Here is a 56,840-nt window from a genome sequence, read left to right as displayed (position 1 = left end):
CGGCGCGCACGGCGTGGTCATCCCGGAGCGCCGGGCGGCCGGCATGACCGCCGGTGCCTGGAAGACCTCCTCGGGAGCGGCGGCCCGGCTGCCCGTCGCCCGGGCCACCAACCTGACCCGCGCCCTGGAGGCGTACCAGAAGGCCGGGCTGATGGTGATCGGCCTGGCGGCCGACGGCGAGGCCGAGATCGGCGACCTGGAGGCGCTGACCGGGCCGGTGGTGATCGTCGCGGGCAGCGAGGGCAAGGGCCTGTCCCGGCTGGTCTCGGAGACCTGCGACCTGCGGGTGCGGATCCCGATGTCGGGGCTGACCGAGTCGCTGAACGCGGGCGTCGCGGCCGGCGTCGTGCTGTACGAGGCGGCCCGGCTGCGCGCCAAGGTCGGCTGACCACCGCACCCTCCGGGGGCGGGTGAGGGCCCGAGCACAGCGCGGGTGCCCGGCGCAACGCGTTCTCCGCAACCGCCCGCCGTTCGCCCGCAAGTCAGGGGAAAGCGATCGGATCCGCCCGGATCCGATCGCTTTTCTCATGATCACTTCAAGGGGACTCCCGATATCCACTCGGGAGAGTGTCCTAACCGGGCGTCACCCGGTTAGACGGGCGTGGACACCAGAACACCTCGGCGCCCGCTCCTGGGCGGTGGCAGCCCCGGGATGGACGCGGGCCCCGGCCTCAACACCGTCAAGGTGCCGTCGGACCCGGCGCGCCTCAGCAGCACCCAGGCGAGCTTCCGGCTCAGGCTCGGCGCCCCGGTGGCGCCGTTGATCGACGCGCCGGCCGGACTGCTGTCCACCGGCGCCGCGTTCGGCGACCCCTACGGCGCCCAGGGCCTGATCCGCCGCCCGCTGGTCACCCCGCAGGTGGTCGTCCCCGCGGCCGACGTGCCCTCGCTCGTCGGCGGTCTCGCCGGGGCACCGCCGCGCCGCAAGGGGCGGGTCACCCCGGTCACCTGGACCGGCGAGGCGCGCCCGGGCGACGTCGCGGCCACCCAGCTGCTGGAGGCCGTCCGGCTGGGCGCCGTCCCGGCCGGCGTCGGCGGACGCGGCGGACGCTCCGGCGGCTCCCTGGCGGACGCGGACACCCAGCTGATCCCGCCGTACGGCGGCGCCCGGGCGGTGCCCCGCCAGCCGCGCGAGGGCGGCGGCACCGCCACCCAGGGCGGCGTCGGCCCGGTCGGCGCGCCGCAGGGCTGGACGCCCAGCGGCGAGCTGCCCGAGGTCTCGGCCGCCGGCGCCGAGGGCCGCCAGCCCTGGTACCCCGGCCGCCGGGTCGACCTCGGCCTGGTGCTGCTGCCGCTGCGCGCCGTGCTCGGCTCGCTCTCCGTCTACGCCGGGTTCAGCAAGCTCTGCGACCCGGTGTACTTCGACGGCGGCGAGCGCGGCTCGATGATGCGCTGGCTCTCCTCGCTGCACCCCTGGAAGGTCGCCGAGCCGCTGCTGTCCTTCGCCATGGCGCACCCGGTCGGCTCCGGCCTGGTGGTGTCGTTCGCCGAGATCGTGGTCGGCGTGCTGACCGTGCTCGGACTCTGGCAGCGGCTCGCGGCCGGCACGGCGATGGCGCTGTCCGCCGCGCTGCTGTTCACGGTGAGCTGGCGGGCCGTCCCGGTGTACGACACGCCCGACCTGATCTTCCTGGCGGCCTGGAGCCCGCTGCTGATCGCCGGGGCGCCGTTCGCCTCGCTGGACGGCCGGCTCGGCCTGGAGGCCTGGCGGCGCTACGGCGCCGGCGCCCCGGCCGCGCTGCGCCGCCGGGTGCTGCGGCGCGGCGCGGTGGTCGCCTCGGTGGTCATCGGCCTGACCCTGCTGCTCGGCTCGATGCTGGGCGCGGCGGTCCGCACCGGCGCCCGGCCGCAGCCGCCCGCGCCGCCCCGGCCGGCCACCGAGTACGGCACGCCGGTCTGGCCGAGCGGCGGACCGTCCGCGACCCCGGGCGCCAAGGCCCCGGCCGCCCCGGCGACCTCGCCGGCCCCGACCCGGCCGGCCGCGCCGAGCGCCGCGCCCACCACCGCGGCGCCGTCCGCCACCCCGTCCGCGTCGAAGCCGGGCACGGCCCCGGCCACCGCCACGCCGAGCGGCAGGGCGAAGGCCTCGGGCCGGCCGGAGACCGGGACGGCCCCCTCCGGGGCGCCGGCGGCCGGGCCGTCCAGCGCACCGGCCCCGGCCGGGTCGGCGCCCGCGCAGCGCGCCACCCCGGGCCCGGCGACCGGCACCGGTTCGGCGCCCAAGCCCGCGCCGAGCGCCGGGACCGGCGCCCCGAGCGGCTCCGGCAACGGCGCGGGCGGCTCCGGCTCGGGGCTGCTGGGCGGGGTGCTGGGCAGCGCTCCGCTGGCCGAGCTGTCCGGCGGCGGTGCCCGCCCGTCCGCCGCCCGCCCTGGGGCGGCGACGGCCACCTGACGGACCGGGCGATCGGCCCGGTGACGGCGATCGGCCGGGTGCTCCGTGGGGGAGCACCCGGCCGATCGCGTTGCCGCGGGGCCGGCTCGGGCCGTCGCGGGGGTGCGGGTCAGGACACCGCGGGGGCGCGGCCGGCGCCGGAGGCGAGCTCCTTGGCGGCCTCGGTGAGGTCCTTCGCGGTGTCGATGGCCCGCCAGTAGACGCCCTGCGGCAGCTGGTAGCCGGCCAGCCGCTTGCCGCGGGCCAGCTGCGGGAAGGTGGTCCGCTCGTGGTCGCCGACGTCCGGCAGCAGATCGGCGAACTCCGGGCTGAAGACGTAGAGGCCGGCGTTGATGAGGAACGGCGAGGGCGGGGCCTCGATGAAGTCCAGGACGTTGCCGAACTGGTCGGTCTCCACCGCGCCCCACGGGATCCGCGGCCGGGCCAGCGCGAGGGTGGCGACGGCGTCCCGCTCGTGGTGGAAGGCGGCCATGTCGCGCAGGCTGAACCTGGTCCAGATGTCGCCGTTGGTGGCGTACCAGGGCTCGTCGGGGCGGGGCAGCGCCTTCGCGGCGTACTTGAGCCCGCCGCCGCGGCCGAGCGGCTCGGCCTCGACCACGGTGCGGACCCGCAGCGGCAGGTCGGCCTTGTCGAGCCACTCCTCCAGCACGTCCGCGAGGTGGCCGCAGGAGATGACCACGTCGGTGACGCCCTCGGAGGCGAGCCAGGCCAGCTGGTGGCCGAGGATCGGGGTGCCCGTGCCGGGGATCTCGACCAGCGGCTTGGGGCGGTCGTCCGTGTAGGGGCGCAGCCGGGAGCCCTGGCCGCCGGCCAGGATGACGGCCTGGGTCACCGGCACCGGCACCGGGCCGAGGGCGGGTGCGGGAGTGTGCGGGGGAGTGGCCGTGGGGCCGGAGTCAGCGGTCATGGCTGAACAATAGGCGCACCCGCCCCGGCCGTTCCGCCGCCGGTCACCCGGCCGTCCGGGTGCCGGGTTCCACCCGCGTCGTCGTCAGCTCGCGGCGCCGGCGGCGAACGAGCCGTCGCAGACCGGGCGGGCGAAGGAGCGGGCCCGCTGGACGTCGCCCTGGTACTTGCGCACCGCCGCCTTGCCCAGCTCGGTGGCGAGCGAGGTGCAGTACGGGGTGAGCTCGGGCTGCTCGCGCATCGAGCGCTCCAGCAGGTCCAGCGCGCTGCCCGGGTTGTGGGCGCGCAGCTCGTCCAGGAGCGTGACGCGCAGCGCGTCCTGCGGGGCGAGGCCGTCCGGGGTCCGCCCGGTGCCCGCCGTCCGGCCGATCCCGGCGCCGTCCTCGCTGGCGGCCGCCACCACCTGCTGGTCCAGCGAGGTCGGCGGGGCCCACGGCACCCTGGTCACGGCGAGGGTGCCGGTGGTCACCAGGACGACGGGCAGGGCGAGGGCGATGGTCTGGCCGATGCGGCGAACTAGCTGCTTCACGCAAAGGAGCGTAGCGGTGCGTGCGGGCATCCTCGCCCTCCGTTACCCCATCGGGTGACGCACTGTCCCGGTTCGTCCCGGTGTCGTGTTGACGGGCATCACCCGTCGGAGTGGCCGCGGACGGCGGGAGCCCCGTCGGACCGGGTGACGGTCCGACGGGGCTCCGGGGTGGAACGGGTGGCCTCAGCTGGAGAGGCGGGCGCCGGTGCTGGTGGCGAACACGTGGGTCTCGCCGGCGATCGGCACGACGTGGATGGTCTCGCCGCGGGCGGGGATCTGCCGGCCGTGCACGCGGACGACCAGTTCCTTGTCCTCGCCGTTGATCTTGGTGGTGCCGTACACGAAGCCGTCCGAGCCGAGCTCCTCGACCACGTTGACGGTGACGGCCACGCCCTCGATGCCGCCGCCCGAGACGACCTCGAAGTGCTCCGGGCGGATGCCGACGGTCACGGTCTTGTCGGTGCCGGCGCCGGCCAGGTCCTCGCGCGAGATGTTGACGACCGAGCCGCCGAACTTCACGCCGCCGTCGACCAGCGGCACCTCGACCAGGTTCATCGCGGGCGAGCCGATGAAGCCGGCCACGAAGAGGTTGGCGGGCTTGTCGTACATGTTGCGCGGGGTGTCGACCTGCTGCAGGATGCCGGCCTTGAGCACCGCGACCCGGTCGCCCATGGTGAGCGCCTCGGTCTGGTCGTGGGTGACGTAGACGGTGGTGATGCCCAGGCGGCGCTGCAGACCGGCGATCTGGGTGCGGGTCGAGACGCGGAGCTTGGCGTCCAGGTTGGACAGCGGCTCGTCCATCAGGAAGACCTGCGGCTCGCGGACGATCGCGCGGCCCATCGCGACGCGCTGGCGCTGACCGCCGGAGAGCGCCTTCGGCTTGCGGTCCAGGTACTCCGTCAGGTCGAGGATCTTGGCGGCCTCCTCGACCTTGGTGCGGATCTCGCTCTTGTTGACGCCGGCGATCTTGAGCGCGAAGCCCATGTTCTCCGCGACGGTCATGTGCGGGTAGAGCGCGTAGTTCTGGAACACCATCGCGATGTCCCGGTCCTTCGGCGGAAGGTGGGTCACGTCGCGGTCGCCGATCCGGATGGCGCCGCCGTTGACGTCCTCCAGGCCGGCCAGCATGCGGAGGCTGGTCGACTTGCCGCAGCCGGAGGGGCCGACCAGGACGAGGAACTCGCCGTCGGCGATGTCCAGGTCCAGCGCGTCGACCGAGGGCTTGGTCGCCCCGGGGTAGACACGGGTCGCCTTGTCGTACGTCACAGAAGCCATGGCTGTGCTCTCCTTCACCGGCAGGAACGTGCCGGACGATCCGAGTAAAGGTGGGTGGTACCGCTCGGGCCGGTCCCGCCGTCGTGGTCTGGACCACTGCGCGAACCGGCTCCGGGTGACGCTACCTGCGCGTCCGCCGCTTGTCAGCCCCCGGCCGTCCCGATTTAGGCATCGGTTCCATCACGCCCGCCCGGCCCCGCCGGCCCCCGGATATCCCCACACCGCCCGCGCCCCGCCCGGTAGACTGCCCCCGGTGCCGCCGTGACCTCGTCGCGGACGGTCACCATGCCTCCTTAGCTCAGCTGGCCAGAGCACCGCTCTTGTAAAGCGTAGGTCGTCGGTTCGAATCCGACAGGGGGCTCCGCGCAGGACCTCTTCACGGGCCCTTCCGCCGAGACGGCGGAAGGGCCTTCGTCGTTCCTCAGGGCCGCGGCGGGCGGAGCCGGCGCAGGGTGTGGGCGGGGGCGTGGGCGGTGAGGAGTTCGGCGGCGCGGCGGTAGGAGAGCCGGGCGCGGTGGGTGTGCGGGCAGCGGTCGCGGGCGGGGGTGCCGGCGGGGGCGCGGCGGGTGGTGAGGAACAGCGGGCCGGCGGTGCGGCCGGCGAGGAGGAGGGGGAGCAGCCGGGCGGTGGCGGCCTGCCAGCCGAGCGGCGGGGCCGGTGGGCGGGTGCGGCGGCGGGCGAGGTCGAGGTCGTCGACGTCCAGGGCGAGCACGGTCTCGACGGGGGCGCCGCTCTCGTGGAGGAGGCGCCAGAGCACCTGTTCGCGCAGCGGGGCGCGGAGGGCGAACAGGGTGCGGAGCTCCTCGGCGGTGAGCGGTGCGGGGCCGGTCCCGGGGGCGGGCAGGGGGCGCGGGCGCAGGCCGTCGGCGGGGTCGGTGCGGATCCAGCCCTGGGCGCGCCACCAGGCGAGGGCGGCGCGCAGGGTGGAGAGCTCGCGGTTGAGGGTGCGCGGGTCGGTTCCGTGGGAGCGGTGCTCGACGGCGGCCCGCAGGCGGGCGGCGGCGTCGGGGTGGTCGAGCAGGGCGAGCGGCAGGACGGGCGGCCGGGCGCGCCGCCGCTCGGGGCCGGTGGGGGCGGGCCGGCCGGCGAGCGCCCAGGCCCAGGTGCCCAGGGCGATCCGGTAGACGCGGCGGGAGCCGTCCCCGAGCCCGGAGGCGGCCAGGTAACGCTCGACGGCGACCGCGTACTCGACCGGGGGGAGGAGGGTCATCCGGGCCTGCTTTCCGCAGTAAACGACGAGGATCGGGGACGGGGAAAGAATAGTCCGAAGCGCAGTAAAGAGCAGGTGGAGGGGGGTGATCGGGGGTATTTACTGCGACAGTGGGTGGTTCCGGGAAGATTGATGGGAAAAGGCTCAGGTTTTTCGGCGGAAAGCCTTGTCCGGGGTTTCCGTCCGTGGGCAGACTGGGCGACCGTGACAGGGGAGACGGAGCGGATTCAGGCCCGCCGTCGACGGCTGGGCAGCCGTCTGACCGTGCTGGGTGAACGCGATTTCAGGTGGTTCTTCGTCGGGTACGCGACCTCGCTGGTCGGCTCCACCATGGCGCCGGTCGCGGTGGCGTTCGCGGTGCTGGACGGCGGGGGCGGCGGGACGGAGGTCGGCTGGGTGATGGCGGCCCGGGTGCTGCCGATCGTGCTGGTGATGGTGGCCGGCGGGGTGGTCGCGGACCGGCTGGGCAGCCGACGGGTGATGCTGGCGGCGGACGTGCTGCGCTGCGCGGTGCAGGGCGTCTTCGCGGCGCTGCTGGCCACCGGGCACGCCTCGGTCCCGGTGATGGTGGCGCTGGTCTCCGTCTGGGGGCTGGGGGAGGGGGTGTTCCTGCCGTCGCTGGGTGCGCTGGTGCCGTCCCTGGTGCGCCGGGAGGAACGGCTCCCGGATGCCAACACCCTGCTGGGGCTGGCGCGTTCGGTCTCCACGGTGGCCGGTCCCGCGCTCGCCGGGGTGATCACGGCGGGCTTCGGCCCGCAGGCGGTGCTGCTGATCGACGCCGTGACGTACGGGGTCGGCGCGCTCGCGCTGGCCCGGCTGTCGACGGCCGCGCCGGCCGGCCCGGGCGCGGGCGGCGGCGAGGACTCGCTGCTGGCCGATCTCCGGGACGGCTGGGGCGAGTTCCGCTCCCGGCGGTGGCTCTGGGTGACCACCGTGCAGATGGCGCTGTTCAACTTCCTGGTCTGGGCGCCGTTCCTGGTGCTGGGGCCGCTGACCGCGCAGCGCGAGCTGGGCGGGGCGCGGGCCTGGGGGCTGCTGATGGGCGTGTACGGGGTCGGCGCGGTGCTGGGCGGGCTGCTGATGCTTGGACGCCGGCCGGCCCGTCCGCTCGCGGTGGCGACGCTGGCGGGCCTCGGCTGGGCGCTGCCCTCGGCGGCGCTCGCGGCCGGCCTGCCGCTGGGCTGGACGGTGGCGGCGGCGCTGGTGGCCGGGGCCGGGTCGGCGGTCTGCGGCTCGCTGTACGACTCGACGCTGCAGAGCTGGGTGCCGGCCGGGGTACTGGCGCGGGTGACGGCGTTCGGCGGCCTGGGCGCGTTCGCGCTGGGGCCGCTGGGCCTGGCGGCGGCCGGTCCGCTGGCCGACCGGGTCGGCGTGGCGGCCGTGCTGGGCTTCGGCGCGGGGTGGCAGCTGCTGGCCGGGGCGGCGGTGCTGGCCGTGCGCGAGGTGCGCGACCGGCGCTGGGAGCAGCCGGACGGGGGAGCGGAGCCGGGTGGCGCGGCGGCGGAGCCGGCCCCGACCGCGGCGGGTGCCGGCTGAGCGGGGCGGTCGTACGGTGGAGAGTGGGGGGCGAACGGAGGAGGCAGGACATGCCCGGTTCTCTCACCATCAGCCACCACGAGGCGGCCGCGACCCTGGACCACACGGACGCGGTGCGGCTCGCCGCCCTCCTGGACGAGCTCGCGCACCTGCTGGGGATCCCGGGGCCGAACCGGATCAACGACACCCAGCTCGCCGCCCTGTGCGAGGGGCGGGCCCCCGACCGGGCCGACCTGGCCCGCTGGTCCAGGGGACTCGCCGAGGAGCTGCGGGGTCGGCGCCCCTGACCCCGGCCGCCGCGGAGCACCCGCCGGACCCGCCGTACGATGACGCGCGGGGCGGGTGGTCCGCGTGCCCCGCGGAGGATGTGGGGGAAGACGTGGCGGAGCGTACGGCGGCGCCGATGACCTGGCTGACGGTGGACACCCCGCTGCCGAGCGGCCCGCTGCACGTCGGGGTGACCGCGCAGGGCGTGGCGGCCGTCGGCTACCTCGGCCGGGAGGGCGAACTCCCGCGCTGCGCCGACCCGTCGAAGATCGCCGCGGTCACCGGCCGGGTCGGCGAGTACCTGGCCGGCCGGCGCCGGCGGCTGGACCTGCCGATCGACTGGAGCCTGAGCACCGGCCCGCACCGGGCGGTGCTGCAGACCCTGCTGCGCGAGGTGCCGTTCGGGCGGACCATCACCTACGGCGAACTCGCCGCCCGCAGCGGGGTGTTCGGCGAGGTCGAGGAGCCCGGGCTGGCGGCCAGGACGGTCGGGCAGATGATGGCCGCCAACCCCGTCGCGCTGCTGGTGCCCTGCCACCGGGTGGTGGCGGCGGACGGGATCGGCGGCTTCGGCGGCGGCCGGGTCGGGATCGACGTCAAGCGCTGGCTGCTCACCCTGGAGGGCGTGCTGGAGCCCACGCTGGACTGGAACGGCCCCCTGTAGTCGCGGAGGTGACGGCGGGTCAGTGCACCAGCTCGACCGCCGGCCGGGCGGCCGGGGGCAGTTGGCGCGGCAGCACCGGCTGGATGCCCGAGACGAGGGTGTACTCGATGCCGGCCGGGTCCCCGGTCCACTCGGTGTCCGGGCGTTCGCCGAGCGCCAGCTGCACCGCGTTCCAGGGCAGGTTGAGCCCGCACAGGCGCAGCTGGTGCAGCCCGCCGGAGGGCCGGGTGTTGACGTCGATGACCACCGGCTCGCCGTCCAGGTGCCGGAACTGCACGTTGGAGAGGTAGGCCATCCCGGTCGCCTCGACCAGGCGGCGGGCGGGTTCGAGGTAGCGGGGGGCGGTGGTGAAGCTGCGGCGGCGCCGGTGCTTGCTGCGCCCGACGGCGGCGAGCAGGGTGCCGTCCAGGTCGGCGAGGCAGTCGACGGAGATCTCGGGGCCGTCGAGGAAGGGCATGACCAGCAGCTCGGTGGCGGCGTCCGGGTCCTCGCGGGCCGCCCGGTCGAGGGCGGCGGCCACCTGGTCGACCTGGACGCGGCTGTCCCAGCCGGCCAGCCGGTGGAGCCCGAACGGCTCGCGGGTGAGCACCCGGAAGCCCTCGCCGCCGGCGCCGGCGGCGGGCTTGAGGCAGGCGGTGTGGCCGGCCGACTCGATCCGGTCGACGGCGGCGACCAGCTCCCCGGCGGTGCGCACCGGCCACCACGGCGGGGTGGGCAGTCCGGCGCCGGCCATCGCCGCGTAGCCGTCGGCCTTGCTGGCGAAGGCGGCGATCGCGGTGGCGGGCGGGCAGGCCAGCGCGGTGCCGACGGCCTCGAACTCCTGGCGGTGCAGGGAGATCGCGAGCTGGTGCAGCCGGGGCACGAAGACGTCGACGCGGTGGCGGGCGCAGTGGTCGAGGGCGTAGGCGACGTAGGCGTCGGGGGTGAGGTCGGCGGGTTCCAGGGCGGCCGTGTCGGCGGCGGCGAGGACGGGGGAGTCGGGATCGGCGTGGGTCGCGTGGACCCGGACCGGGCGCGGGGCGGCGCGCAGCTGTTCGATGAAGAACACGTTCTCGGCGTACGTGCGGTTGAGCCAGACGGTGACGGGGGCACTCACGGGGCCTCCCAGGGCAGGGGTGAACGAGGGGAAGGGCTGTCTCGCGGCCGCGCTCGTCCAGTGGCCCGTGGCCCTTTGAGGTGGCACCTTAGCGGCCCCCTGCGCGGGCGTGAACGCGGGGTGGGTCCGTCGCGCACGGGCCGGGGAAGTGAACCGGACGGTTACATTCCGGAAAGAATTAGATCACTTGATCGAATGAATATCGATCAGACATTCCATTCGTCCTATTTTTTCGGTTATCCCGACCACTCGAAAGAGTGATTGCGGCGACCCTCTGAATGGGCCCACCATGATTGTTGCAAGTTGCAAGGCGACACTTCATCGGGTACGGGTACGCGAAGGGCTCCCTATGTCGACCGAAACCAACGTCGGTATTCCTGCACCGGGTGGTGAAGCACAGGCCCGGGACCAGCAGAGTCTTGCCACCGCCGCCGCGCGGAACCTCGCGACGACGACCAAGTCCGCGCCGCAGATGCAGGAGATCAGCCCCCGTTGGCTGCTCAGGACCCTCCCCTGGGTCCAGGTCTCGGGCGGCACCTACCGCGTCAACCGCCGGCTGCGCCACGCCGTCGGCCGGGGCCGGGTGAGCTTCGACCGCACCGGCGGCGAGGCCCGGATCCTGGCGCCGACCCTGCGCGAGGTGCCGGTGCTGCGGGGCTTCCAGGACGACGCCGTGCTGGAGGAGCTGGCCGGGCGCTTCGTCCAACGCGAGGTCTCCGCGGGTGAGGTCCTGGTCTCGGCCGGGGCACCGATCGACGAGGTCTTCATCGTCGCCTACGGCAAGCTCAGCCGGATCGGAACCGGCAAGTACGGCGAGGAGGCCGTGGTCGGCAGCCTGGCCGACGGCGACCACCTCGGCGACGAGGTGCTCCGGCAGGAGAACGCCAACTGGCCGTACACCGTGCGGGCGGACACCGCCGGGACCGTGCTGTCCCTGCGCTGGTCCGCCTTCCAGGAGCTCGCCGACCGCTCCGAGGCGCTCCAGCTGCAGGTCATGGAGTACCTGGCCGGGTTCCAGCAGCCGCAGAACAAGCACGGCGAGGCGGCCATCGACCTCTCCGCCGGCCACCACGGCGAGTACGAGCTCCCCGGCGCCTTCGTGGACTACGAGCTCAAGCCGCGCGAGTACGAGCTGAGCGTCGCCCAGACGATCCTCAAGGTGCACACCCGGGTCGCCGACCTCTACAACCAGCCGATGAACCAGACCGAGCACCAGCTGCGGCTGACCATCGAGGCCCTGCGCGAGCGCCAGGAGCACGAGCTGGTCAACAACGCGGACTTCGGCCTGCTCGCCAACGCCGACTACGACCAGCGCGTCCAGACCCACTCCGGCCCGCCGACCCCGGACGACATGGACGAGCTGCTGAGCCGCCGCCGCAGCACCAAGCTCTTCCTGGCCCACCCCCGGGCCATCGCCGCGTTCGGCCGGGAGTGCAACCGGCGCGGCCTCTACCCCGACACCGTCGAGGTGCAGGGCCGGCGGGTGTTCGGCTGGCGCGGGGTGCCCGTCTTCCCGTGCAACAAGATCCCGATCGTCAACGGCAGCACCACCTCGATCCTCGCCATGCGCACCGGCGAGGACAACCAGGGTGTCATCGGTCTGCACCAGACCGGAATTCCCGATGAAGTCGAGCCGAGCCTTTCGGTGCGGTTCATGGGAATCAACGAGAAGGCCGTCATTTCCTATCTGGTGAGCGCCTACTACTCCGCCGCGATCCTGGTGCCGGACGCCGTCGGCGTGCTGGAGAACGTCAACATCGCGCACCACCAGGGCTGACCACGGCAGGGCCGGCCCTGCCCCGGGCCGGCCCGTCGTACCACCAAGGGGGAGGACCCATGGGAATGTTCACGCTGGAGCGCGACCATCGCGAGGGCCACGAGGCGCAGGACGTCCTGGCGCGCGCCCGCACCCTGGTCGACCCGGTGCTCCGGGCCGCCGTGGACTCGCTGCCCGGCACCATGCGCCGGGTCGCGGGCTACCACTTCGGCTGGTGGGAGGCGGACGGGTCGCCGTCGACCGCCTCCTCCGGGAAGGCCATCCGGCCCGCCCTGGTGCTCGCCGCGACCCAGGCGCTGGGCGGCGACCCCGCCGCGGCCACCGCCGCCGCGGCCGCCGTCGAGCTGGTGCACAACTTCACCCTGCTGCACGACGACATCATCGACCGGGACGAGACCCGGCGGCACCGCCCCACCGCCTGGCTGGTGTTCGGCACCACCGAGGCCATCCTGGCCGGGGACGCCATGCACGCGCTGGCGCTGCGGCTGCTCGCCGAGGACGGCCACCCGGCCTCGGGCGGGGCCGTGCGACGGCTGGCCGACTGCGTGGTGGAGCTGTGCGAGGGCCAGCAGATCGACTGCGCCTTCGAGCAGCGCAGCGACGTCTCGCTGACCGAATGCCTGGCGATGGCCGAGGCCAAGACCGGCGCGCTGCTCGGCGCCGCCTGCGCGATGGGCGCCCAGTACGCGGGCGGCTCGGAGACGGCCGCCAAGGCGATGGACGGCTTCGGCCGGGAGATCGGCCTGGCCTTCCAGCTGATCGACGACCTGATCGGCATCTGGGGCGACCCGGCCGTCACCGGCAAGCCGGTCGGCGCGGACCTCCTGGTCCGCAAGAAGTCGCTGCCGGTGGTCGCGGCCCTGGGCTCGGCGACGCCCGACGGGGCCCGGCTGGCCGAGCTGTACGCGCTGGACCGGCCGCTCACCGGCGAGGAGCTGGCGAGCTGCGCGGCCGCCGTCGAGGGCGCCGGCGGGCGGGCCTGGGCGCAGGGCGAGTCCTGCGACCGGATGGCGGCGGCGATGACCCAGCTGGCGCTCGCGGTGCCCGAACCGTCGGCCGCCGACGAACTGCTCGCGCTCGCCGAGCTGGTCACCCGCCGCACCCACTGAGCGCGGCCACTGAGCCGGCGCCACCGGGCCGCACCCGCCGGGGCCGGAGGGCGTCCGGCCGTGGGCCGGCCCCGCGCGGGTCAGTCCACCGGGGCCGACGCGTCCAGCAGCCGTCGCTCCTTGGCCGGCTCGATGCCGTGCAGGATGCGGCCGCGCTTGCGCCCGTCGGCCTCCGTGTCCTCGGCCGGGCCGCGCTGCCGCAGCCACTCCCAGGTGTCCCGGGCGGTCTCGGCGAACGGCCGGCACCGCAGCCCGGCCGCCTCGGCCCGCCGGGTGTCGACCAGCCAGGTGCCCGCCGCCTCCGGCACGTCGGGCATCCACAGCGGCAGCTCGCTCCACGGCTGGACGCTGTCCGGGCCCTCGGCCGTCAGCGCCTCGTCCGCGACCCAGACCAGCTCGGCGTCCCCGCCCCCGGCCGCCGTCGCACAACCCGTCAGGAACTCCCCGTAGGTGAGCTGCCCGGGCGGTGCCGTGGTGAGGAAGCGGCCGGTGATGCCCGCCGTCAGCAGGTCCAGCCCGAAGACCGCGAAGTCCCGGACGTCGATCAGCTGCATCGGCCGCCCCGGCTTCCCGGGCGCCAGCACCCGCCCGCCCCGGGCCGTCCGCTCCAGCCACCACGGAAGCCGGCCGCCCTGCTCGTACGGGCCGATCAGCAGTCCGCTGTTGAGGACCAGCGCGCGCTCGGCGCCGAAGTACTCCAGGACGGCGCGCTCGCAGCCGGCCTTGAGCGCGGCGCTGAACTCCTGCCCGGGCGGGGTGTCGGCCGGGCAGGGGTGCAGCGCCGAGGTCTCGTCGACCACCTGGGCGGGCCAGTCGGCGAAGGCGTGCACGGAGGAGATCAGCGTGTAGTGGCCGGCCCGGTCGCGCAGCAGCCGGGCGGAGTGCGCGGCCTGGGCGGGCTGCTGGGCCGAGGTGTCCACCACGGCGTCCCAGGACCGCCCCTCGGCCAGCCGCGCCAGGTCGTCGGCCGAGTCGCGGTCGCCGCGGACCGCCTCCACGCCGGGCAGGTCGGCGGCCGTACGACCTCGGTTGAAGGTGGTGACCCGGTGGCCGCGGGCGAGGGCCTCGGAGGCGAACGCCCGCCCCAGGAAGGACGAGCCGCCGAGCAGAAGGATCTTCATACCGGCAAGGCTGTCCCAGCCCCTTCCCCGGCATGCCGCCGTTCGCCGTGGGCGTGAGAACGGTGCCCGCCCGGGCGGCCCCGGGGCCCGCGGCGGCCGAGATGCCGACCCCCTGAGGCCCGCATAGCATCCGATTTATACCGATATGTCCATCCGACATGCCCGTCGTACAGCCGCCGGGCCCGCACCGGGGCCACGGCGCAGGGAAGAGCGGCACCATGGTCAACCCGGCACTCGTGGACCCGGACACCATCCGCGCGACCGCCGCCGAGGCGTGGATCCACGGCTACCCGATCCTGCAGAACTACCGCACCCTGTACAGCCAGGCGCTGGACGAAGCGGACCCGCGCCACGTCGGCGGCTTCGGCGTCTTCCGGCACTACCCGCGCCCCGCCACCCCGGACGACACCGACGTCGTCACCCCCAACAACGACACCCCGTACTCCTGGGCCTGGCTCGACCTGCGGGCCGAACCCTGGGTGCTCTCCGTCCCCGCCACCGACCGCTACTACGTCCTGCCGGTGCACGAACTCGACACCGCCTACGCCGGGTTCGTCGGCTCCCGGACCACCGGCCAGGAGGCCGGCGACCACCTGGTGGCCGGCCCCGACTGGCACGGCGAGCCGCCGCCCGGCATCCGGAGCGTCATCCGCACGGACTCCCGGCTGGCCGGCATCCTCGGCCGCACCCACCTCGGCGGGACGTCCCCCGAGGCGGTCGCGGAGCTCACCGCCCTCCAGCGGCAGTACCGGCTGCGCCCGCTGCACGCGTACACCGGCGCGCCGGCGCCCGAGCCCGCGCCGCAGCCGCTCTGGCCGGTCTGGCGCGACGAGGTGCTCGACACCGTCGAGTTCTTCGTCCTCCTGGACTTCCTGCTCGGCTTCCTGCCCGCCGGCGCCGCCCCGCCCGCCGAGGCCGCGCTGCGCGGCCGGCTGACCGACCTCGGCATCGACGGCCGGGGCGACTTCGAGCCGGCCGCCCTGCCCCTCGCGGTCCGCGCCGAGATGGAGCGCGGCATCGCCGACGCCAAGGCCGAACTGGCCGGGGCCGCCGCCCGCACCGAGTCCTCCGTCGGGCTCTACGGCACCCGCGAACAGCTCGGCACCCGGTACCTCGACCGCGCGGTCGGCGCGCTCACCGGCCTGTACGGGCTGCCCGTCGAGGAGGCCTGGTACGGCGGCTGGCAGGCCGACAGCGAGGGCCACCGCCCGCCCGACGCCAGCGAGCGCGACTACCTGCTGCGGTTCCCGCCGGACGCGCTGCCGCCCGCCCGGCACTTCTGGTCCGTGACCATGTACGCGCTGCCCGGGCTCCACCTCGTCGACAACACCCTGGACCGCTACTCCGTCGGCGACCGCACCCCCGGCCTGGTCCGCGACCCGGACGGCGGGCTGACCCTCCACCTGCGGCACAAGCGGCCCCCCGCCGCCGACCACTCCGCCAACTGGCTGCCCGCCCCGGACGGCCCGTTCGCCCTCGTCATCCGCCTGTACGGGCCGGACGCGTCCGTGCTCGACGGCCGCTGGACGCCGCCCCCGCTCACCCCGCGCTGAGCCCGAGCGCCGCCCGTACCAGCCCCGCCCCCGGCACCCGGGAAGGACGCCCCATGAACCAGCCCGAGCTGGAGGCCCTGGCCGCCGACGCCTACGTCTACGGCTACCCGCTCGTCGCCGGCCTCACGACGGTCGACCGCTTCGTGCACGGCGGCCTGGGCGTCCTGCCCGCCACCCCCTTCAACCGCTTCGCCCACGCCACCCGGCTGGCGGGCCCGGAGGACGACTTCGGCACCGTCAACAACGACGTCCTCTACTCGGTCGCCCAGCTCGACCTCTCCGAGGGACCGCAACTGCTGCACGTGCCCGACACCGCCGGCGCCTACCACGTGCTGCAGTTCGTCGACGCCTGGACCGACAACTTCGCCTACCTCGGCAGCCGGGCCACCGGGAGCGCGGTCCGGACCTGGCTGGTCGTCCCGCCCGACTGGCACGGCACCCCGGCCGACCCCGGGCACGTGATCGCCTCGCCGACCACCCTCGCCACCCTGGTCGGCCGCTTCGCCTGCGCCGGGCCGGACGACGTCCCGCGGGTGCGCGCCCTCCAGGAGGGGCTCGTGCTCGAACCGCTGGAGGCGGGCGGAGTCGCCGCCGGGCTCCCCGACCCGGACCCGGACGTGCCCGAGCGGCTCGCCTTCTTCGAACGGCTCCGGGTCTGGACGGCCGCCTACCCGCCCGCCCCGCCCGACCGCGCCTACCAGCAGCGGTTCGCGCCGCTCGGCCTCCTCGACACCGGCCCCTCGCCGTACCGCGCCGCCGCCCCCGACTGGACGCTCGCCCTGGCCACCGGACTCGCCGCCGGGCGCGAACGGGTCGAGGACGCCACCCGGCCGCCCGAGGACCACCCGCCCGGCGAGTGGCGCGCCGCCGTCCACCTGTTCGACCACAACACCGCCTTCCTCGGCCCCGGCACCCTGGACGACCCCGAGTGGCGGATCCCCGACCGCCGGGCCGCCTACCTCAGCCGCGCCGCCGCCGTCCGGGCCGGCCTCTGGGGCTGCCACGCCTACGAGGCCCTGCACGCCGCCACCACCGACGACGCCGACGGCCGGCCCCTCGACGGCACCCGGCCCTACACCCTGCGCTTCCCGCCGGACGGGCTGCCGCCCGCCGAGGAGTTCTGGTCGCTCACCGTGTACGGCGTGCCGGACCACCGCCTGGTCGCCAACCCGGCCGGCCGCCATGCGATCGGCAGCCGCACCCCCGGCCTGGTCCACGACCCGGACGGCGGCCTCACCCTGCGTCTGAGCCACGAGCCGCCCCCCGACCCGGCCGGGGCGGCGAACTGGCTGCCCACCCCCGCCGGCCCGTTCCGCCCGGTGATGCGCCTCTACCGCCCGGGACCCGCCGCCCTGGACGGCACCTACCGCCTCCCGCCGCTGCGCCGGGCGTAGGCCCTCGCCCTCGGCGCCCGGACCCCTTCGGCGCCCGGACCCGCTCGGTGGCCGGACCGGCCCCCGCACGCCGCAGCACCGCCCGGGCCCGCCGCCGGCCACGGCCAGGAAGGAGACGCGATGGGCGACGCCGTCGGCCGGATGCTGGCTCCCGCCGCGGGCATCGCGATCAGCCCGATGGCGCTGATCGCGACCGTCCTGCTGCTCGCCACACCCAGGGGCCGGGCCAACGGGGCGGCGTTCGCCGCCGGCTGGACGGCCGCGCTCACGGCGGTGGTGGCCGCCGTGGTGCCGCTCGGCGCACGGCTCGCCGCCGGCACGGCGGCCCCGGACTGGTCCTGGTGGTGCGAGCTGGCCGCGGGCGGTCTGCTCCTGCTGCTCGGCGCGCGCCAGTGGTGGGAGCGCCCGCGCCAGGGCCGGGTGCACGCTCCGCCGGCCTGGATGCGGACGGCCGACCGGTCCACCCCCGCCCGGTCGGCCGCGCTCGGGGCGACCCTGCTGGCGGCCGATCCGAAGAACCTGCTGCTGGCCGTCGCCGCCGCCCTCGCGATCGGGACCGGCGGTGCCCCGGCCCCCGGCAAGGCGGGCGCCGCCGCACTGCTGGTGCTGATCGGCTCACTCGGCACCCTGCTGCCGCTGGCCGTCCACCTGCGCGGCGGCGGCCGCGCGGCACGCCGGCTGGAGGAGTGGAAGGCCTGGGCGGCCACCCACAACACCGCGGTTCTGCTGACCCTCCTGCTCGTCCTCGGCACCGCCCAGCTCGGCGCCGCCCTCTCGGGCCTGACCACCTGACGCCGGGTGCCGCTCAGTGCGGTGCGGGGCTCGCGGGGCCCTCGGCGGTGCCGGACGGGCTCGGGCCCGGGGAGGCCGGAGCCGTCGGCCCGGTGCTCGGTGTGGCGCTCGGCGTCGGGGAGGCGCTCGGCGTCGTGCCCGGGGTGCCCGGAGTGCCCGGAGTGCCCGGGGTGCCCGTCGCGCTCGGGGCGGTCGTGGGCGTCGGGGTGGCGGACGGGGCCGGGGCGCCGCCGGTGGGGGTGCCGCTCGGGGCGGGGGTCGGTCCGGCCGTGGACGGGCCGACCGGGGACGGCGTGGCGCCGCCGCGGTGCTGCGGCCCGCCCTCCAGGGTGACCACCGCCTGGGAGGGCGGCAGCGCGATCCGGGCGGTCCAGCGGGTCGCGGGGGCGAGGTCCTCGTCGACGTTGGCGATCACGGTGATCCGCTGCCCGGGCGCGAGGGTGCCCGCGTCGCGGCTGAGCCGCAGCCAGGGCGCGTCCACGACGGCGTACCAGTGGATGTCGGTGCCGCCGGAGTTGGTGAGGGTGAGCACCGTGCGGCTGCCGTACTCGCCCGCCTCGACGGTCAGCAGGCCGGACGGCGACGCGCCCGCCCCCGGTGTGCCGACGGGGGCGGTCGGTGCCGCGATCAGGGCGGGGCTGCCGAGCGGCGCCGCACCGTACGCCGGGACCGGGACCAGCGGTCCCTGGATCCCTGGCTGCAACGTTTCTGCAGTGAGCGGCCGTGCTCCGGCCAGCTCCATCCCGGCCACCGCCGGACCGGATCCGCGGTGGGCCCCGCCGAGCGCCCCGATCGCGGCACCGACCGCCCCGGCGGTCCCCACGGACCCGCCCGGACCACCCGGACCGTCCGGGCCACCCGCGGGGTCGGCGTCCCGGCCTCCGGCCGGACGGTCCTCCTCGACCCGGACCGAGGAGACCGCCGCCGTCCCGGGCCCGCCGCCGCCCCGGTGCCCGGCCCACAGCGCGACGACCGGCGCGGCCAGGACGGCGGCCAGCACCCCGGTGGTCACCACCCGCCGCCGCACCGTCGGCCCCCGTCCGGCCTCCGGCGCCCGGTGCCGGGGGAACCCGCCCTGGTCGAAGCGGAGCCCGGGCTCGGTCACCGGCCCCGGCGCTCCCGCCCGCCGTCCGGCACGCTCCCGAGCCGCCGGGGGCGGGTGCGGGAGCGGCGGGCGCGTGCCGTGCAGGTACGCGACGGGCCGGGCCGGGAGCCGGGCGCCCCCGGGCGGCGCGGCGATCACCGGCAGCCCGGACAGCCCCGCCGCACCGTCCCGCGGCACCTCGTCCGCGATCCGCTCCGCCGTGCCCCGGCAGGTCGGGCAGTCCACCACGTGCCGCACCAGCTCCCGGCGCAGCGCGGGCCCGAGCACCCAGTCCCGCCAGCTCTCCGCTCCGGCGCCGCCGAGCCGGTCCAGCTCGGGACAGTTCCCGGCGCCGAGCACCAGCAGGGCGGCCCTGGTCCGGTCGACCTCGGCCCGAGCGGAGGCGAGCAGCACCCGGACCGTCTCGAAGGGCTGCCCCAGCACGGCGGCCACCTCGATCGGGGTGAGCCGGTGCCGGACGGACAGCTCCAGGGCCTCGCGCTGCTCGGGGTCGGTGCCGGCCGCCTCGGGCCAGGTCAGCGAGGCCAGTTCGCGCCGCCGCCGGACCGCCTCCGCCCCGTCGCCCCCCGCCCCGTCGCCTCCCGTTCCGCTGTTTCCCGCCCCGTCCGCCAGCCGCCGCAGGCAGCAGTACCGCGCCAGCGAGTACAGCCAGGCCCGGACCAGCCCGGGCTCGGCGAGCCGGCCGCCGTACCGCACCGCCAGCTCACGCACCTCCCGCAGGGCGGCCGCGGCGGCCTCGTGCTCGCACAGCACCGAGAGGCAGTAGGTGAAGAGGCCGTCCACCTGTCGCTCGTACGCCGCGAGGACGGCGTCGCGCGGCCCTTCCGTACTCGTCGTCACCCGTCCGACGGTAGAGAGCGCACCAGCCCCGTCCGGGGGATTCCGCCCGGTTGTACTTCTTTCGGGTAACAACATCGCCCATCCGTGTGGACCGGGACCGCCGCCCCGTGCTGCCGCCCCGCGCCGGGCGGTCGCCTCCGCACTGTCGGACCCAGGCGCTACGGTGACCGCATGGCTGCCCGTACCAAGACCACCGCCAAGCCCCGCCCGGCCTACCGCTGCACCGAGTGCGGCAACCAGCTGCCCAAGTGGGTCGGCCGCTGCCCGGAGTGCAACGCCTGGGGCACGGTCGAGGAGTACGGCGCGGTGCCGATCCGCACCACCGCCGCCGGGCCGGTCAGCGCGCCCGCCCGCCCGATCGCCCAGGTGGACGGCCAGGTGGCGACGGCGCGCTCCACCGGCGTGCCCGAGCTGGACCGGGTGCTCGGCGGCGGCCTGGTCCCCGGCGCCGTGGTGCTGCTGGCGGGCGAGCCCGGCGTCGGCAAGTCCACCCTGCTGCTGGACGTCGCCGCCAAGGCGGCGAGCGACCGGCACCGCACCCTCTACGTCACCGGCGAGGAGTCGGCCGGCCAGGTCCGGCTGCGCGCCGACCGGATCAACGCGCTCTCCGAGCACCTCTACCTGGCCGCCGAGTCCGACCTCGGCGCCGTCCTCGGCCACATCGAGGCGGTCGGCCCCGGCCTGCTGATCCTCGACTCGGTGCAGACCATCGCCTCCGCCGAGCTGGACGGCGCCCCCGGCGGCCCGGCCCAGGTCCGCGAGGTGGCGAACGCGCTGATCCGGGCCTCCAAGGATCGCGGCATGGCCACCCTGCTGGTCGGCCACGTCACCAAGGACGGCCAGATCGCCGGTCCCCGCCTGCTGGAGCACCTGGTGGACGTGGTGCTGAGCTTCGAGGGGGACCGTCACGCCCGGCTGCGGCTCATCCGCGGGGTCAAGAACCGCTACGGCGCGACCGACGAGGTCGGCTGCTTCGAGCTGCACGACGAGGGCATCGCCGGCCTGGCCGACCCGTCCGGCCTCTTCCTGACCAGGCGTGACAAGCCGGTGCCCGGCACCTGCCTGACCGTCACCCTGGAGGGCAAGCGGCCGCTGGTGGCCGAGGTGCAGGCGCTGATGGTGGACTCCCAGATCCCCTCGCCGCGGCGGACGACCTCCGGTCTGGAGTCGCCCCGGATCGCGATGATCCTGGCCGTGGTCGAGCGGCACGGCGGGGTGAAGCTGGGCAAGCAGGACATCTACACCGCCACCGTCGGCGGGGTGAAGCTCTCCGAGCCCTCGGCGGACCTCGCGGTGGCGCTCGCGGTGGCCAGCTCCTCCTCGGACACCCCGCTGCCCAGCAACCTGGTCGCGATCGGCGAGGTCGGCCTGGCCGGCGAGGTACGGCGGGTGACGGGTGTGCAGCGGCGGCTGGCCGAGGCGCACCGGCTGGGCTTCACCCACGCGCTCGTCCCGCCGGACCCGGGCAAGGTCCCGCCGGGCATGAAGGTGGTCGAGGTGGCGGACATCGGCGAGGCGCTGCGGGCGATCCCGGGCCGCCGCCGGGCCGCCGCCAAGCCGAGGAGTGAGGCACCGTCGGCCCCGCCGGCACCCCGCGCGCCCCGCCCGGCGGCCCACCCGGAGGAGCTCATGGACGGGTGGGAGCCGCTCGACTCCGACGAACTGCGCTGACCCAAGCCCTGTCGTTGCCGCACGCAGTTAGACTTTCCCCTGTCTCATTGGTGATAAGGCAGTACTAAGCGACAGAGCAACAGACCGTAGGCCGGCGCCCCGCGCGAGGGCACGCGGTACGGGGTCGACCGGAGGAGTCACGTGGCAGCCAGCGACCGGGCGGACAAGTCCTCCCGCGAGGAGGCCCTGCTGCGGGCCTCCCTCACCGCCATCGCCCCCGGCACCGCGCTGCGCGACGGCCTGGAGCGGGTGCTCCGGGCCAACACCGGCGGCCTGATCGTGCTCGGTTTCGACAAGACCGTCGAGTCGCTCTGTACCGGCGGCTTCGTGCTCGACGTCGAGTTCACCGCGACCCGGCTGCGCGAGCTGTGCAAGCTCGACGGCGCCGTGGTGCTGGACAAGGACATCACCAAGATCGTCCGGGCCGGCGTCCACCTGATGCCGGACTCCACCATCCCGACCGACGAGACCGGCACCCGGCACCGCACCGCCGAGCGGGTCAACCGGCAGACCGGCTTCCCGGTGGTCGCGGTCTCGCACTCGATGCGGCTGATCGCCATGTACGTCAACGGCACCCGCCGGGTGCTGGAGGACTCCACCACCGTGCTGTCCCGCGCCAACCAGGCGCTGGCCACCCTGGAGCGCTACAAGCTGCGCCTGGACGAGGTGGCCGGCACGCTCTCCGCCCTGGAGATCGAGGACCTGGTGACGGTCCGGGACGTCACCGCCGTCGCGCAGCGGCTGGAGATGGTCCGGCTGATCGCCACCGAGATCGCCGGCTACGTGCTGGAGCTCGGCATCGACGGCCGGCTGCTCTCGCTCCAGCTGGACGAGCTGATCGCGGGCGTGGAGCCGGAGCGCGAACTGGTCGCCCGGGACTACTTCCCGGAGCGCGCCGCCAAGAAGGGCCGGACCGTCACCGAGGTGCTGGCCGACCTGGAGGCGCTCACCCACGCCGAGCTGCTGGACCTGCAGACGGTGGCCAAGGCGCTCGGCTACTCGGGCTCGCCGGAGTCGCTGGACTCGGCGGTCTCGCCGCGCGGCTACCGGCTGCTGGCCAAGATCCCGCGCCTGCCCAACACGGTGATAGAGCGCCTGGTGGAGCACTTCGGCGGCCTGCAGAAGCTGCTGGCCGCGAGCATCGACGACCTGCAGACGGTCGAGGGCGTCGGCGAGACCCGGGCCCGTTCGGTCCGCGAGGGGCTCTCCCGGCTCGCCGAGTCGTCCATCCTGGAGCGCTACGTCTGAGCCGATCCCGACGCCGGAGCAGCCGCCGGCGACGGACGACGAAGCCCGGACCGCCTGAGCGGTCCGGGCTTCGTGCTGTCGTGCGGTGAGGGACGCTCAGTTCTCCAGCCGGATCGACGAGCGGGCCGAGGCCTGGCCGCCGGAGAGGCCGGTGAGGTCGGCGACCACCAGGTAGGTGCCGGCCGGGGCGGGCGCCGGGTCGGCGGTGGCGCACTGCGGCTTGCTGCGGACCCGGTCCCAGGTGAAGGTCTCGGTCAGCCCGCCGTTGGCCGGCAGCTGGACCCAGCTGCTGTTCCTGTCGGCCGGGCAGTCGCCGGAGGACCAGATGCGCTCGCCGTTGCTGGCGGTCACGGTGATCGCCGAGGCGGTCCGGCCCAGGTCCAGCCGGCAGGTGGTGCCGGAGGAGTTGTTGATGGTCAGCGCCAGTTTGGGCTTGTCCTTGGGCTGGTAGGCGTTCTGGGCGCCGGCCAGATTGAGCGTCACCTGCGAGGAGGCGCAGACCGGCAGGGCCATGACCTCGGGGGTGTTCACCGGGGGCGGGCCGCCGGTGCCGCCACCGCCGGTACCCCCTCCGGTGCCGCCGCCGGCACTGCCGCTCGCGCCGCCGGTCCCGCCGCCCGCCGCCGCTCCGCCGGTCGCCGGCGCCGGGTTGGCGCCGCCGCCGGTGGTACCGCCGGTGCTGAGGCTGACGTCGCCGCCGCCGGAGCCGCCCACGGCACCGCCGGAGGCACTGCCGCCGCCGGGGCGGGAGTTGTTGACCGGCCCGGTCGGCGAGGCGCCCGGCGTGATCGCCTGGGCGGGCGTCTGGCTCTGCGACTGGGACGGTGCGGCCTGCGCGGCCTTCTCCTGCGGGCCGTCACCACCCCCGCCCTGATCGGTCATCAGCCAGATGACGAGGGCGGCGACCGCGACGACGGCGACGAGCACGACGATGCGCCGACGCCAGTAGATCGAGGCCGGCAGCGGTCCTACGGGTTGACGCAGAGAGGGCACGCCCAAACTCTACGAGACAGTGTGTGTCCCTTGACGCACCAACACCGCACAGTCACCCCTTCCTTCACATGATCCGCCATTTGCGCCGTTCGAGGGAGGCTGAATGGGGTGTTTTGCGCCGCTTGGCGGAATCCCGTGATCCGCTTCGGCTCCCGCCCCGGGCGTGGGAGGATCGAAGGGCCATGGCTGTTAACACCGTCACCCCCGCCGTCCCCGCCCCCGTGAGCCCAGCGAGCCCAGCGACCCCCGTGGGCCCCGCCGGGGCGCCGAAGCTCGGACTGCCGCTGCCCGTCCTGCACACGACCGTCCTCGACTGGTACGAGGCCAACGCCCGCGACCTCCCCTGGCGCACCCCGGACGCCTCGCCGTGGGCCGTGATGGTCAGCGAGTTCATGCTCCAGCAGACCCCGGTCAAGCGCGTCCTGCCCGCCTGGGAGGCCTGGATGGAGCGCTGGCCCACCCCCGCCGCCCTGGCCGCCGAGGCTCCCGGCGAGGCCGTCCGGCTGTGGGGCCGGCTGGGCTACCCGCGCCGGGCGCTGCGCCTGCACGCGGCCGCCGTGGCGATCACCGAGGAACACGGCGGCGAGGTCCCGGACGACCACGCGACGCTGCTCTCGCTGCCCGGCGTCGGCGAGTACACCGCGGCGGCGGTGGCCTCCTTCGCCTTCCGCCAGCGGCACGTGGTGCTGGACACCAACGTCCGCCGGGTGTTCGCCCGCGCGGTGACCGGGGTGGAGTACCCGGCGCAGGCCACCACGGCGGCCGAGCGGCGGACGGCGACCGCGCTGCTGCCCGAGGCCGCCGGCACCGCCGCGACCTGGGCGGTGGCCGTGATGGAGCTGGGCGCACTGGTCTGCACGGCCCGCGGCCCGGAGTGCGGGGACTGCCCGCTGTTCACCTCCTGCGCCTGGCAGCGGGCCGGCCGCCCGCCGTACGAGGGCCCTGCCCGGCGCGGCCAGTCGTACGAGGGCACCGACCGGCAGGTGCGCGGCAAGCTGCTCGCGGTGCTCCGCGAGGCGCACGGCGGGGTGCCGCGGGCCCGGCTCGACGCGGTCTGGCCGGACGCCGTGCAGCGGGCCCGCGCGCTGGACGGACTGGTCGCCGACGGACTGGTCGAACCGGTCGAGCAGGGCGTCTACCGGCTGCCCCAGTAGCCCGGGCCGCCCCGGCCGCCACCCCGGCCGCCTCTCCGGCCGTCACCCCGGACACGCGAGGGCCCCCGCCCGCCGAGTCGGCGGACGGGGGCCCCGGTGCGTTCCGGCGTCAGATCGCGACGGCCTCGACGTTGTCGGCCGCGGCGCCCTTCTTGCCCTCGCCGCCCTCGGCCGGCGGGGTGCCCGCCCCGCGCAGCGGCACCTCGCGCATGAAGACCGCGGCGGCGACCGCGATCACCGCGACGGCGGCGCCCCAGAGGAAGACGGTGTGCATGCCGTTGGCCACCGCGTGGTGGTAGGCGTCCTGGACCGGCGCCGGCAGCGCCTTCAGCGCGGCCGGGCTCAGCTGCGCCGGGTCGCCGCCCTGCGAGCCGCCCGCCCCGGCGGCCGAACCGAGCCGCTCGTTCATCGTCTCGGTGACCCGGCTGTTGAACAGCGCGCCGAACAGCGCCACACCGAACGAGCCGCCGATGGTGCGGAACAGGGTGGCGGTGGAGCTGGCCACGCCCATGTCCTTGAGCTCGACGCTGTTCTGCGCGACCAGCATGGTGATCTGCATCAGGAAGCCCATGCCGGCACCGAGCACCACCATCCAGCAGGCGGAGGCGAAGCCCGAGGTGCCGGTGGACAGGGTGGAGAGCAGCAGCATGCCGGCGGTCATCACCACGGTGCCGATGATCGGGTAGATCCGGTACTTGCCGGTCTTGGTCACCGCCTGGCCGACCACCAGCGAGATCACCAGCATGCCGAACATCATCGGCATCAGCAGCAGGCCGGAGTTGGTCGCCGAGGCGCCCTGCACGGTCTGCTGGTAGAGCGGCAGGAAGACGGTCGAGCCGAACATCACGAAGCCGACCACGAAGCCGATGATCGAGACCAGGGTGAAGTTGAGGTTCCGGAACAGCGACAGCGGAAGCATCGGCTCCTCGACCCGCTGCTCGACGTAGCAGAAGCCGATCAGGGTGGCCGCGGCCAGCGCGGCCAGGCCGAGGATCTGCTTCGAGCCCCAGGCGTACTCCTGCCCGCCCCAGGTGGTGATCAGGGTGAGCGCGGTGATGCCGGTGGTGAGCAGCAGCGCGCCGAGGTAGTCGATCCGGGCCTTGCTGCGGACCTTCGGCAGCTTCAGCGTGACCACGACGACGGCGAGCGCGACGGCGCCGAGCGGCAGGTTGATGTAGAAGGTCCAGCGCCAGTTCAGGTGGTCGGTGATGAAGCCGCCGACCAGCGGACCGCCGATGGTGGCGAGGGCCATCACCGCGGCGAACATGCCCTGGTACTTGCCGCGGTCGCGCGGCGGGACGAGCGCACCCATGATCGACATCACGCCGACCATCAGACCGCCGGCGCCCAGGCCCTGCAGGGCGCGGAAGCCGATCAGCTCGGTCATGTCCCGGGAGAGGCCGGAGAGCGCCGAGCCGGCCAGGAAGATCACGATCGAGGTGAGGAAGGTGCCCTTGCGGCCGTAGAGGTCGCCGAGCTTGCCCCAGATCGGGGTGGAGGCGGCGGTCGCCAGGGTGTACGAGGTGACCACCCACGACAGGTGCTCGGCGCCGCCGAGCTCGCCGACGATGGTCGGCATCGCGGTGCCGACGATCAGGCCGTCGAGCATCGCGAGCAGCATGGTGACCACCAGGCCGATCATGACCAGGCGGATCTCACGGGCCGAGCGGGGCTGTTCCTCCTCGGCCGGTTTCTTCTCGGGGGAGCCGGTGTCGGCCTTGGGGTGTGACATGGGTGGGTGTCTCCCGGAACAGGACGTCGGGCGACCGGCGCGGCCTGCGGGGGCCTCCTTACTTGTCGCCCGGCTAGTTTGTGGACCGTCGGCACGGTAGGTTGTTCACTAGCCGGTCGTCAAGCCAGTTTTTCGGCGGGCGCGCCGGGCAGGGAGAATGAACGAAAAAGCGGTCGCCGGTCAGGTGCCCGTCGCTACGCCGCGGCGGTCGTCGGCCGGCGCGGAGACCGAACCACGACGCAGTCAGAGGCAGGCGATGGGCACGACGCACAGCCCCCGCAGCGACACCCGGGCGCGCATCGTCGCCGTCGCTCTGGAGCTCTTCTCCGAGCACGGCTACGAGCGCACCTCGCTGCGGGAGATCGCCGACCGCCTCGGCGTCACCAAGGCGGCGCTCTACTACCACTTCAAGACCAAGGAAGACATCGTCCAGGGCATCGTGACGGCCACCGCCGCGCCGATCCACGAGCTCATCGCCTGGGGGCGCGAGCAGACCTGGACGCCCGACGTCCGGGACGAGCTGATCCGCCGGTTCGCGGCCGGGATGTCCGAGCGGGCGCCGCTGCTGCGCTTCTTCCAGGAGAACCAGCCCGCGCTGCGCGACCTGCAGGCCGGGCGGGAGTTCCGGGACAGCATGATCGCGCTGGTCCGGCTGGTGCACGGTCCGGAGGCGAGCTTCGAGGACCGGCTGCGCGCGGCGATGTCCCTGTTCACCATCAACTCCGCCCTCTTCCTGCTGCACCAGGACAAGCGGCCCGAGGACAAGCGGCCCGAGGACAAGCGGCCCGAGGCCGAGTGCCCGGCCGGCGGGACGCGGGTCGCGGAGCCCACCCGGGAGGAGGCGGTCGAGGCCGCCCAGCACGTCGCGCTGGAGATCTGCCGGCTGATCGGCAGGCCCGCGCCGACGGACTGAGCGTCCGGGGGAGGCGGCGGGTCCCCCGGACGGGGGATCAGAAGTCGGTGACCCCGTGCCCGGACAGGTAGGCGATCGGGTTGATCACCCTGCCGTACTGGTTGGCCGAGCGGATCTCGAAGTGAAGGTGCGGACCGGTCGAGTTGCCGGTGTTGCCGGAGCGGCCGATCTGCTGCCCGGCCGCGACGCGCTGGCCCGCCGAGACCGACAGCGAGGACATGTGGGCGTACTGGGCGTACCGGCCGTCCGCCAGCCGCAGGACGACCTCCTTGCCGTACGCGCCGTCCCAGCCGGCCGACACCACGGTGGCGTTGCCGACCGCGAGCAGCGGGGTGCCCTGGGGGACCGCGAAGTCCACGCCGGTGTGGTACCCGGCCGCGTAGTGCGGGTTGCGCACGCCGTAGGGGTTGCTGGTCGGCGCGCCCGGGACCGGCGCGGACCACTGCGGGGCGGGCGCCGGGGCCGGGGTGGGCTCGGGTGCGGGCTCCGGGGCGGGGGTCGGCGCGGGCTCGACGGGCGCGGGCTCCGGCTGCGGCTGCGGCTGCGGCTCCGCGACGGGCGCCGGCACGGCGGCCTGCGCGGGCAGCAGGTTGGCCGCGACCGCCACGTACTCCTGGGCCGAGGCCTGCTCGGACGGCAGCGTGTACGGGCTCGGGCCCGCGACCTGGACCAGCACCGGAGCGTTCACCGCCCCGTGCGGCGCGGTGAACGCCGAGCTGCCGGGGGTGGTCGGGGCGATGGTCTGCGCCGAGGCGCTGCCCGTGGTGGTGAGGAGCAGGGCGCCGGTCAGCACGGCCGCACCGGCCGCGGCGGCGGTGGTGGAGTGGGTGCGGCCGGTCTGCCGGAGGAAGGAGTCGGCGAGCCGGCACAGGGCCGGCCCCAGAGGCGGGACGGAAGGCATCGGAGCTCGACCTCATGAACGTACGGGGGCAGCACGCTGAGCCGTTCGGGCGTGCTGAGCGGGGGACCACTCAGGTGTAACCGTCACCGAGCGGAGCCCCAAACCGTGTGACGTACTACGGCGTGTAGTCATCCTCGGCCCGTGAATTCAAACCGACGGAGTAACGATCATGCGGTCGGATCGTCCGTTCACGGGAAGGCGGCCGCCGAGCCTCGCCCGGTCGGGCTACTACCGCCGCTCGTACCGGTCCCGCGGCTTGTGAGCAGCACCACCCGCGGGGCGGGTTTGGAGCGCTCATGCCGGCCAGGAGGCGGAGCCGAGCAGAAGGAATCCGGCCCGCCCCCGCGGGTGCGGGAGCGGGCCGGATCGGCTCAGCGGTGCCTGGTCATGGACCGGGCGTCAGAGCCGGTCGATCAGTTGTCGACCGGGCGGACGCGGATCCAGGTCTCCAGGTAGTTCGAGGACTCGTTCTCGACCTCGATGCTGGTGCCCGTCTTCGGGACGATGACGCTGCTGTACGGGTTGTCCTTCGACCAGTACGACTTCAGGTCGGAGAACTCGTCGACACCCTTGGCCCGCGGGACGACCGTCTCGACGCCGGCGCGGTGCAGGGTCAGGGAGTCGGTCTTGCGGGAGCCGAAGGTGGAGTCGTAGCCGTTGATGCGCGGGCGCATCAGCGTGCCGTCCTTCCACTTCAGCGGGCTCGGGTGCGAGTCGACCGGCAGGATCAGACCCTGGCCCGGGTGGTTGGTGACGTTGTTGTCACTCTGCGACTCGTCCCAGTACCAGATCAGCAGACCGGGCTGGTACGGGTAGTGCTCGACCCAGAGCGGCTTGTCGGCGAAGCCGAAGTTGTACGGGCCGACCTTGAGGGTGCGGTCGTACGAGACGTACTGGCGGTTCTCCGCGATGTAGTACTGGTTGTAGTCCTTGGTGAAGGACCCGGTGGTGCGGGAGAAGCCCTTGGCGGTCCAGCCGTTGTCGCCGTTCTCGGCGCCGTCGGTGAACACGGTGGCGCCGTCGGCGGTCACCGCGAGCTCGTCCAGGGCCAGGCCCTTGAGGTGCAGGCCGCCGTCGGTGACGTAGCGGAAGCGGACCTTGACGGCCTTGCCGGCGTAGGCGTCCAGCGGGAGGACGAGGTCGCCCCACTTGTCGCCCGAGTTGCCGGTCAGCGAGGCGTTGCCCGAGGGGTCCTTCGGCAGCGCGACGCCGTTGAAGGTGCCGTTCAGGGCGGTCCAGGTGGTGCCACCGTCGGCGGAGACCTCGGCGTAGCCGTAGTCGAAGTCCTGCTCGATGTCGTACCAGGCCTTGGCCGACAGGGAGCCCGAGGTCTTGCCGGTCAGGTCGACGTCACGGGTCAGCGAGACGTTCAGGTCGTCCGCGCTGCCGCTCCACCACTCGTTGGCGCCCGCGTAGGGCTTGTTGACGGTGGTGGTGACGGACTTCTTCGGCAGGTCGACGACGAGCGCCTGCGGGAGCTTGCTGTTGTACTCCGCCGGGCCGATGTGGTGGGTCGACTCGGTGCCGGCCTTGGCCTTGTCGTACTTCAGCCAGCCGAGCTGGAGCTTGCTCCAGGCGTCGAGGTCGTTCGGCATGTCGCCGATCGAGTTCTTGCCCTCGCCCAGCCAGGAGCCCGACGACATCAGCGACCAGAAGCCGACCGAGTTGTCGATGCCGCTGCCGGAGGTGTCGTAGAGGTCCGGCAGACCGAGGTCGTGGCCGTACTCGTGGGCGAAGACACCGAGGCCGCCGTTCTCGGGCTGCATGGTGTAGTCGCCGACCCAGACGCCGGTGCCGCCGACCGGGGTGCCGCCCAGCTTGTTGTCGGCCGGACCGGTGGAGCCGGCGCCGGTGCCGTAGACGTACGAACGGTGGGCCCACAGGGCGTCAGTACCCTGCTTGCCGCCGCCCGCCGACTGGTCCTCACCGGCGTGCACGATCTGGAAGTGGTCGATGTAACCGTCCGGCTCGTTGAAGTTGCCGTTGTGGTTGAAGTCGTACCGGTCCCACTGGTCGTACTGCGCGATGGTGGCCTTGATCTGCTCGTCCGTCTGGCCCTTGGCCTTCTGGTCGGCGACCCAGGTGTCGATCGCGTCGCGGATCAGGTCCTGCGCGTTGGCGCAGACGTGCTGGCCGCAGTAGTCCGAGCCGTAGCGGGCCTCGTTGTACTTGACCTTCACCCAGTCGGTGACCTGACCGTCCACCGAGTAGCGGCCCGAGGACTGCTTCTCGTAGTAGGTCTTCAGCGAGTCCTGGGTCTTGCTGAAGTACAGGTCCTGGTAGTGCTGCTGGTTGTAGTCGGCCTGCCAGAGCGTCGAGTTGTTGGTGGCCGCGTCGGGCTTCTCGATCTGGTTGCGCTGCGGGCCGGGGGTGCCGCCGTACTTGATCTTGCCGTCCGGCGTTGTGGTGGTGTTGTCCACCTGGTCGCCGAACTCCACCAGGATGGTGAAGATCTTGTCCGTGCGCTCGCGGGCCAGCTCGACGTACTTGTCCTTGCCCAGCTTGATGCTGGAGCTGCCGCCGTGCTGCTCGACCTTGGCGGTGCCGGCGAGCAGCTGCTCGGTGGCGGCCTTCTGCTCGGCCTCGACCTTCTCGGTCAGCGGGCCCGGCAGGTTGTGCTCAGTGCTGGTCTGGACTGCGTCGGCCGGGTCCGTCGGAACGGGGGCGGAGCCGGCGGCGACGGCCGTGCCCGGCAGCAGCCCCGCGCCGAGCGCGGCTATGACCGCTGCGGCCGAGGCGACCGAAGCGGCTTTCCTGGTCATCTTCAACGTTGTGACGTCCTCCCCAAACCGTCCGGCTCTTGGCCTTCCGGTAAACCAATGAAAGACAGGTGGACGTCATTTGATCCAAGCGTGGACGGAAAAGATAGACCTTGACCGTGACATGGCTACAGCGCTATGCTCCGCGACTTCGTATCAGCTGACGCACTGTCAACAACATTGACATTAAAGATGACTGCACTTTGGGTCGCACCCGCACCGGCCCCCCATTCGGCCCCCCACCTGCCCCTTCGTGGGCCGGATCACACGTTCGGATCTGTTCCGGAAAACGGTTCGGGCCCCCGGCGCGAACGCCGGGGGCCCGAACTGTTTGCTGTTATCTGTTAAATGTTGCTACTTCGTCAGGTCGGGACCCGGCGAGGCGACGGCGGCCGGGGTGTCCGCGACCGCGGACTTCTCCTCGCCGCGGAAGGTGAACTTCGCGTCCTTGCCCTCGCCCTCGACCCCGACGACCACGATGTGGCCGGCCCGCAGCTCGCCGAAGAGGATCTTCTCGGAGAGGTGGTCCTCGATGTCGCGCTGGATGGTCCGGCGCAGCGGCCGGGCGCCCAGGATCGGGTCGTAGCCGCGCTTGGCCAGCAGCTTCTTGGCCTCGACGCTGAGTTCCAGGCCCATGTCCTTGTCCTTGAGCCGCTCGTCCACCTTGGCGATCATGAGGTCGACGATCTGGATGATGTCGTCCTCGGACAGCTGGTGGAAGACGACGATGTCGTCGACGCGGTTCAGGAACTCGGGGCGGAAGTGCTGCTTGAGCTCCTCGCCGACCTTCGCCTTCATCCGCTCGTACCCGGTCTGGGTGTCGCCCTGGGCCGCGAAGCCCAGGTTGAAGCCCTTGGAGATGTCCCGGGTGCCGAGGTTGGTCGTCATGATGATGACGGTGTTCTTGAAGTCGACCACGCGGCCCTGGGAGTCGGTCAGACGACCGTCCTCCAGGATCTGCAGCAGCGAGTTGAAGATGTCCGGGTGGGCCTTCTCCACCTCGTCGAAGAGGACGACGGAGAACGGCTTGCGGCGCACCTTCTCGGTCAGCTGGCCGCCCTCCTCGTAGCCCACGTAGCCGGGGGGCGAACCGAAGAGCCGGGAGACGGTGTGCTTCTCCGAGAACTCCGACATGTCGAGGGCGATCAGCGCGTCCTCGTCGCCGAAGAGGAACTCGGCGAGCGTCTTGGAGAGCTCGGTCTTACCGACGCCGGACGGGCCGGCGAAGATGAACGAGCCGCCGGGGCGCTTCGGGTCCTTGAGGCCCGCACGGGTGCGCCGGATGGCCTGGGAGAGCGCCTTGATGGCGTCCTTCTGGCCGATGACGCGCTTGTGCAGCTCGTCCTCCATGCGCAGCAGCCGGGAGGTCTCCTCCTCGGTCAGCTTGAAGACCGGGATGCCGGTGGCGGTGGCCAGGACCTCGGCGATGAGCTCCTCGTCGACCTCCGCGACGACGTCCATGTCGCCGGCCTTCCACTCCTTCTCGCGCTTGGCCTTGGCCTGCAGGAGCTGCTTCTCGTCGTCGCGCAGGGACGCGGCCTTCTCGAAGTCCTGCGCGTCGATCGCGCTCTCCTTCTCGCGGCGCACGTCGGCGATCTTCTCGTCGAACTCGCGCAGGTCCGGCGGCGCGGTCATCCGGCGGATGCGCATCCGGGAGCCGGCCTCGTCGATCAGGTCGATGGCCTTGTCCGGCAGGAAGCGGTCCGAGATGTACCGGTCGGCCAGGGTGGCGGCGGCGACCAGGGCGGCGTCCGTGATGGAGACCCGGTGGTGGGCCTCGTAGCGGTCGCGCAGGCCCTTGAGGATCTCGATGGTGTGCGGCAGCGACGGCTCGGCGACCTGGATCGGCTGGAAGCGGCGCTCCAGCGCGGCGTCCTTCTCCAGGTGCTTGCGGTACTCGTCGAGCGTGGTGGCACCGATGGTCTGCAGCTCACCGCGGGCCAGCATCGGCTTGAGGATCGAGGCGGCGTCGATGGCGCCCTCGGCGGCGCCCGCGCCGACCAGGGTGTGCAGCTCGTCGATGAACAGGATGATGTCGCCGCGGGTGCGGATCTCCTTGAGGACCTTCTTCAGGCGCTCCTCGAAGTCACCGCGGTAGCGGGAGCCGGCCACCAGGGCGCCCAGGTCCAGCGTGTAGAGCTGCTTGTCCTTGAGCGTCTCCGGGACCTCGCCCTTGACGATCGCCTGGGCCAGGCCCTCGACGACGGCGGTCTTGCCGACGCCGGGCTCACCGATCAGCACCGGGTTGTTCTTGGTGCGGCGGGACAGCACCTGCATGACCCGCTCGATCTCCTTCTCGCGCCCGATCACCGGGTCGAGCTTGGCCTCGCGGGCGGCCTGGGTGAGGTTGCGGCCGAACTGGTCGAGGACCAGCGAGGTCGACGGGGTGCCCTCGGCGGGCCCGCCGGCCGTGGCCGACTCCTTGCCGCCGGGGGTCTGGTAGCCGGAGAGCAGCTGGATGACCTGCTGGCGGACCCGGTTGAGGTCGGCGCCCAGCTTCACCAGGACCTGGGCGGCGACGCCCTCGCCCTCGCGGATCAGGCCGAGCAGGATGTGCTCGGTGCCGATGTAGTTGTGGCCGAGCTGCAGGGCCTCCCGGAGCGACAGCTCCAGGACCTTCTTCGCCCGGGGGGTGAAGGGAATGTGACCGGACGGGGCCTGCTGGCCCTGGCCGATGATCTCCTCGACCTGCTGGCGAACGGCCTCAAGAGAAATCCCGAGGCTCTCCAGGGCCTTAGCGGCGACACCCTCACCCTCGTGGATCAGACCCAGGAGGATGTGCTCGGTGCCGATGTAGTTGTGGTTGAGCATCCGGGCTTCTTCCTGAGCCAGGACGACAACCCGCCGCGCGCGGTCGGTGAACCTCTCGAACATCGTTTATCGCTCCTCAGAGCGGTCGGGCAGTTCGGGGTCCGTCCCCGCCCTGTCCTTCCGCATGCTAGTCCCGCTCAGCGGCGCGGCCCACGGATTCACTCCCTCGTAGGGGAGCGAGATGCTGCGCGACCAGCCGACACCAATCCCAACCCGGTGCTGGGAGACGGTGTTCCCGCACGCGGGCCGGATGCACCGGATACCGCTACGCCATCGGCGAACAACCTCCGCCGCGACGCTGCCGGTGGGTGGCCGACCGGTCACGCGTCCTGCCCCGGGCGGAGCCACGGACCCCGTCCCTCTGCATTCATACCCGGTATCGGGGCGGTTCTCGCGCAGTTTCCGCGGTGACGGTGTTCGCCTGGCGAGAAGTCGGGCCGCCGCTGACGGCGGATCAGTCGCGGCCGGGCGGCCGGTACGCCGCCCGGGCACCGTCCGCGGTGCCGTTCCGCCCTTACAGCGTCGCACAGGCCACGGCCGTCGCGCCGCCCGGACCGGACCCCGGCCCGCTGCCCGAACGGGCAGCCGGGGCCGTCCCGGGTTCGGCGGCCGGCCCCGTCCCGGGTGTGCGGCGCGGGGCGCGGAGGGGTTCCCTCCACGCCCCGCGCGTGTGCCGCGGACGCTCAAGCGGCCCCCGGAACCCCGCACCCGTCCCGGCGGCCGGGCGTCGCCCGGTTCAGGACGCGTTGGCCTTCTCGTAGGCCTCGCGCACGTTGCTGGGGACGCGGCCGCGGTCGTTGACCTCCAGGCCCTGCTCCTTGGCCCACGCGCGGATCTTCGCGGTGTCCGGGACGCTGCCGGACGGACGCGGGGCGGCGCCGCGGCCGGCCCGGCGGGTGCCGGCGAGGCGACCGCTCTGCTTGCGCCCCTTCTCGACGTACGGCGCCAGCAGACCGCGGAGCTTGTCCGCGTTGGCGCTCTTCAGGTCGATCTCGTAGGCAACGCCGTCGAGCGCGAACGTGACCGTCTCGTCCGCCGACCCGCCGTCGAGATCGTCTTCAAGAATGACCTGCACCCTCTGTGCCACGGGCTTCCCTTTCCGCTAAACGACCCATTGCCTAAGGAAAGGAAAGCGCCTTTCTCCGGAAAACACAAACCCCTGGCCGTCCGGGGGCGGCTCACAGGTGCAGCAGCATGCGCGAGTTGCCCAGTGTGTTGGGCTTCACCCGCTCCAGGTCGAGGAACTCGGCGACACCTTCATCGTACGAGCGGAGAAGTTCTTCATAGACATCCGTAGCGATCGCCGCCGGGTCTGTCGTACCATCATCGGTTTCCTGGAGCTCCCCGATCTCCACGAAACCGTGTTTCGCGAAGAAGGCGACCTCGAACGTCAAGCAGAAAATCCGACGGACGCCGAGCCAGCGGGCGGTCTGCAGCAGCTTCTCCAGCAGCAGGTGTCCCACTCCGTGACCGCGGCAGGACGGGTCGACGGCGAGGGTGCGGACCTCGGCGAGGTCCTCCCACATCACGTGCAGCGCGCCGCAGGCGACCACCGTCCCGTCGTCGTCGCGTTCCGCGACCCAGAACTCCTGCACCGATTCGAACAGTGTGACGGTGGGCTTGTCGAGCAGAATCCCGTCGCGCGAGTACGCGTCGACGAGCCCGCGTACGGCCCGCACGTCCGTGGTCCGCGCCCGGCGGATGGTGACCTCCATGGCGGGACGTTATCGTGCCGGCCCCGATCGGGTCTCCCCGGTATCCGGTCCGCTCTCCGGGGAATCCGGGGCGGCCGGATCGGACGGGGACAGAGCGGCCACCCGCAGGGCGTCCCGCAGTGCCTCCCGCTGCTCGGGCGACATCAGGCCGAAGAAGTGCACCAGGGCCGCGGCGGGATTGTCGCTCGTGGCCCACGCGTCGTTCATCAGGGTCGCCGTGTACGCCTCGCGCGAGGAGACCGGTTCATATCGATAGGCCCGCCCCGCGCGCTCGCGGCGGAGCCAGCCCTTTCTGTGCAGCTTGTCCAGGACGGTCATCACCGTGGTGTACGCGATATCGCGTTCCGACCGCAGATCCAGGAGAACCTCGCGAACCGTGACCGGTCGGTTCCACCGCCACACCCGGGTCATGATGGCGTTCTCAAGTTCGCCGAGTTGCCGGACCATAGTCCGGCCAGGATAGGGAGTGAATGGGGCAAATCTTGTGAAGTGCCGCCAAACCGGCGCGCCGCCACCCCCGGAATCCGGGAATGGCGGCGCGTGGTCTCGCGGGCGGCCGACGGGTCAGTCGACCGCGTCCTCCTTGGCCTTCTGGGCCCCGCCCTGGGTACGGATGATGGCCCGCACCAGGAAGCCGAAGCCGATCGCCATGACCAGCGGCGGGACGATCGCGCTGACGTAGTCCATCAGGTCACTCCTCCTCGGTCTTCTCCGCCGCACCGGCGGACGCCTTGGGCTCCGGCTTTACCAGCGGGAAGAGCACGGTCTCCCGGATGTTCTTGCCGGTGAGCAGCATGATCAGGCGGTCCACCCCGAGCCCGAGGCCGCCGGTGGGCGGCATCGCGTACTCCAGGGCCCGCAGGAAGTCCTCGTCGACCTGCATCGCCTCGACGTCGCCGCCGGCCGCCAGCAGGGACTGCGCGGTGAGGCGGGCGCGCTGCTCGACCGGGTCGACCAGCTCGGAGTAGGCGGTGCCGATCTCGGTGCCGAAGATCACCAGGTCCCACTTCTCGGCCACGCCCGGGACCGAGCGGTGCTGGCGGGTCAGCGGGGAGACCTCGGTCGGGTAGTCCCTGAGGAAGGTCGGCCGGACGGCGTTCTCCTCCAGCAGGCGCTCGACCATCTCCAGCACGATCTGGCCGTGGCCCCACTCCTTCTCGAAGGGGATGCCGTGCTCGGCGGCCAGCTTGCGCAGCTCCTCGACACCGGTCTCCGGGGTGACCTCGGCGCCCAGCCGGGCGGAGATGCCCGGGTAGACGCTGATCTCCTCCCAGGGCTCGGCGAGGTCGATCTCGTGCTCCACGCCGTGCGGGTCCAGGCCCCGGATCACCGTGGTGCCCAGCGCGTCCCGGGCGGCGTTGACGATGGTCGCCCGGATCAGCTCGGCCTGGGTGTCGTAGTCGCCGTAGGCCTCGTAGGACTCCAGCGAGGTGAACTCGGGGTTGTGGGTGGAGTCCGCGCCCTCGTTGCGGAAGTTGCGGTTGATCTCGAAGACCTTCTCCGCGCCGCCGACCACCAGCCGCTTGAGGTACAGCTCGGGGGCGATCCGCATGTAGAGGTCGATGTCGTACGCGTTGATGTGCGTCTTGAACGGCCGCGCGTTGGCGCCGCCGTGCACCGGCTGCAGCATCGGGGTCTCGACCTCGATGTAGCCGCGCTCCTCGTAGGTGCGGCGGATCGAGCGGACCACCTTGGACCGCAGGTGGAGGATCTCGCGGGCCTCGGGGTTGACGATCAGGTCGACGTACCGCTGGCGGACCCGGGCCTCCGGGTCGGTCAGGCCCTTGTGCTTGTCCGGCAGCGGGCGCAGGCACTTGGCGGTGAGCTCCCAGCGGTCCACCATCACGGACAGCTCGCCGCGCCGGGAGGTGATCACCTCGCCCTCGACGCCGACCTGGTCGCCGAGGTCGATGTCGGACTTCCAGGCCGACAGCCGCTCCTCGCCCAGCTTGTCCAGGGAGAGCATCACCTGGAGGTCGCCGGAGCCGTCGCGCAGGGTGGCGAAGCAGAGCTTGCCGCCGGTGCGGGAGAGGATCACCCGGCCGGTGATGCCGACCCGCTCGCCGGTCGCGGTGTCCGGGGCGAGGTCCGGGTGCTTGGCCCGGAGGTCGGCGATGGTGCTGGTCCGGGGGAAGCCGACCGGGTAGGGGTCGACGCCGGCGGCCCGGAGCCGGTCCAGCTTCTCGCGCCGGACGCGCATCTGCTCGGGAAGGTCGTCGGTCGCGGGGATGGGGCTCTGATCGCTCACCCCACCAGGGTAGCCAGCCCGGACCGGTGCTCCGCCACGGGATTACCGTGCCGCGCGGTGCGGCCGGGGCCGCCGGGCACGGGAACGGGGAGGCCGGGCCGGTCGGAACCGGCGCGGCCTCCCCGGGAGGCGCTGGCGGGGCGGGCTCAGCCGGTGCCGGTGGCCAGCTCCAGGTCCTCGGGTGCCTCCGGTGCGGCCGGGCGGGCGGCCGGCTTGGGGCGGCGGCCGAACAGCTCGGCGGGAGTGGGCATCCGGTGCGGCCGGGCGGGCTGCCGCTCCTGGGGGGCGCGGGGGTCGGCGGACTGCTCGACGGGGGGCTCGGTGCTGCTCATCGGGATCCGTCCTCCAACAGGGGTGCCAACGGGGATGGGGGGAGAGCTCGGGGGAGCGGCGGGGCTCGGTACGGCGACGAGGTGGCGCTGGCCGGTGGTGAGGGCGAGCCGCTCGCGCACGGCCGCCTCGGCCAGCGCGTGGCAGCGCCCGGCCAGCCGGGAGCGGCGGGAGCGCTCGCCCTGCCCGCAGGGCTGGCGGCTCAGTCCGCGCAGCGCGGTGAGGTCCTCCGGCCCGGGGAGGTAGCCGTCGGTCACCGCCTCCTCCAACCGCTCCAGGTAGCCGGTGGCGGTGCCGGGCAGAGCGGCCCGGTAGCGGGCGAGGTCGGCGAGCAGGAAGGCGCGCAGCCGGCCGCCCTCCTGGACGGCCTCGTCGATCGCCTCGGTCAGGCGCAGCGCGTCCTGGACGTCCTCGGCCCACAGCGCCGCGCCCGCGTCGGCGTGCGCCGGGCGGCCGGGGAACTGGAGGTGGACGGGGACGGAGGGGTGCAGGGCTTGGGCGAGGGCGCGGCGCAGCACGCGGACTTCGTCGGCGCTGAAGGCCATGCCGCCGCGCGATCCGTGTGGCGTAGGCATGGGTTGACACTACGTGAGGAATATCCGATTTGTCGGTAACCTCGCGCCGACGCCACGCGTCACTCGCCCGCTCGCCTCCGGGGCGGGGCCCGGACCGCGCCGGGCGGCTCAGCGGCGCAGCGCCTCCGCCGGCTGGATCCGGGCCGCCCGCCAGGCCGGGTAGACCCCGGCCAGCAGTCCGGTGAGCAGGCCGATCACCGGTGCTGCCGCCACCGTCGCCGGGTCGACCACCGGCGTCCAGTCCCGGGCCAGCGCCACCCCGAGCACCGTCAGCACGCCCAGCGAGGTGCCCACCAGGCCGCCGACCAGCCCCAGCGAGGCCGACTCGGAGAGGAACTGGCCGGTGATGTGGCGGCCGCGGGCGCCCAGCGCCCGGCGCAGGCCGATCTCGCCGGTCCGCTCCAGGACGGCGACCAGGGTGGTGTTGGCGATGCCCACCGCGCCGATCACCAGGCAGATGCCGGCCAGCAGCAGGAACAGCTGGTCGAGGTCGGAGGTGACGTCGGAGCGGAGGGTGCGCGGGTCCGGCGGCGGGACCGGTTCGAAGTACTCGGGGTGGGCCGGGTCCAGGGCGAGCGGGGCCTCCTCGGCGATCTGCCGGGCCGCGCCGATCCTGGTCGAGATGATCATCTTGGCCCGGTCGCGGTCCGGCTCGCCCCAGAGGCGGGCGGCGGCCCCGCGCGGCACCGTCACCGAGAGCAGCAGGTCCGCCATGCGCTTCACGTCGTCGACGATGCCGATCACCGTGAACGGCTTGTTCTCCAGGAAGATCGCCGGCTGGGTGTCCAGCGTGGTGATCCCCAGCCGGGCCGCCAGCGCCGCGCCGATCACCGCCACCTGCCGGCCGGTGGAGTCGTGCCAGCCGTCGAAGGTCCGGCCCTGCACCAGGTGCGGCTCGGCGGCCTTCAGCACCCCGGCCGAGGCGGCCACCACCGAGACCTGCTCGCCACCGCCCTGCCGGCCCACCGGCGCGGCCCGGACGGTGCCGGAGGCCCGGCCCACCGGCCAGTAGGCGCCGGCCGCCTCGACCCCGTTCAGCCGCTCGATGCGCGCGTCGGCGTCGGCCGGGAAGGCCAGGCGCACCAGCTCGGGGCGGGCGCCGCCGGTGTCCTCGACGCTCACCTCGGTCGCGCTCAGCACGCTGAACCGGGAGTCGATCTGCGAGGAGGCGGTCGCGGTCAGCCCCAGGACGGCCACGAAGGTGCCCACCCCGAGGACGGTGCCCAGACCGGTCAGCGCCGAGCGGGCCGGCCGCTGGAGGACGCCGGCCAGCGCCTCGGCGAGCAGGTCGCGCAGCGGGAGCCGGGACGGCTCGACCACCCGGTCGCGGCGGCGGGTCGGCCGGATGCTCATGCCGCGGCCACCTCCTCGCGCAGCACGCCGTCCCGGATCGCCACCGTCCGCCGGCCGTGGGCGGCCACCTGCGGGTCGTGGGTGATCAGCAGCACCGTCAGGCCCTGCGCGTGCAGCTCGTCCAGCAGGGCCAGGACCGACTCGGCGGTGCCGGTGTCCAGGTTGCCGGTCGGCTCGTCGCAGAGCAGCAGCGAGGGCCGGCCGACCAGCGCCCGGGCGATCGCCACCCGCTGCCGCTCGCCGCCGGACAGCCGGGTCGGCAGGGCGTCCAGCCGGTGGCCGAGGCCCACCCGGGCCAGCGCCGCCCGGGCCGGCTCGCGCCGCCCGGCGCCGCGCCGGCCCCGGCCGGCCGTGTAGAGCATCGCCAGCGCCACGTTCTCGGTCGCCGAGCGGTGCGGCAGGAGGTGGAAGGACTGGAAGACGAAGCCGATCCGGCGCCCGCGCAGCGCGGTGCGGTCGGAGTCCGGGAGGGAGCCGGTGTCGATGCCGTCCAGCAGGTACTGGCCGGTGGTGGGGGCGTCCAGCAGCCCGGCGATGTTCAGGAAGGTGGACTTGCCGGAGCCGGACGGGCCGACCACGGTGACGTACTCGCCGGGGGCGATCGTGAGGTCGCACGGCTTCAGCGCGGTCACCGGGGGCGGCCCCGGGTAGGTCAGGCCGACCTGGCGGAACTCGATGACGGGGGCGCCCGGCCCGGTGCCGACGACGCCGGTCACCTGGCGCCCGCCCCGGTGGCGTCCTTGACGCCGACGATCACCCGGTCGCCCGGCTTCAGCGTGCCCCCGGTCAGCGGCCGGACCTCGGCGCTGCCGCCGCCGACCGTCCCCGGGGTGACCTCCACCCGGCGGCGCTGCCCGTTCTCGTACACCGTCACCACCGTCCTGCCGTCCGCCGTCGCGGAGACCGCCGACAGCGGGACCACCAGCACCGGGCCGGCCGAGGAGGCGGCCTGCACGGTCAGCCGGACGTCCTGGCCGGCCAGCCGCGGGTCCAGCGGCGCGTCCGGCTGGACCACCATCGCGTAGCCGCTCGCCGCACCGCCCTGGACGGGGGCCGGGTTCTGGCCGCCGCCCGCCCCGGCGCCCGGCGCGGCCGCGGCCGGCTGGCCGTCCTCCGGGGTGTCGGCCACCGCGCCGACCGTGCCGGCGGCCTTGACGCCGGTCACCTCGGAGAGGATCTCCACCACCTGGCCGGGACGCACCAGGCCCTTGTCGGTGATGGTCAGACCGCCCTTGACCACCAGCGCCCCGGCCGAGACGGTCAGCACCTTGCCGGACACCTCGCCGCCGATCCGGCCGGCCACCGAGTCCACCCGGGCGGGGAAGCCGGAGAGGAACAGCAGCTCGGCGGCCGGGACCATCGGGCCGGTGGAGGCCTTCGCGTCCGTCACCTTCTTCCGCAGCTTGGCGAGGTCCTCGGTGGCCCGGGTCACCTGCTTCCGGGCGGTGTCGACGGCGGTGCGGGCCGCGTCGACGGGGCTCTCCCCGACCGGGGCCGGGGCCGCGCCGCCGGTGGCCGCCCCCGTCGCCGCGCCCGTGGCCGGTGCGGCGCTCTGCTGCGCCTGCTGTCGGGACTGCTGCCGGTCGGCCGCCACCGCGTCGTCGTGGCGCTTCCTCGCCAGCCTCAGCGCGTCCCTGGCGTCCGCCAGCGCGCGCTCGCCGCCGGTGACCGCGTCCTGGGCGGCGGTCACCTGGGCGTCCCCGTCCGGCGCGGCGGGCAGCGGGTCGTAGCCGCGCGCCGCGTAGAACGCCTTCACCGCCTCCTTGGTGCCCGCGCCGAAGGTGCCCTCGGCATCGCCGCCGGAGTCGAACCCCAGCTCCTTCAGGGCCTGCTGGAGCTGCTTGACGTCCTGTCCGGTGGCGCCCGGCTTGAGGTCCCGGTACACCGGCAGGTCGCCGCGCAGCGGGAACACCGGCCGCCCCGCCACCTCCAGCACCGACTGCCCGGCCCGCACCTGGTCGCCGGCCTTGGCCGGCAGCCTGGTCACCACCGGCTTGGCCCCCGCCGCCCCGCCGCCCCCGGCCGGCGCCACGTCCACCGACTGGCCGGCGCTCACCTGCCCGCGGACCACCACCGAGTCGGTCAGCACCCGCTTCTCCACCGCCGCCGTCAGCACGTCGGGCGCCGGCGGCTCGCTCTCCGCGGCCGCCTGCGCCGGCGACTTGATCATCGTCGAGGCCGCCACCCCGCCCCCGGCCAGTGCCACCGCGGCCGCCATGACCGCCACCAGCACCCGCCGGCGCCGCCGGATGCCCCGCTCGCCGCCGCCCACCCCGTCGTCCGCCGCCTCCGGCGTCACGTCCGACTCCTCGAACTCGGCCACGACCCGCCCTCGTTCCGAAAGTCGATCCAACTGTCCACGGATGAAGACTGCCTGACCGACCCTCGGGAGCGTCGGCGGATTCCCGGAATCGTCCGGCCCCCGCCCGGCTCGCCGCCCGCGTGCGGCGCGAGTCGTGGCCGTTGCCCGCAAGGACGGTTGGTCAGCCGGTGGTGGAGCGCGATCGGCGACCTCCCGGCTGGAGAGGTCCAGGGCAGGGAAGGGGAGTACCTCTTCCCGGCGGGCGCTCGGGCGGTCGATCCGGGGCGCCGCGGGGCGCAGGTCGGCCAGGTGTCATCGACGGCCGCGACGGTTCCGCGCATGGCCTTCGGCGCCCACCGCTCCCCGGCGGGAAACGGCGGGTGACGGGGCCACCGGTGTTCGGCGCCGGCACGGCGTCCGGGGGATCCGCGTCACATGCGACGGGCTCAGCTCGGGCGGTTGCGCTCGTAGACCAGCCGCAGGCCGATGAGGGTGAGCCAGGGCTCGTGGACGTCGATCGAGCCGGCCTCGCCGAGGACCAGCGGGGCCAGGCCGCCGGTGGCGATCACCTGGACGTCGTCCGGGTCCTTGGAGAGCTCGCGGGCCATCCGGTCGACCAGGCCGTCGACCTGGCCGGCGAAGCCGTAGAGGATGCCGGACTGCATGCCCTCGACGGTGTTCTTGCCGATCACGTTGCGCGGGCGGGTCAGCTCGATCTTGCGCAGCAGGGCGCCGCGGTTGCCGAGCGCCTCGACCGAGATCTCGATGCCGGGGGCGATCGCGCCGCCGACGTAGTCGCCGCGGGCGTTGACCGCGTCGAAGGTGGTGGCGGTGCCGAAGTCGACCACGATGCACGGGCCGCCGTAGAGGTGGTTGGCGGCCAGCGCGTTGACGATGCGGTCGGCGCCGACCTCCTTGGGGTTGTCCATGAGGACGTGCACGCCCGTCTTCACCCCCGGCTCCACGATCACCGCGGGGACGTCGCCGTAGTAGCGGCGCGTCACCTCGCGGAACTCGTGGAGCACGGAGGGGACGGAGGAGCAGATCGCCAGGCCCTCCACCTTCGCGTCGGCGATCGCGGTGCGCGAGCCCTGCGAGCCCATCAGGCCGTGCAGCAGCACCGCCAGTTCGTCCGCCGTCCGGCGCGGATCCGTGGAGATCCGCCAGGTCTCGACGACCTCTTCACCGCCGAACAGGCCGAGGGTGGTCTGGGTGTTGCCGACGTCGATGGTGAGCAGCATCGGATGCTTTCTGCGTCGAGGACCAGCGGGCGGACGGGGGGACGAACGGGCGGTGCGGGCGGAACGGCGGCCGGTCAGGCGCGCAGGTCCAGGCCGATGTCCAGGATCGGCGAGGAGTGGGTCAGCGCGCCCACCGCCAGGTAGTCGACACCAGTCTGGGCGACCTCGCGCGCGGTGGCCAGGGTGAGTCCGCCGGACGCCTCCAGCTTGGCCCGGCCGGCCACCAGGGCGACGGCCTCGCGCAGCTGCGGGACGGTGAAGTTGTCCAGCAGGACGAGGTCGGCCCCGGCCTCCAGGACCGGCGCGATCTGCTCCAGGGTGTCGACCTCGACCTCGACCGGCAGGTCCGGGTAGGCGGCCCGGACGGCGCGGAACGCCTCGGCGACGCCGCCGGCCGCGACCACGTGGTTGTCCTTGACCAGGGCCGCGTCCGACAGCGCCATCCGGTGGTTGGAGCCGCCGCCGCAGCGGACCGCGAACTTCTCCAGCGCGCGCAGTCCCGGGGTGGTCTTGCGGGTGTCGCGGACCACCGCGCCGGTGCCCTCCAGGGCGTCCGCCCAGGCGCGGGTGGCGGTGGCGATGCCGGACAGGTGGCAGAGCAGGTTGAGCGCGCTGCGCTCGGCGGTCAGCAGGTCCCGGGTGCGGGAGCGGACCGAGAGCAGCACCTGGCCGGCCTCGACCCGGTCGCCGTCCTGGACGTGCCGCTCGACCTCGAACTCCTCCTCGCAGACCAGCGAGACGACCGCCTCGGCGATCCGCAGACCGGCCACCACGCCGGCCTGGCGGGCGGTGAAGTCGGCGGTGGCGACGGCGTCGGCCGGCACGGTCGCCACCGAGGTGACGTCCTCGCCGCCGGCGAGGTCCTCGGCCAGCGCCAGGGTGGCGATGTCCTCGACCTCGATCGGGTCCAGCCCGGCCTCCTCCAGCAGCTCGGCGAGCTGCGGGTCCAGGCCGGTCTCGTAGCCCTCGCCGTCCCCGCAGGCGCAGCCGTCGCCGCAGCCGCCGGCCAGCGGGAGCTCCTCGTGCTCGTGCTCGTGCAGGTGGGTCACGTCGGTCGCGTCGGTCATGGTGTTACTGCTCCTCGGGGGTGCTGACGGGGCCGCCGGAGGCGGTGAGGGTGGTGATCAGGTGGCGCCGCCAGTGCGCGTCGTCCCGCTCCGGGAAGTCCTCGCGCCAGTGGCAGCCGCGGGTTTCCTCGCGCTGCGCGGCGGCGGTGACCAGCGCGTCGGCGACCAGCAGCAGGTTGGCGGCCTCCCAGGTCTCCACCCGGGGGTCGGCCGGCTTCTGCTCGGCGGCGTCGGTGCGGGCGTGCTCGGCGAGCAGCGCCAGCCCCCGCGCCGTGGCGGCCATCGACGCGGCCGAGCGCAGGACGCCCGCACCGCGCGACATCAGCCGCTGGATCTCGGCCCGCGCCTCGGGCGCGGGCAGCGGCACCGGACGGGCGGCGCGGGCCGCCGCCGCGTCGACGGTGCGCTCGGGCAGGGCGCCGGCCGTGTGCCGGCCGGCCAGGTCGGCGGCGATCCGCTCGGCGAAGACCAGGCCCTCCAGCAGCGAGTTGGAGGCCAGCCGGTTGGCGCCGTGCACGCCGGTGCAGGCGACCTCGCCGCAGGCGTACAGGCCGGGGACGGAGGTGCGGCCGTGGTCGTCGGTGCGCACCCCGCCGGAGGCGTAGTGCGCGGCCGGGGCGACCGGGATCGGCTCGGCGACGGGGTCGATGCCGTGCGCGCGGCAGGACGCCAGGATGGTCGGGAACCGGCGTTCCCACATCTCGGCGCCGAAGTGCCGCCCGTCCAGGTACATGTGATCGGTGCCCTGGAGCAGCATCCGGTTCGTGATCGCCTTGGCGACGATGTCGCGCGGGGCCAGCTCGGCCAGCTCGTGCTGCCCGAGCATGAACCGCACGCCGTCCGCGTCGACCAGGTGGGCGCCCTCGCCGCGGACCGCCTCGGAGATCAGCGGCTGCTGGCCCTGCGCCTCCGGGCCGAGCCAGAGCACGGTGGGGTGGAACTGGACGAACTCCAGGTCGGTGACCTCGGCGCCGGCCCGCAGCGCGAGCGCCACGCCGTCGGCGGTGGAGACCGCCGGGTTGGTGGTGGCCGAGAAGACCTGGCCCATGCCGCCGGTGGCGAGCACCACCGCGCGGGCCCGGACGGCGCCGACGCCGTCCCGCCGGCCCTCGCCCATGACGTGCAGGGTCAGCCCGGCGGCGTGCCCCTCGGCGTCGGTGAGCAGGTCGAGGACCAGGGCGTGCTCGATGAGCTCCAGCTCGGGGTCCCGCCGGACGGCGTCGACCAGGGCCCGGGATATCTCGGCGCCGGTGGCGTCCCCGCCGGCGTGCGCGATCCGGTTGCGGTGGTGGCCGCCCTCACGGGTGAGCAGGATCGCGCCGTCCTCGCCGCGGTCGAAGGCGGCGCCGACCGCGATCAGCCGGCGGACCGCGTCCGGGCCCTCGGTGACCAGGGCGCGGACGGCGTCCTCGTCGCAGAGGCCGACGCCGGCCACCAGGGTGTCGGTCAGGTGCTGCTCGGGGGTGTCCCCCTCGCCCAGGGCGGCCGCGATGCCGCCCTGGGCCCAGCGGGTGGAGCCGTCGTCCAGCATCGCCTTGGTGACCACGATGGCCCGCAGGCCGGCCTTGCGGACGTTGAGCGCGACGGTGAGCCCGGCCACGCCGGAGCCGACCACGACGACATCGGTGTCGGTGGTCCAGCCCGGCGCGGGGGCGGTGAGGCGGTGCGTGACGGCGGACATGACGTGGTGGCTCCTTAACGCGCGGCGTCGTCGTCGGCGCCGCTGCCGCCACGGTACGCCGCGTCCCCGCGCAGCAGTCCGGTGCCCTCCCCGGCCTCGGCCGGGTCGCCGCCGGTGCCGGTGATCCGGTTGTGCTCGTCGACGAAGACGACCTTGGGCAGGTAGCCCTTGGCCTCGGCGGTGTCCATCTGCCCGTAGGCGATCAGGATGACCAGGTCGCCGGGGTGGACCAGGCGGGCGGCGGCGCCGTTGATGCCGATGACGCCGGAGCCGCGCGGGCCGGCGATGGTGTACGTCTCCAGCCGCGCGCCGTTGTTGATGTCGACGATGTGGACCAGCTCGCCGGGGAGCAGGTCGGCGGCGTCGAGCAGGTCCTCGTCCACCGTGACGGAGCCGACGTAGTGCAGGTCGGCCTGGGTCACGGTGGCCCGGTGGATCTTGGACTTGAGCATGGTGCGGAGCATTGCGGGTCACGCCTCCTGTGAGTGCATGCCTAGGGGAACAGCGGTGGGACTACCGGATCACCGGACGATGATGCGGACGTTGTCGATCAGGCGGGTCGGACCGACCTTCGCGGCGACGGCCAGCACGGCCTCGCCCTGGAAGTCGTCCGGCGCCTCGGTGAAGTCGTGCGGATCGATCAGGGCGAGGTAGTCGAGGTCCACTCCCTCGGCGCCGTCCAGTACGGCCGCGGCGGCCTCGCGCACGGCCTTCGGGCCCTGCGCGGCCGCGTCCCGGCCGGCGAACAGCGCCCGGGACAGGGCGAGGGCGCTGGTGCGCTCCTGCTCGGAGAGGTAGCGGTTGCGGGAGGAGAGCGCCAGGCCGTCCTCCTCGCGGACGGTCGGCACGCCGACCACCTCGACGTCGAAGTCGAGGTCGGCCACCATCCGGCGGATGATCGCCAGTTGCTGGGCGTCCTTCTCGCCGAAGAGGGCGAAGTCCGGGTCGGTGATGTGCAGCAGCTTGGCGACCACGGTCAGCACCCCGTCGAAGTGGCCGGGCCGGGTGGCGCCCTCGTAGCGCTCGCCCATCGGGCCGGCGGTCAGCCGCACCTGCGGCTCGCCGTTCGGGTAGACCTCGTCGACGGACGGCGCGAAGACCACGTCGGCGCCGTTGGCCTCGGCGAGCCGCACGTCCTCGTCCAGGGTGCGCGGGTAGCGCTCCAGGTCCTCGCCGGCGCCGAACTGCAGCGGGTTGACGAAGACCGTGACGGCGACCCGGCCGTCCCGGCCGACCTGCTTGCGGGCGGCGCGGATCAGTGCGGCGTGGCCCTCGTGCAGGGCGCCCATGGTCATCACGACCGCGTTGTCCACCGGCTGCTCGTCCGGCCAGAAGGCGGCCTCGAAGTCGTCGACGGTGTGCGTGACCACGGCCCGGTGGACCTTCGGGGCGCGCTGGGCCTTGCCCGGCTGCTTGCCGCGTGCCATTACTGCTTCTCCTCGTTCAGTACGTCCAGCAGCGCAGCCGCCGACGCTTCGTCGATCGTCCCGTGGGCCAGGGCCCGCTGGGCGGTGGCGCGGGCCATCGCCCGGTAGGCGGCCGGGATGTCCGGGGACACCGTACTGAGCTGCGCCAGGTGGCGCCGCACGGTGCCGGCGTCGCCCCGGGCGACCGGGCCGGTGAGGGCCGCGTCGCCGGAGCGCAGCGAGTTGTCGAGCGCGGCGCCGAGCAGCGGGCCGAGCATCCGGCCGGGCTCGGCGACGCCGGCCGAGCGCAGCAGCTCCATCGCCTGCGCGACCAGCGTGACCAGGTGGTTGGCGCCGTGCGCCAGGGCGGTGTGGTACCGCGGGCGGACGTCCTCGGGCACCCACTCGGGCTCGCCGCCCATCTCCACCACCAGCGCCTCGGCGACCGGGCGCAGCTCCTCGGGGGCGGTCACCCCGAACGGGCAGCCGGCCAGCCGGGCCAGGTCGACGGAGGTGCCGGTGAAGGTCATCGCGGGGTGCAGCGCGAGCGGCAGCGCGCCGGCCGAGGTGGCCGGCTCCAGCACGGCCACCCCGTGCGCCCCCGAGGTGTGCACCAGCAGCTGGCCGGGGCGGACGGCGCCGGTCGCGGCGAGGCCGGCCACCAGGTCGGCCAGCGCGTCGTCGGGGACGGTGAGCAGCACGAGGTCGGCGGCGGCCAGCACCTGCGGCGGGGTGACGATCCGCACGCCGGGCAGCAGCGCCTCGGCGCGGCGGCGGGAGGCGGCGGACACCCCGGAGGCGGCGACCACCTTGTGCCCGGCGAGCTGCAGGGCGGCGCCCAGCGCCGGGCCGACCCGGCCGGTGCCGACCACGCCCACGGCGAGGCGGGCCGGGCGGTTGCCGGGGTCGGCCGGGTCGCCGAGGCCGTCGGCGAGCGGGGCGAACTCGCCGGGGTCGGCGAAGTCGGACGGACTCACGGGTCCACCTTTGTCCAAGGGCTCCGTTCCAGTCCACCTGACGGGGTACCGGACGTACCGGCCCATTCTACGGGGGCAGGCGAAGGGGCAGGGGCGGATCCGGTCAGCGCCCGGCCCCGGTCAGTCGGTGGCGCCGGCGCGGATCAGGCCCGCCTCGTAGGCCAGCACCACCGCCTGGACGCGGTCGCGCAGGTTCAGCTTGGCCAGGATCCGTCCGACGTGGGTCTTCACGGTGGCCTCGGAGAGCACCAGCCGGGCCGCGATCTCCCCGTTCGACAGACCCTGGGCGACCAGCAGGAACACCTCGCGCTCGCGTTCGGTGAGCGGGCCGAGGGTGTCCGTGCGGCCCGGGCCGCTCTGCGGGGTGGGCAGCACCTCGGCGAACCGGTCGATCATCCGGCGGGTGGTGGTCGGCGCGACCACCGCGTCCCCGCCGTGCACGGCGCGGATCGCGGCCACCAGCTCGGTCGGCGGCACGTCCTTGAGCAGGAAGCCGCTGGCGCCGGCCTTGAGCGCGGCGAAGGCGTACTCGTCGAGGTCGAAGGTGGTGAGGATGAGCACGTGCGGGGCGTCGGGCAGCGGGCTGCCGTCCTCGGCGAGGCAGATCCGCCGGGTGGCCTGCACGCCGTCCAGCCGCGGCATCCGGACGTCCATGAGGATCACGTCCACCGCGGTGTGCCGGAGCTTCTCCAGGGCCTGGGCGCCGTCCCCGGCCTCGGCGGCGATCTCGATGTCGCCCTGTGACTGCAGGATCATCCGGAATCCGGTGCGCAGCAGTTCCTGGTCGTCGACCAGCATCACGCGGATGGTCAAGGGTGGCTCCTAGGTCCTCGGGGGGAACGGCGGGGGTCGGTGGGCGTCCGGGCCCGGGATCAGTGGGCCGCCTTGAGCGGCAGCACGGCGCGGATCCGGAAGCCGCCGCCGGGTCGCGGCCCGACGTCCAGGCTGCCGCTGACCATGCCGACCCGCTCGCGCATGCCGATCAGGCCGTGGCCCTGGCCGTCGGTGCCGCCGGCGGCCAGCTGCTCGTCGGTGCTGCCGCGGCCGTCGTCCTCGACCAGCACGGCCAGCTCGCGCTCGCCGAAGTCGACCGCGACCCGGGCGTGCACGTCGGGGCCGCCGTGCTTGCGGACGTTGGTCAGCGCCTCCTGGACGATCCGGTAGACGGTCAGCTCGACGCCGCGCGGCAGCTCGCGCGGGTCGCCCGAGGTCGCGTAGTCCACGTGCAGGCCGGCCGTGCGGACCTGGTCGAGCAGTTCGGGCAGCTCCTCGACGCCCGGCTGCGGCACGTACTCCTCGCCCTTGCTGTCGGCGCTGCGCAGCACGCCGAGCAGCCGGCGCATCTCGACCAGCGCCTGCCGGCCGGTGGAGGCGATGGTGCCCAGCGCCTCCTTGGCCTGCTGGGGCGAGTTGTCCAGCACGTACGCGGCGCCGTCCGCCTGGACGATCATCACCGAGACGTTGTGCGCGACCACGTCGTGCAGCTCGCGGGCGATCCGCGCCCGCTCGGCGGCGACCGCCACCTTGGCCTGGGCGTCGCGCTCGCGCTCCAGCCGGGCCGCGCGGTCCTCCAGCTCCACCAGGTAGGCCCGGCGGACCCGGGTCAGCCGCCCCCACGCCCAGCAGAGGATGAACGGGGTGGTCATCATGCCGCCGAAGAACAGCGCCTCGGGGACGGAGTACTCGACGTAGCTGATGTCGCCGTCGGGCAGCCGGGTGGCCTTCATCGGGTGGAGCCGCCAGAAGACCAGCGGGCCGGCCAGCAGTCCGGCGGTCAGGGCCGCCCGGGACGTCCAGGGCCGGCCGAACGCGGCACCCGTGTAGGCGAACACCAGATAGGCGATGCTGGAGAGCGCCGGGTTGACGTCGAGCGCCACCTGGGTGAGGCCGACCACGATCGCGGCGGCCACCGTCAGGTCGGGGAACCGGCGCCGGAAGACCATCAGCAGCGGCAGCACGACGGCGACGACGAACTGGACCACGGCGCGCCAGCCGTCGTTGTCACTGCCCTCCTCCGGCAGGACGCCGAGGAGGAGCACCAACGCGGCCCAGGCGGAGTCGACCACCATGGGGTGACGGCGGAGCCAGGCGTTGAGTCGATGCACAGGTCAAGCCTAGGCAGCCGCGACGTGTCCCCAGGTCCGCCGGGAGAGCGATCCGGCCTACTCCCTAGGTCGGAGAGGCCGCCGTACCGATGCCGTACGGGTTGGGCGGGCGCGGACCGGATGTGTAACGTCCCGCCGCATGACCTGGATGCGGTGGGCGCCCGCGACGGAGCGCGCCCTCTACGGACCCGACGGCGGCTTCTACCGCAGGCCGGAGGGCCCCGCCGGGCACTTCCGCACCTCGGTGCACGCCTCGCCGCTGTTCGCCCGGGCGGTGGCCCGGCTGCTGCTGGAGGTGGACGCGGCGCTCGGCCGTCCGCGCGAGCTGGCCTTCGTGGACGTCGGGGCCGGGCGGGGCGAGCTGGTCGCCGGGGTGCTGGCCCGGCTGCCGCGGGAGGCGGGGGAGCGGCTGCGGGTGTACGCGGTCGAGCTCGCCGCCCGCCCGCCGCTGCCGCCCGCCGCTCCGTCCACAGGCCTGTGGACGGAGCGGCGCTGGGCGGAGGTGCTGTGGACGGACGAGGTGCCGCGCGGGCTCACCGGGCTGCTGTTCGCCAACGAGTGGCTGGACAACGTGCCGCTGGACACCGGCGAGGTCGGCGAGGACGGGCGGCTGCGCTACCTGGAGGTGGAGACCGGGACCGGCGAGGAGCGGCTCGGCGCCCCCGTCGACGCCGCCGACGCGGCCTGGGCCGCCCGCTGGTGGCCGGCCGAACACCCCGGTGACTTCGCCGAGTTCGGCACCCCCCGGGACGCCGCCTGGGCGCACGCGGTGGCCGGCCTGGAGCGCGGGCTGGCCGTCGCCGTCGACTACGGGCACACCGCCGGACGCCGCCCACCGTTCCCCACCCGCACCGGCTTCCGGGCCGGCCGCGAGGTGGCCCCGGTGCCCGACGGCTCCTGCGACGTCACGGCGCACGTCGCGCTGGACGCCGTCGCCGTCCCCGGTCTCCACAGCCTGTGGACGACCCAGCGCGAGGCGCTGCGGGCGCTCGGCGTCAGCGGCGCCCGGCCCGCGCTCGCCCTCGCCTCCACCGACCCGGCCGGCTACCTGCGGGCCCTCGGCGAGGCCGGCGAGGGCGCGGAGCTCACCGACCCGGCCGGGCTCGGCGCCTTCGGCTGGCTCTCACAGAGCGTCCGCATGCCGGTACCGCCGAGCCTGGAGGCGCTGCCGGGATGGCAGACTCTCACCCCATGAGGGAGACCACGGTCGGCATCGGGGCGGGAGCCGAGAACTTCACGGGCGAGGCGGGCGCCACCGACATGGTGCTCAACATCGGCCCGCAGCACCCGGCCACCCACGGCGTGCTGCGCCTGCGGCTGGTGCTGGACGGCGAGCGCATCGTCAGCGCCGAGCCGGTGATCGGCTACATGCACCGGGGCGCCGAGAAGCTCTTCGAGGCCCGGGACTACCGGCAGATCATCATGCTGGCCAACCGGCACGACTGGCTGTCGGCCTTCTCCAACGAGCTCGGCGTGGTGCTCGGCGTCGAGCGGATGCTCGGCATGGAGGTGCCCGAGCGCGCGGTGTGGATCCGCACCCTGCTCGCCGAGCTCAACCGTGTCCTCAACCACCTGATGTTCCTCGGCTCCTACCCCCTGGAGCTGGGCGGGATCACCCCGATCTTCCACGCCTTCTCCGGCCGCGAGGACCTCCAGCACGTGCTGGAGGAGGCCTCCGGCGGCCGGATGCACTACATGTTCAACCGGGTCGGCGGCCTGAAGGAGGACCTGCCGGCCGGCTGGCTCGGCCGGGTCCGCGCCGCCGTCGCCGTCGTCCGCTCCCAGCTGCCGGTCTTCGAGGAGCTGGTGCTCGGCAACGAGATCTTCCGCGCCCGCACCGCCGGGGTCGGCGTCCTCACCCGGGCGCAGGCCGAGGCGTACGGCGTCAGCGGCCCGATCGCGCGGGCCAGCGGCCTGGACTTCGACCTGCGCCGCGACGAGCCCTACCTCGCGTACGGCTCCGAGGAGCTGCGCCGGGTGCTCACCGTGGTCACCCGGGAGGAGGGCGACTGCCTGGCGCGCTTCGAGTGCCTGCTGGAGCAGACGGTCAACGCGCTGGACCTCGCCGACGCCTGCCTGGACAAGCTGGCCGAGCTCGCGCCCGGACCGGTCAACCTGCGGCTTCCCAAGGTGCTCAAGGCCCCCGAGGGCAGCACCTACGCCTGGACGGAGAACCCGCTCGGCGTCAACGGCTACTACCTGGTGTCGCGCGGCGACAAGACGCCGTGGCGGCTGAAGCTGCGCTCGGCGTCGTTCAACAACATCCAGGCGCTCACCGAACTGCTGCCCGGGACGCTGGTCGCCGACATGGTGGCGATCCTGGGGTCGATGTTCTTCGTCGTCGGCGACATCGACAAGTGAGCGGAGGAGGGGGCGGGACGGGCCCGCCCCCTCCTCCGCTCGCGGTCCGGCGCTACTGCTTCGCCTTGGACGCCTTCGGCTTCTTCGCCGGGTCCGCCGGGTGCGGGGCCACCTTCCGGTCGCCCTTGGTGGCGATCCGCTCCTCGCACAGGCCGGCCAGCACCGCGTACGCGGCCCGGCCCATCAGCTCGGTGAGCTCCGGGCGGTAGCCGACGTAGACCGGGTCGGCGCCCTGGTGGGCGTCCGGGCTGCCGGTGCACCACCAGTGCAGGTCGTGGCCGCCCGGGCCCCAGCCGCGGCGGTCGTACTCGCCGATGGTGACCTGGAGGTAGCGGGTGTCGTCCGGGCGGTCGATCCAGTCGTAGGTGCGGCGCACCGGCAGCTGCCAGCAGACGTCCGGCTTGGTCTCCAGCGGCTCGCGGCCCTCCTTGAGCGCGAGTGCGTGCAGGGCGCAGCCCGCCCCGCCGGCGAAGCCGGGGCTGTTCACGAAGATGCAGGCGCCGTTGACCCGCCGGGTCTGGCGGTCGCCGTCCTCGTCGAACATGGTGATGCCGCCGTCGGTCCTGATCCGGCCCTTGGCGTCGGTGCCGTGCGGGTGGTTCTCCCACAGCTCCGGGGTCAGCCGGGCCGCGTGGCCGGTGACGCGCTTCTCGTCGTCCTCGTCCGAGTAGTGCGCGCCCAGCGTGCAGCAGCCGTCGGACTCGCCCCGGCCCTCGCGGATGCCCTGGCAGCCCTGGCCGAAGATGCACGACCAGCGGGAGGTCAGCCAGGTCAGGTCGCAGCGGAAGACCTGCTCCGCGTCGTCCGGGTCGGTGAACTCGATCCAGGCGCGCGGGAAGTCGAGCGGGACCTCGGGACGGAGCTCGGAGCGGAGGACCGGCATCGCGAGGTCGACGGCGGTCGGGCCACCGGCCTTCGGCTTGGCCTTCTTGCCCTTGGAGGTGCCGCTGCTGTGCTGGGACGTGTCTGCTGCTGCCACTCGGCAAGGGTAGAGCCTTCGCGCGGCTTCGAACCGTCCGTGGCCACGGGGTTTACGACGAGTTCACCGCGCCCCGGCCGCCGGCCGGGGCGCTGCGGCCGGGCGGCGGTGGGTGCGCGGCGGCCGTGAAGGCCGGGTGAAGCAGGGGGAAGACGGGTGAAGCCGGGTGAAGGGGCCGGCTGTGCGCGCCGGCCGGGGGCATGGGCGGGCCTAGGATGGCGGCCGGTGCGGGACGGGGAGGTACGGGATGGCCGGCGGCGGTAGCGAGTTCGTCATCAAGCCGTGGGAACTGCACGGCGAGGGGCGGGAGTTCGAGCGGATCTCGGCGGACTTCGGGAAGGCCGCCACCGCCCTGGAGCAGGGGCTCGCCGCACTCGGCGGCCCGTGGGGCGCGGACGCGCCGGGCAGCGGGTTCGCCGCCGCCTACCGGGAGGCGCACGGCGGGCTGGTGGGCGGGCTGCGCGGGCTGGCCGGGCGGCTCGGGACGGTCGGCGCGGGCCTGCACAGCATGGCGGAGCGGACCGCCGACACCGACAGTTCGGCGGCGAGCGGCTTCGCCGGGGGCACCGGCGGGGGCGGGCGAGGCGCCGGCAAGGACCGGTCGGCCTGACGCCGCCGGCGGACGCGCGCACCGCTCGGGGCCCGGCGTGCGTCTCTCCGTGGGGCGGAGCACCGCCCGGTACCGCTCGCCCGGGTCCGCATTCGCCCCGGTCCGCATTCGCCCGGTATCGCAGGGCCGTCCGTCGAAGGGGGAAGCACGTGTCCCGGAAACTGCCCGAGGAACTCGTCCCGGTCCTGGCCCGGACCGGCCACCGGTGGCCGCTGGCCGACGAGGAGGGGCTGCGCAGGGCGGCCGGGCTGTGGCGTGAGTTCGGCACCGAGGCGGACCGGCTCGCCAAGCGCGGCGGCGACGCCGCGCGGCGCGTCACCGGGGACAACTCCGGTCGCGCCGTCGAGGCCTTCGCCGCGTACTGGCAGGCGTTCCGCGGCGGCGGCAAGGGGCATCTGGACGACGCGCACGCCGCGGCCGGGCTGGTCGCCGGCGCCTTCGACGCGGCCGCCCGGGCCGTCGACTCCGGCAAGGCCGACATCGTCGCCGCCCTCAACGAACTGGCCGCCGAACTGAAGAAGGCGGAGGAGCAGGCCGCCCGGGCGGCGGCCGCGAAGGCCTCGGCGGCCCCGGCGGCCTCGGGCACGGGCGGGGTCTTCGACGCGGTGCGGCAGACCGCCGGCGCGGCCGCCGAACAGGCCGCCCGGGCGGTCGCGGCCGCCGCCGTCGAAGCCGCCCGGCTGAAGATCGGCGGACTGCTGGAGGAACTCGGCCGGGCCATGAAGGACGGCCTGGGCACCGCGCTGCGGGAGCCGGCCGTGGTCGCGCTGCTGCGCCTGGCGCCGCCCGGTGGGCCGGGCGTGCGGACGGCCGGGTACCCGGGTGGGGCCGGCGGGGCCTTCGACCCGGTGGCGGCCGGCCTGCCCGCCGTCCTCGGCGAGCCGGGCGTGCTCGGCGGTCCCGGCGGGACGGGGCTGGCGGTGGTGCTCGGCCAGGACGGCAAGCCGGTGGTGGGCGTGCCCGGGCTGGCCGTGAAGCTCGACGAGGCCGGGCGGCCGGTCCTGGACGAGCACGGCGAGCCGGTCATCGTGCGCGCCGACGGGACCCCGGTGGCGGACGCCGAGGGGCTGGTCGTGGTGCGGGGCGCGGACGGCCGGCCGGTGGTCGGGGTGGAGGACCTGGCCGTGAAGCTCGACGAGCACGGGCGGCCGGTGCTGGGCGTGGACGGGCGGCCGGTGCTGACCGGGCAGGACGGCCGGGAGATCACCGGGGTGCCGCTGGCCGGGCAGCCGGTCGGGCCGCCGGCGGGGCCGGGGGAGACGGACGGGCGGCACGGCCGCGGCCACGGCGGCGGCGATGGTGACGGCGACGGCCCGGGCGGTGGGGTGGACGGCGAGGGCGGTGACGGCCGTCGGCACGGGGCCGGTGTGCCCGGCGAGGGCGGGCCGGTGACGGCGGTGTCGGCCGGGGCGGACGTGGTGCTCGGGGCGGGGGTTTCGGGGGTGTTCGGCGGGGCCGGGGGCGAGCCGGGGCCCGAGGGCGTGGTGACCGGTCCCGTCCCGGGCGGGCACGGGCACCGGCCGGGGCCGGAGGGGTTCACGGACGGTCCGAGCGGTGGCGGTGGCGGTGGCGGTGGCGGTGGCGGGGACCGGGCCCCGGCCGGGCCCGGTCCCGCGCCGGTCCACCACGCCGACGGGGGCGGGGGAGGCGGGGGAGGAGGCGGCGGTTCGGTCGGCTCCCCCGGGCACGCCCGCGCGGCCGACGACGACTACCTGCTGCCGCCGGCCGCCGCGCCCTCGCCCGCGCCGAGCCCGGCGCACGGCGGGGGCGGCGGCGGGTACGCGGCCGGTCCGGTGAGTGTGCGCACCGACTCGGTGCTCGCGCCGCCCGCACCCCAGCCCGTCACCGCCTACGACCTCCCGGCTCCGGCCTCCGGCCCCGCGCCGGCTCCGGCTCCGGCCGCGGCCGGCTGGACGGCCGCGCCGCACGTCCCCCCGTCCGCCGGTTCCCACGCCGGTCCTCATGCCGCGCCGTTCACCGCACCGCCGGTTGTCGGTGGTGGCGGTGGTGGCGGCGGGTCGGTCGGGCCGGGACCACTGGCCGTGGGCGCGGCCCCGGGCCCGGCGGCGGCGCCGGGGGCGGCCGGCGCGCACGGCCCCGCTCCGTTCGGCAGCGGGATCGGCGCGGGCGCCCCGGCGGACC

48 protein-coding genes and 1 tRNA gene (1 of these 49 running past the window's edge) are annotated in these 56,840 nt (G+C 74.4%); 19 read left to right on the top strand and 30 right to left on the bottom strand.

What is annotated here, in order from left to right; all coding sequences use genetic code 11:
* On the top strand, window positions 1–388 hold the 3' portion of the coding sequence (gene rlmB, locus ABT093_RS15820) for a 23S rRNA (guanosine(2251)-2'-O)-methyltransferase RlmB (protein ID WP_350564515.1). 608 nt of this gene lie to the left of the window's left edge; 388 of the gene's 996 nt are visible here — the last part of the coding sequence; its start codon lies beyond the left edge, outside the window; it ends in the stop codon at window positions 386–388.
* 264 nt (window positions 389–652) lie between these two features.
* Window positions 653–2,392: a DoxX family protein gene (locus ABT093_RS15815; RefSeq protein WP_350564513.1), complete on the top strand. Its 1,740-nt coding sequence runs from the start codon at window positions 653–655 to the stop codon at window positions 2,390–2,392.
* Window positions 2,393–2,501: 109 nt separating this feature from the next.
* Here ABT093_RS15815 and ABT093_RS15810 read toward each other — a convergent pair whose 3' ends face one another.
* The 3 genes from ABT093_RS15810 to ABT093_RS15800 form a co-directional block, all read right to left on the bottom strand.
* A complete protein-coding gene (locus ABT093_RS15810) occupies window positions 2,502–3,299 on the bottom strand; it encodes a nucleotidyltransferase family protein (protein WP_350564511.1) in 798 nt (265 codons plus the stop codon).
* 84 nt (window positions 3,300–3,383) lie between these two features.
* Window positions 3,384–3,827, bottom strand: a complete 444-nt coding sequence (locus ABT093_RS15805) for a hypothetical protein (protein WP_350564509.1) — start codon at window positions 3,825–3,827, stop codon at window positions 3,384–3,386.
* Window positions 3,828–4,010: 183 nt separating this feature from the next.
* Entirely contained in the window at window positions 4,011–5,102 is a 1,092-nt protein-coding gene (locus ABT093_RS15800; RefSeq protein WP_350564507.1) for an ABC transporter ATP-binding protein, read from the bottom strand.
* 287 nt (window positions 5,103–5,389) lie between these two features.
* Here ABT093_RS15800 and ABT093_RS15795 point away from each other — a divergent pair.
* Window positions 5,390–5,463: transfer RNA gene (locus ABT093_RS15795), tRNA-Thr, on the top strand.
* Window positions 5,464–5,523: 60 nt separating this feature from the next.
* Here the strand turns inward: ABT093_RS15795 and ABT093_RS15790 are convergent.
* The gene (locus tag ABT093_RS15790) at window positions 5,524–6,312 is read right to left on the bottom strand and encodes a site-specific integrase (protein WP_350564505.1); all 789 of its coding nucleotides are present in this window, start codon (window positions 6,310–6,312) and stop codon (window positions 5,524–5,526) included.
* Window positions 6,313–6,516: 204 nt separating this feature from the next.
* On the opposite strand from ABT093_RS15790, the gene ABT093_RS15785 reads away from it, so the two are divergent.
* The 3 genes from ABT093_RS15785 (at window position 6,517) to ABT093_RS15775 (ending at window position 8,779) form a co-directional block, all read left to right on the top strand.
* A complete protein-coding gene (locus ABT093_RS15785) occupies window positions 6,517–7,848 on the top strand; it encodes an MFS transporter (protein WP_350564504.1) in 1,332 nt (443 codons plus the stop codon).
* Between the two features lie 50 nt (window positions 7,849–7,898).
* Entirely contained in the window at window positions 7,899–8,135 is a 237-nt protein-coding gene (locus ABT093_RS15780) for a hypothetical protein (protein ID WP_350564502.1), read from the top strand.
* 92 nt (window positions 8,136–8,227) lie between these two features.
* Window positions 8,228–8,779 carry a methylated-DNA--[protein]-cysteine S-methyltransferase gene (locus tag ABT093_RS15775; protein WP_350564500.1) on the top strand — a complete coding sequence of 184 codons (552 nt, stop codon included), beginning with the start codon at window positions 8,228–8,230 and terminating at the stop codon, window positions 8,777–8,779.
* Window positions 8,780–8,798: 19 nt separating this feature from the next.
* Here ABT093_RS15775 and ABT093_RS15770 read toward each other — a convergent pair whose 3' ends face one another.
* Complete coding sequence (locus tag ABT093_RS15770; protein ID WP_350564498.1) at window positions 8,799–9,875, bottom strand: ATP-grasp domain-containing protein; 1,077 nt, start codon at window positions 9,873–9,875, stop codon at window positions 8,799–8,801.
* Window positions 9,876–10,224: 349 nt separating this feature from the next.
* Here ABT093_RS15770 and ABT093_RS15765 point away from each other — a divergent pair, with 349 nt between their 5' ends.
* Both ABT093_RS15765 and ABT093_RS15760 read left to right on the top strand, forming a co-directional pair.
* Window positions 10,225–11,652 (top strand): family 2B encapsulin nanocompartment shell protein, encoded by a 1,428-nt coding sequence (locus ABT093_RS15765; RefSeq protein ID WP_350564496.1) that lies wholly within the window; start codon window positions 10,225–10,227, stop codon window positions 11,650–11,652.
* A gap of 59 nt (window positions 11,653–11,711) precedes the next feature.
* Window positions 11,712–12,761, top strand: coding sequence for a family 2 encapsulin nanocompartment cargo protein polyprenyl transferase (locus ABT093_RS15760; protein WP_350564494.1), 1,050 nt, complete (start codon window positions 11,712–11,714; stop codon window positions 12,759–12,761).
* 80 nt (window positions 12,762–12,841) lie between these two features.
* On the opposite strand, the gene ABT093_RS15755 is transcribed toward ABT093_RS15760, so the two are convergent.
* Window positions 12,842–13,882: an NAD-dependent epimerase/dehydratase family protein gene (locus tag ABT093_RS15755; protein ID WP_350564492.1), complete on the bottom strand. Its 1,041-nt coding sequence runs from the start codon at window positions 13,880–13,882 to the stop codon at window positions 12,842–12,844.
* A 158-nt stretch (window positions 13,883–14,040) separates the two neighbouring features.
* On the opposite strand from ABT093_RS15755, the gene ABT093_RS15750 reads away from it, so the two are divergent.
* The 3 genes from ABT093_RS15750 (at window position 14,041) to ABT093_RS15740 (ending at window position 17,621) form a co-directional block, all read left to right on the top strand.
* Window positions 14,041–15,435 carry a DUF1254 domain-containing protein gene (locus tag ABT093_RS15750; RefSeq protein ID WP_350564490.1) on the top strand — a complete coding sequence of 465 codons (1,395 nt, stop codon included), beginning with the start codon at window positions 14,041–14,043 and terminating at the stop codon, window positions 15,433–15,435.
* A 53-nt stretch (window positions 15,436–15,488) separates the two neighbouring features.
* Window positions 15,489–16,829, top strand: coding sequence for a DUF1254 domain-containing protein (locus ABT093_RS15745; RefSeq protein WP_350564488.1), 1,341 nt, complete (start codon window positions 15,489–15,491; stop codon window positions 16,827–16,829).
* Window positions 16,830–16,949: 120 nt separating this feature from the next.
* Entirely contained in the window at window positions 16,950–17,621 is a 672-nt protein-coding gene (locus ABT093_RS15740; RefSeq protein ID WP_350564487.1) for a GAP family protein, read from the top strand.
* 13 nt (window positions 17,622–17,634) lie between these two features.
* Here ABT093_RS15740 and ABT093_RS15735 read toward each other — a convergent pair whose 3' ends face one another.
* Window positions 17,635–19,566 (bottom strand): RNA polymerase sigma factor, encoded by a 1,932-nt coding sequence (locus ABT093_RS15735; protein WP_350564485.1) that lies wholly within the window; start codon window positions 19,564–19,566, stop codon window positions 17,635–17,637.
* A 171-nt stretch (window positions 19,567–19,737) separates the two neighbouring features.
* Here ABT093_RS15735 and radA point away from each other — a divergent pair, with 171 nt between their 5' ends.
* Together radA and disA are read left to right on the top strand one after the other, a co-directional pair.
* Window positions 19,738–21,237, top strand: coding sequence for a DNA repair protein RadA (gene radA, locus ABT093_RS15730; RefSeq protein ID WP_350564483.1), 1,500 nt, complete (start codon window positions 19,738–19,740; stop codon window positions 21,235–21,237).
* 189 nt (window positions 21,238–21,426) lie between these two features.
* Complete coding sequence (gene disA, locus ABT093_RS15725; protein ID WP_344345239.1) at window positions 21,427–22,485, top strand: DNA integrity scanning diadenylate cyclase DisA; 1,059 nt, start codon at window positions 21,427–21,429, stop codon at window positions 22,483–22,485.
* Between the two features lie 96 nt (window positions 22,486–22,581).
* Here the strand turns inward: disA and ABT093_RS15720 are convergent, their stop codons facing one another.
* Complete coding sequence (locus tag ABT093_RS15720; RefSeq protein ID WP_350564481.1) at window positions 22,582–23,478, bottom strand: hypothetical protein; 897 nt, start codon at window positions 23,476–23,478, stop codon at window positions 22,582–22,584.
* 182 nt (window positions 23,479–23,660) lie between these two features.
* On the opposite strand from ABT093_RS15720, the gene ABT093_RS15715 reads away from it, so the two are divergent.
* Window positions 23,661–24,632 (top strand): HhH-GPD family protein, encoded by a 972-nt coding sequence (locus ABT093_RS15715; RefSeq protein WP_350564479.1) that lies wholly within the window; start codon window positions 23,661–23,663, stop codon window positions 24,630–24,632.
* A gap of 109 nt (window positions 24,633–24,741) precedes the next feature.
* On the opposite strand, the gene ABT093_RS15710 is transcribed toward ABT093_RS15715, so the two are convergent.
* Complete coding sequence (locus ABT093_RS15710) at window positions 24,742–26,364, bottom strand: MDR family MFS transporter (RefSeq protein ID WP_350564478.1); 1,623 nt, start codon at window positions 26,362–26,364, stop codon at window positions 24,742–24,744.
* A 256-nt stretch (window positions 26,365–26,620) separates the two neighbouring features.
* Here ABT093_RS15710 and ABT093_RS15705 point away from each other — a divergent pair, with 256 nt between their 5' ends.
* Window positions 26,621–27,277: a TetR/AcrR family transcriptional regulator gene (locus ABT093_RS15705; protein WP_350564476.1), complete on the top strand. Its 657-nt coding sequence runs from the start codon at window positions 26,621–26,623 to the stop codon at window positions 27,275–27,277.
* 37 nt (window positions 27,278–27,314) lie between these two features.
* On the opposite strand, the gene ABT093_RS15700 is transcribed toward ABT093_RS15705, so the two are convergent.
* The 20 genes from ABT093_RS15700 to ABT093_RS15605 all read right to left on the bottom strand — a co-directional run bounded on the left by ABT093_RS15700 (window position 27,315) and on the right by ABT093_RS15605 (window position 50,748).
* Entirely contained in the window at window positions 27,315–28,178 is an 864-nt protein-coding gene (locus ABT093_RS15700) for a M23 family metallopeptidase (protein WP_350564474.1), read from the bottom strand.
* Between the two features lie 413 nt (window positions 28,179–28,591).
* On the bottom strand, window positions 28,592–30,940 hold the full coding sequence (locus ABT093_RS15695; protein ID WP_350564472.1) for an immune inhibitor A domain-containing protein: 2,349 nt from the start codon (window positions 30,938–30,940) through the stop codon (window positions 28,592–28,594).
* Between the two features lie 351 nt (window positions 30,941–31,291).
* On the bottom strand, window positions 31,292–33,811 hold the full coding sequence (locus ABT093_RS15690) for an ATP-dependent Clp protease ATP-binding subunit (protein WP_350564470.1): 2,520 nt from the start codon (window positions 33,809–33,811) through the stop codon (window positions 31,292–31,294).
* 673 nt (window positions 33,812–34,484) lie between these two features.
* Window positions 34,485–34,835 carry a histone-like nucleoid-structuring protein Lsr2 gene (locus ABT093_RS15685; protein WP_350564468.1) on the bottom strand — a complete coding sequence of 117 codons (351 nt, stop codon included), beginning with the start codon at window positions 34,833–34,835 and terminating at the stop codon, window positions 34,485–34,487.
* A gap of 91 nt (window positions 34,836–34,926) precedes the next feature.
* Entirely contained in the window at window positions 34,927–35,463 is a 537-nt protein-coding gene (locus tag ABT093_RS15680) for an amino-acid N-acetyltransferase (RefSeq protein ID WP_350564466.1), read from the bottom strand.
* Window positions 35,464–35,472: 9 nt separating this feature from the next.
* Window positions 35,473–35,910 carry a BlaI/MecI/CopY family transcriptional regulator gene (locus tag ABT093_RS15675; protein ID WP_350564464.1) on the bottom strand — a complete coding sequence of 146 codons (438 nt, stop codon included), beginning with the start codon at window positions 35,908–35,910 and terminating at the stop codon, window positions 35,473–35,475.
* A 117-nt stretch (window positions 35,911–36,027) separates the two neighbouring features.
* Window positions 36,028–36,150 carry a hypothetical protein gene (locus tag ABT093_RS15670; RefSeq protein ID WP_350564463.1) on the bottom strand — a complete coding sequence of 41 codons (123 nt, stop codon included), beginning with the start codon at window positions 36,148–36,150 and terminating at the stop codon, window positions 36,028–36,030.
* 4 nt (window positions 36,151–36,154) lie between these two features.
* Window positions 36,155–37,711, bottom strand: a complete 1,557-nt coding sequence (gene lysX, locus ABT093_RS15665) for a bifunctional lysylphosphatidylglycerol synthetase/lysine--tRNA ligase LysX (protein ID WP_502884232.1) — start codon at window positions 37,709–37,711, stop codon at window positions 36,155–36,157.
* A 146-nt stretch (window positions 37,712–37,857) separates the two neighbouring features.
* Entirely contained in the window at window positions 37,858–38,616 is a 759-nt protein-coding gene (locus ABT093_RS15660) for a hypothetical protein (RefSeq protein ID WP_350564461.1), read from the bottom strand.
* Window positions 38,617–38,724: 108 nt separating this feature from the next.
* Window positions 38,725–39,969 carry an ABC transporter permease gene (locus tag ABT093_RS15655; RefSeq protein WP_350564460.1) on the bottom strand — a complete coding sequence of 415 codons (1,245 nt, stop codon included), beginning with the start codon at window positions 39,967–39,969 and terminating at the stop codon, window positions 38,725–38,727.
* Window positions 39,966–40,685, bottom strand: coding sequence for an ABC transporter ATP-binding protein (locus ABT093_RS15650; protein ID WP_350564458.1), 720 nt, complete (start codon window positions 40,683–40,685; stop codon window positions 39,966–39,968). The genes ABT093_RS15655 and ABT093_RS15650 overlap by 4 nt, the downstream gene beginning before the upstream one ends.
* Window positions 40,682–42,292 (bottom strand): peptidoglycan-binding protein, encoded by a 1,611-nt coding sequence (locus tag ABT093_RS15645; protein WP_350564457.1) that lies wholly within the window; start codon window positions 42,290–42,292, stop codon window positions 40,682–40,684. The genes ABT093_RS15650 and ABT093_RS15645 overlap by 4 nt, the downstream gene beginning before the upstream one ends.
* Window positions 42,293–42,717: 425 nt before the next feature.
* Window positions 42,718–43,512, bottom strand: a complete 795-nt coding sequence (locus ABT093_RS15640) for a type III pantothenate kinase (protein ID WP_350564455.1) — start codon at window positions 43,510–43,512, stop codon at window positions 42,718–42,720.
* Between the two features lie 74 nt (window positions 43,513–43,586).
* The gene (gene nadC / locus ABT093_RS15635; protein ID WP_350564453.1) at window positions 43,587–44,579 is read right to left on the bottom strand and encodes a carboxylating nicotinate-nucleotide diphosphorylase; all 993 of its coding nucleotides are present in this window, start codon (window positions 44,577–44,579) and stop codon (window positions 43,587–43,589) included.
* A gap of 4 nt (window positions 44,580–44,583) precedes the next feature.
* Window positions 44,584–46,260 (bottom strand): L-aspartate oxidase, encoded by a 1,677-nt coding sequence (locus ABT093_RS15630; RefSeq protein ID WP_350564451.1) that lies wholly within the window; start codon window positions 46,258–46,260, stop codon window positions 44,584–44,586.
* Between the two features lie 14 nt (window positions 46,261–46,274).
* On the bottom strand, window positions 46,275–46,724 hold the full coding sequence (panD, locus tag ABT093_RS15625) for an aspartate 1-decarboxylase (protein WP_350564449.1): 450 nt from the start codon (window positions 46,722–46,724) through the stop codon (window positions 46,275–46,277).
* 57 nt (window positions 46,725–46,781) lie between these two features.
* Entirely contained in the window at window positions 46,782–47,687 is a 906-nt protein-coding gene (gene panC, locus ABT093_RS15620) for a pantoate--beta-alanine ligase (protein ID WP_350564447.1), read from the bottom strand.
* The gene (locus tag ABT093_RS15615; protein WP_350564656.1) at window positions 47,687–48,544 is read right to left on the bottom strand and encodes a Rossmann-like and DUF2520 domain-containing protein; all 858 of its coding nucleotides are present in this window, start codon (window positions 48,542–48,544) and stop codon (window positions 47,687–47,689) included. Before ABT093_RS15615 ends, panC begins: the two co-directional genes overlap by 1 nt.
* A 219-nt stretch (window positions 48,545–48,763) precedes the next feature.
* Window positions 48,764–49,456, bottom strand: coding sequence for a response regulator (locus ABT093_RS15610; protein ID WP_350564445.1), 693 nt, complete (start codon window positions 49,454–49,456; stop codon window positions 48,764–48,766).
* A 59-nt stretch (window positions 49,457–49,515) separates the two neighbouring features.
* Window positions 49,516–50,748 (bottom strand): sensor histidine kinase, encoded by a 1,233-nt coding sequence (locus ABT093_RS15605; RefSeq protein ID WP_350564444.1) that lies wholly within the window; start codon window positions 50,746–50,748, stop codon window positions 49,516–49,518.
* A 139-nt stretch (window positions 50,749–50,887) separates the two neighbouring features.
* Here ABT093_RS15605 and ABT093_RS15600 point away from each other — a divergent pair, with 139 nt between their 5' ends.
* Together ABT093_RS15600 and ABT093_RS15595 are read left to right on the top strand one after the other, a co-directional pair.
* On the top strand, window positions 50,888–51,943 hold the full coding sequence (locus tag ABT093_RS15600) for an SAM-dependent methyltransferase (protein ID WP_350564442.1): 1,056 nt from the start codon (window positions 50,888–50,890) through the stop codon (window positions 51,941–51,943).
* Entirely contained in the window at window positions 51,940–53,109 is a 1,170-nt protein-coding gene (locus ABT093_RS15595; protein ID WP_350564440.1) for an NADH-quinone oxidoreductase subunit D, read from the top strand. Before ABT093_RS15600 ends, ABT093_RS15595 begins: the two co-directional genes overlap by 4 nt.
* Window positions 53,110–53,161: 52 nt before the next feature.
* Here ABT093_RS15595 and ABT093_RS15590 read toward each other — a convergent pair whose 3' ends face one another.
* Window positions 53,162–53,992 carry a DUF3109 family protein gene (locus ABT093_RS15590; protein WP_350564654.1) on the bottom strand — a complete coding sequence of 277 codons (831 nt, stop codon included), beginning with the start codon at window positions 53,990–53,992 and terminating at the stop codon, window positions 53,162–53,164.
* A gap of 343 nt (window positions 53,993–54,335) precedes the next feature.
* Here ABT093_RS15590 and ABT093_RS15585 point away from each other — a divergent pair, with 343 nt between their 5' ends.
* Together ABT093_RS15585 and ABT093_RS15580 are read left to right on the top strand one after the other, a co-directional pair.
* On the top strand, window positions 54,336–54,698 hold the full coding sequence (locus ABT093_RS15585) for a hypothetical protein (RefSeq protein WP_350564439.1): 363 nt from the start codon (window positions 54,336–54,338) through the stop codon (window positions 54,696–54,698).
* A 149-nt stretch (window positions 54,699–54,847) separates the two neighbouring features.
* The coding region (locus ABT093_RS15580; RefSeq protein ID WP_502884231.1) for a WXG100-like domain-containing protein at window positions 54,848–56,840 on the top strand (1,993 nt) is incomplete at its 3' end.

Source organism: Kitasatospora sp. NPDC002551, from assembly GCF_040296005.1.
Classification (GTDB): domain Bacteria; phylum Actinomycetota; class Actinomycetes; order Streptomycetales; family Streptomycetaceae; genus Kitasatospora.
This window is presented reverse-complemented; position numbering and strand designations above follow the sequence as displayed.

Bases quoted from the DNA above. Each gene is read 5' to 3' on its own strand.
- ABT093_RS15780 (WP_350564502.1), top strand. From the start codon at position 7,899: ATGCCCGGTTCTCTCACCATCAGCCACCACGAGGCGGCCGCGACCCTG.
- panC (WP_350564447.1), bottom strand. From the start codon at position 47,687: ATGGCACGCGGCAAGCAGCCGGGCAAGGCCCAGCGCGCCCCGAAGGTC.
- ABT093_RS15695 (WP_350564472.1), bottom strand. From the start codon at position 30,940: ATGACCAGGAAAGCCGCTTCGGTCGCCTCGGCCGCAGCGGTCATAGCC.
- ABT093_RS15595 (WP_350564440.1), top strand. From the start codon at position 51,940: ATGAGGGAGACCACGGTCGGCATCGGGGCGGGAGCCGAGAACTTCACG.
- radA (WP_350564483.1), top strand. From the start codon at position 19,738: ATGGCTGCCCGTACCAAGACCACCGCCAAGCCCCGCCCGGCCTACCGC.
- ABT093_RS15705 (WP_350564476.1), top strand. From the start codon at position 26,621: ATGGGCACGACGCACAGCCCCCGCAGCGACACCCGGGCGCGCATCGTC.
- ABT093_RS15690 (WP_350564470.1), bottom strand. From the start codon at position 33,811: ATGTTCGAGAGGTTCACCGACCGCGCGCGGCGGGTTGTCGTCCTGGCT.
- ABT093_RS15715 (WP_350564479.1), top strand. From the start codon at position 23,661: ATGGCTGTTAACACCGTCACCCCCGCCGTCCCCGCCCCCGTGAGCCCA.
- ABT093_RS15590 (WP_350564654.1), bottom strand. From the start codon at position 53,992: ATGCCGGTCCTCCGCTCCGAGCTCCGTCCCGAGGTCCCGCTCGACTTC.
- ABT093_RS15750 (WP_350564490.1), top strand. From the start codon at position 14,041: ATGCCCGTCGTACAGCCGCCGGGCCCGCACCGGGGCCACGGCGCAGGG.
- ABT093_RS15675 (WP_350564464.1), bottom strand. From the start codon at position 35,910: ATGGTCCGGCAACTCGGCGAACTTGAGAACGCCATCATGACCCGGGTG.
- ABT093_RS15585 (WP_350564439.1), top strand. From the start codon at position 54,336: ATGGCCGGCGGCGGTAGCGAGTTCGTCATCAAGCCGTGGGAACTGCAC.
- panD (WP_350564449.1), bottom strand. From the start codon at position 46,724: ATGCTCCGCACCATGCTCAAGTCCAAGATCCACCGGGCCACCGTGACC.
- ABT093_RS15800 (WP_350564507.1), bottom strand. From the start codon at position 5,102: ATGGCTTCTGTGACGTACGACAAGGCGACCCGTGTCTACCCCGGGGCG.
- ABT093_RS15810 (WP_350564511.1), bottom strand. From the start codon at position 3,299: ATGACCGCTGACTCCGGCCCCACGGCCACTCCCCCGCACACTCCCGCA.
- ABT093_RS15670 (WP_350564463.1), bottom strand. From the start codon at position 36,150: ATGGACTACGTCAGCGCGATCGTCCCGCCGCTGGTCATGGCGATCGGC.
- ABT093_RS15600 (WP_350564442.1), top strand. From the start codon at position 50,888: ATGACCTGGATGCGGTGGGCGCCCGCGACGGAGCGCGCCCTCTACGGA.
- ABT093_RS15745 (WP_350564488.1), top strand. From the start codon at position 15,489: ATGAACCAGCCCGAGCTGGAGGCCCTGGCCGCCGACGCCTACGTCTAC.
- ABT093_RS15740 (WP_350564487.1), top strand. From the start codon at position 16,950: ATGGGCGACGCCGTCGGCCGGATGCTGGCTCCCGCCGCGGGCATCGCG.
- nadC (WP_350564453.1), bottom strand. From the start codon at position 44,579: ATGACCGACGCGACCGACGTGACCCACCTGCACGAGCACGAGCACGAG.
- ABT093_RS15755 (WP_350564492.1), bottom strand. From the start codon at position 13,882: ATGAAGATCCTTCTGCTCGGCGGCTCGTCCTTCCTGGGGCGGGCGTTC.
- ABT093_RS15630 (WP_350564451.1), bottom strand. From the start codon at position 46,260: ATGTCCGCCGTCACGCACCGCCTCACCGCCCCCGCGCCGGGCTGGACC.
- ABT093_RS15640 (WP_350564455.1), bottom strand. From the start codon at position 43,512: ATGCTGCTCACCATCGACGTCGGCAACACCCAGACCACCCTCGGCCTG.
- ABT093_RS15655 (WP_350564460.1), bottom strand. From the start codon at position 39,969: ATGAGCATCCGGCCGACCCGCCGCCGCGACCGGGTGGTCGAGCCGTCC.
- ABT093_RS15765 (WP_350564496.1), top strand. From the start codon at position 10,225: ATGTCGACCGAAACCAACGTCGGTATTCCTGCACCGGGTGGTGAAGCA.
- ABT093_RS15760 (WP_350564494.1), top strand. From the start codon at position 11,712: ATGGGAATGTTCACGCTGGAGCGCGACCATCGCGAGGGCCACGAGGCG.
- ABT093_RS15680 (WP_350564466.1), bottom strand. From the start codon at position 35,463: ATGGAGGTCACCATCCGCCGGGCGCGGACCACGGACGTGCGGGCCGTA.
- ABT093_RS15700 (WP_350564474.1), bottom strand. From the start codon at position 28,178: ATGCCTTCCGTCCCGCCTCTGGGGCCGGCCCTGTGCCGGCTCGCCGAC.
- ABT093_RS15710 (WP_350564478.1), bottom strand. From the start codon at position 26,364: ATGTCACACCCCAAGGCCGACACCGGCTCCCCCGAGAAGAAACCGGCC.
- ABT093_RS15660 (WP_350564461.1), bottom strand. From the start codon at position 38,616: ATGCCTACGCCACACGGATCGCGCGGCGGCATGGCCTTCAGCGCCGAC.
- ABT093_RS15815 (WP_350564513.1), top strand. From the start codon at position 653: ATGGACGCGGGCCCCGGCCTCAACACCGTCAAGGTGCCGTCGGACCCG.
- ABT093_RS15790 (WP_350564505.1), bottom strand. From the start codon at position 6,312: ATGACCCTCCTCCCCCCGGTCGAGTACGCGGTCGCCGTCGAGCGTTAC.